The 56,329-nt window shown below is 52.6% G+C and carries 58 protein-coding genes (2 of these 58 cut by a window edge); 32 read left to right on the top strand and 26 right to left on the bottom strand.

Annotated features, from left to right (window positions below; translation table 11 throughout):
- Positions 1 to 1,329, top strand: the 3' portion of a protein-coding gene (locus tag H1D31_RS04095) for a M14 family zinc carboxypeptidase (RefSeq protein WP_261256281.1). It extends 1,218 nt beyond the left edge of the window; only the last 1,329 of its 2,547 coding nucleotides appear in the window; its start codon lies off the left edge, out of view; the stop codon is at positions 1,327 to 1,329.
- Here H1D31_RS04095 and H1D31_RS04090 read toward each other — a convergent pair.
- Positions 1,314 to 2,030, bottom strand: a complete 717-nt coding sequence (locus H1D31_RS04090) for a ComF family protein (RefSeq protein ID WP_261256279.1) — start codon at positions 2,028 to 2,030, stop codon at positions 1,314 to 1,316. The genes H1D31_RS04095 and H1D31_RS04090 overlap by 16 nt on opposite strands.
- A 30-nt stretch (positions 2,031 to 2,060) precedes the next feature.
- Between H1D31_RS04090 and bioH the strand changes: the two genes are divergently transcribed.
- The 3 genes from bioH to H1D31_RS04075 all read left to right on the top strand — a co-directional run bounded on the left by bioH (position 2,061) and on the right by H1D31_RS04075 (position 4,128).
- Positions 2,061 to 2,816, top strand: coding sequence for a pimeloyl-ACP methyl ester esterase BioH (gene bioH, locus H1D31_RS04085; RefSeq protein WP_261256277.1), 756 nt, complete (start codon positions 2,061 to 2,063; stop codon positions 2,814 to 2,816).
- A gap of 113 nt (positions 2,817 to 2,929) precedes the next feature.
- Positions 2,930 to 3,250 (top strand): hypothetical protein, encoded by a 321-nt coding sequence (locus tag H1D31_RS04080; protein WP_261256275.1) that lies wholly within the window; start codon positions 2,930 to 2,932, stop codon positions 3,248 to 3,250.
- A 5-nt stretch (positions 3,251 to 3,255) separates the two neighbouring features.
- On the top strand, positions 3,256 to 4,128 hold the full coding sequence (locus H1D31_RS04075) for a putative metalloprotease CJM1_0395 family protein (RefSeq protein ID WP_008609679.1): 873 nt from the start codon (positions 3,256 to 3,258) through the stop codon (positions 4,126 to 4,128).
- Positions 4,129 to 4,175: 47 nt separating this feature from the next.
- Here the strand turns inward: H1D31_RS04075 and H1D31_RS04070 are convergent, their stop codons facing one another.
- On the bottom strand, positions 4,176 to 6,497 hold the full coding sequence (locus tag H1D31_RS04070; RefSeq protein ID WP_261256272.1) for a Tex family protein: 2,322 nt from the start codon (positions 6,495 to 6,497) through the stop codon (positions 4,176 to 4,178).
- Positions 6,498 to 6,545: 48 nt separating this feature from the next.
- Positions 6,546 to 7,049: a transcription elongation factor GreB gene (gene greB / locus H1D31_RS04065; protein WP_261256270.1), complete on the bottom strand. Its 504-nt coding sequence runs from the start codon at positions 7,047 to 7,049 to the stop codon at positions 6,546 to 6,548.
- A 180-nt stretch (positions 7,050 to 7,229) separates the two neighbouring features.
- Between greB and H1D31_RS04060 the strand changes: the two genes are divergently transcribed.
- The 4 genes from H1D31_RS04060 (at position 7,230) to H1D31_RS04045 (ending at position 13,599) form a co-directional block, all read left to right on the top strand.
- Positions 7,230 to 7,430, top strand: coding sequence for a hypothetical protein (locus tag H1D31_RS04060; RefSeq protein WP_008609676.1), 201 nt, complete (start codon positions 7,230 to 7,232; stop codon positions 7,428 to 7,430).
- Positions 7,431 to 7,546: 116 nt separating this feature from the next.
- Positions 7,547 to 8,272, top strand: a complete 726-nt coding sequence (gene ompR / locus H1D31_RS04055; RefSeq protein WP_008609675.1) for a two-component system response regulator OmpR — start codon at positions 7,547 to 7,549, stop codon at positions 8,270 to 8,272.
- Complete coding sequence (gene envZ / locus H1D31_RS04050; protein ID WP_008609674.1) at positions 8,269 to 9,579, top strand: two-component system sensor histidine kinase EnvZ; 1,311 nt, start codon at positions 8,269 to 8,271, stop codon at positions 9,577 to 9,579. Before ompR ends, envZ begins: the two co-directional genes overlap by 4 nt.
- 285 nt (positions 9,580 to 9,864) lie before the next feature.
- On the top strand, positions 9,865 to 13,599 hold the full coding sequence (locus tag H1D31_RS04045; protein WP_261256438.1) for a S8 family serine peptidase: 3,735 nt from the start codon (positions 9,865 to 9,867) through the stop codon (positions 13,597 to 13,599).
- Positions 13,600 to 13,652: 53 nt separating this feature from the next.
- Here the strand turns inward: H1D31_RS04045 and hslO are convergent, their stop codons facing one another.
- Positions 13,653 to 14,495, bottom strand: coding sequence for an Hsp33 family molecular chaperone HslO (gene hslO, locus H1D31_RS04040; RefSeq protein WP_008609671.1), 843 nt, complete (start codon positions 14,493 to 14,495; stop codon positions 13,653 to 13,655).
- 10 nt (positions 14,496 to 14,505) lie between these two features.
- Complete coding sequence (hslR, locus tag H1D31_RS04035; protein WP_008609670.1) at positions 14,506 to 14,919, bottom strand: ribosome-associated heat shock protein Hsp15; 414 nt, start codon at positions 14,917 to 14,919, stop codon at positions 14,506 to 14,508.
- A gap of 160 nt (positions 14,920 to 15,079) precedes the next feature.
- Between hslR and gspC the strand changes: the two genes are divergently transcribed.
- The 12 genes from gspC to H1D31_RS03975 are packed head-to-tail and all read left to right on the top strand — an operon-like array spanning position 15,080 to position 26,251.
- Positions 15,080 to 16,027: a type II secretion system protein GspC gene (gene gspC, locus H1D31_RS04030; RefSeq protein WP_261256261.1), complete on the top strand. Its 948-nt coding sequence runs from the start codon at positions 15,080 to 15,082 to the stop codon at positions 16,025 to 16,027.
- 28 nt (positions 16,028 to 16,055) lie between these two features.
- Positions 16,056 to 18,149, top strand: a complete 2,094-nt coding sequence (gene gspD, locus H1D31_RS04025; protein ID WP_261256259.1) for a type II secretion system secretin GspD — start codon at positions 16,056 to 16,058, stop codon at positions 18,147 to 18,149.
- Positions 18,146 to 19,651: a type II secretion system ATPase GspE gene (gene gspE / locus H1D31_RS04020; RefSeq protein ID WP_008609665.1), complete on the top strand. Its 1,506-nt coding sequence runs from the start codon at positions 18,146 to 18,148 to the stop codon at positions 19,649 to 19,651. Before gspD ends, gspE begins: the two co-directional genes overlap by 4 nt.
- Positions 19,651 to 20,871 (top strand): type II secretion system inner membrane protein GspF, encoded by a 1,221-nt coding sequence (gene gspF / locus H1D31_RS04015; protein ID WP_008609664.1) that lies wholly within the window; start codon positions 19,651 to 19,653, stop codon positions 20,869 to 20,871. Before gspE ends, gspF begins: the two co-directional genes overlap by 1 nt.
- Before the next feature lies 1 nt (position 20,872).
- Positions 20,873 to 21,316, top strand: coding sequence for a type II secretion system major pseudopilin GspG (gspG, locus tag H1D31_RS04010; RefSeq protein WP_008609663.1), 444 nt, complete (start codon positions 20,873 to 20,875; stop codon positions 21,314 to 21,316).
- On the top strand, positions 21,316 to 21,882 hold the full coding sequence (gene gspH, locus H1D31_RS04005) for a type II secretion system minor pseudopilin GspH (protein ID WP_261256256.1): 567 nt from the start codon (positions 21,316 to 21,318) through the stop codon (positions 21,880 to 21,882). Before gspG ends, gspH begins: the two co-directional genes overlap by 1 nt.
- A complete protein-coding gene (gene gspI / locus H1D31_RS04000) occupies positions 21,882 to 22,259 on the top strand; it encodes a type II secretion system minor pseudopilin GspI (RefSeq protein ID WP_008609661.1) in 378 nt (125 codons plus the stop codon). Before gspH ends, gspI begins: the two co-directional genes overlap by 1 nt.
- Positions 22,246 to 22,860: a type II secretion system minor pseudopilin GspJ gene (gene gspJ, locus H1D31_RS03995; RefSeq protein ID WP_261256252.1), complete on the top strand. Its 615-nt coding sequence runs from the start codon at positions 22,246 to 22,248 to the stop codon at positions 22,858 to 22,860. Before gspI ends, gspJ begins: the two co-directional genes overlap by 14 nt.
- Positions 22,857 to 23,849 carry a type II secretion system minor pseudopilin GspK gene (gene gspK / locus H1D31_RS03990; protein ID WP_261256251.1) on the top strand — a complete coding sequence of 331 codons (993 nt, stop codon included), beginning with the start codon at positions 22,857 to 22,859 and terminating at the stop codon, positions 23,847 to 23,849. Before gspJ ends, gspK begins: the two co-directional genes overlap by 4 nt.
- Positions 23,846 to 25,036, top strand: coding sequence for a type II secretion system protein GspL (gene gspL, locus H1D31_RS03985; RefSeq protein WP_261256250.1), 1,191 nt, complete (start codon positions 23,846 to 23,848; stop codon positions 25,034 to 25,036). The genes gspK and gspL overlap by 4 nt, the downstream gene beginning before the upstream one ends.
- A complete protein-coding gene (locus H1D31_RS03980; RefSeq protein WP_261256249.1) occupies positions 25,033 to 25,500 on the top strand; it encodes a type II secretion system protein M in 468 nt (155 codons plus the stop codon). The genes gspL and H1D31_RS03980 overlap by 4 nt, the downstream gene beginning before the upstream one ends.
- A gap of 1 nt (position 25,501) precedes the next feature.
- On the top strand, positions 25,502 to 26,251 hold the full coding sequence (locus tag H1D31_RS03975) for a type II secretion system protein N (RefSeq protein WP_008609654.1): 750 nt from the start codon (positions 25,502 to 25,504) through the stop codon (positions 26,249 to 26,251).
- Positions 26,252 to 26,264: 13 nt separating this feature from the next.
- On the opposite strand, the gene yrfG is transcribed toward H1D31_RS03975, so the two are convergent.
- Entirely contained in the window at positions 26,265 to 26,957 is a 693-nt protein-coding gene (yrfG, locus tag H1D31_RS03970) for a GMP/IMP nucleotidase (RefSeq protein WP_008609652.1), read from the bottom strand.
- Positions 26,958 to 27,025: 68 nt separating this feature from the next.
- Between yrfG and nudE the strand changes: the two genes are divergently transcribed.
- The 3 genes from nudE to pckA all read left to right on the top strand — a co-directional run bounded on the left by nudE (position 27,026) and on the right by pckA (position 30,224).
- Entirely contained in the window at positions 27,026 to 27,637 is a 612-nt protein-coding gene (gene nudE / locus H1D31_RS03965) for an ADP compounds hydrolase NudE (protein ID WP_008609651.1), read from the top strand.
- Positions 27,591 to 28,415, top strand: coding sequence for a 3'(2'),5'-bisphosphate nucleotidase CysQ (gene cysQ, locus H1D31_RS03960; protein WP_065955852.1), 825 nt, complete (start codon positions 27,591 to 27,593; stop codon positions 28,413 to 28,415). Before nudE ends, cysQ begins: the two co-directional genes overlap by 47 nt.
- 210 nt (positions 28,416 to 28,625) lie before the next feature.
- On the top strand, positions 28,626 to 30,224 hold the full coding sequence (pckA, locus tag H1D31_RS03955) for a phosphoenolpyruvate carboxykinase (ATP) (protein ID WP_008609649.1): 1,599 nt from the start codon (positions 28,626 to 28,628) through the stop codon (positions 30,222 to 30,224).
- A gap of 99 nt (positions 30,225 to 30,323) precedes the next feature.
- On the opposite strand, the gene H1D31_RS03950 is transcribed toward pckA, so the two are convergent.
- From H1D31_RS03950 to H1D31_RS03925, 6 genes are all read right to left on the bottom strand, one after another.
- Entirely contained in the window at positions 30,324 to 32,063 is a 1,740-nt protein-coding gene (locus H1D31_RS03950) for a flotillin family protein (protein WP_261256241.1), read from the bottom strand.
- Between the two features lie 47 nt (positions 32,064 to 32,110).
- On the bottom strand, positions 32,111 to 32,782 hold the full coding sequence (locus H1D31_RS03945) for a YqiJ family protein (RefSeq protein WP_261256239.1): 672 nt from the start codon (positions 32,780 to 32,782) through the stop codon (positions 32,111 to 32,113).
- Complete coding sequence (locus H1D31_RS03940) at positions 32,782 to 33,450, bottom strand: PspA/IM30 family protein (protein WP_008950763.1); 669 nt, start codon at positions 33,448 to 33,450, stop codon at positions 32,782 to 32,784. Before H1D31_RS03940 ends, H1D31_RS03945 begins: the two co-directional genes overlap by 1 nt.
- Positions 33,447 to 33,947 carry a hypothetical protein gene (locus H1D31_RS03935; protein ID WP_261256235.1) on the bottom strand — a complete coding sequence of 167 codons (501 nt, stop codon included), beginning with the start codon at positions 33,945 to 33,947 and terminating at the stop codon, positions 33,447 to 33,449. Before H1D31_RS03935 ends, H1D31_RS03940 begins: the two co-directional genes overlap by 4 nt.
- 240 nt (positions 33,948 to 34,187) lie before the next feature.
- Entirely contained in the window at positions 34,188 to 34,991 is an 804-nt protein-coding gene (locus H1D31_RS03930) for a UDP-2,3-diacylglucosamine diphosphatase (RefSeq protein ID WP_261256233.1), read from the bottom strand.
- Between the two features lie 90 nt (positions 34,992 to 35,081).
- Positions 35,082 to 36,092 carry a hydrolase gene (locus H1D31_RS03925; RefSeq protein WP_261256230.1) on the bottom strand — a complete coding sequence of 337 codons (1,011 nt, stop codon included), beginning with the start codon at positions 36,090 to 36,092 and terminating at the stop codon, positions 35,082 to 35,084.
- Positions 36,093 to 36,146: 54 nt separating this feature from the next.
- Between H1D31_RS03925 and H1D31_RS03920 the strand changes: the two genes are divergently transcribed.
- The 3 genes from H1D31_RS03920 (at position 36,147) to H1D31_RS03910 (ending at position 39,614) form a co-directional block, all read left to right on the top strand.
- Positions 36,147 to 36,638: a hypothetical protein gene (locus H1D31_RS03920; protein WP_065955850.1), complete on the top strand. Its 492-nt coding sequence runs from the start codon at positions 36,147 to 36,149 to the stop codon at positions 36,636 to 36,638.
- Positions 36,638 to 38,206 carry a GMC family oxidoreductase gene (locus H1D31_RS03915; protein WP_261256224.1) on the top strand — a complete coding sequence of 523 codons (1,569 nt, stop codon included), beginning with the start codon at positions 36,638 to 36,640 and terminating at the stop codon, positions 38,204 to 38,206. The genes H1D31_RS03920 and H1D31_RS03915 overlap by 1 nt, the downstream gene beginning before the upstream one ends.
- A 97-nt stretch (positions 38,207 to 38,303) precedes the next feature.
- Positions 38,304 to 39,614: a GGDEF domain-containing protein gene (locus tag H1D31_RS03910; protein WP_255365703.1), complete on the top strand. Its 1,311-nt coding sequence runs from the start codon at positions 38,304 to 38,306 to the stop codon at positions 39,612 to 39,614.
- Here the strand turns inward: H1D31_RS03910 and H1D31_RS03905 are convergent.
- The 4 genes from H1D31_RS03905 to H1D31_RS03890 form a co-directional block, all read right to left on the bottom strand.
- Entirely contained in the window at positions 39,611 to 40,399 is a 789-nt protein-coding gene (locus H1D31_RS03905) for a CLCA_X family protein (protein WP_261256220.1), read from the bottom strand. The genes H1D31_RS03910 and H1D31_RS03905 overlap by 4 nt on opposite strands.
- Positions 40,400 to 40,490: 91 nt before the next feature.
- Positions 40,491 to 41,051: a CBS domain-containing protein gene (locus tag H1D31_RS03900; protein ID WP_008609642.1), complete on the bottom strand. Its 561-nt coding sequence runs from the start codon at positions 41,049 to 41,051 to the stop codon at positions 40,491 to 40,493.
- A 77-nt stretch (positions 41,052 to 41,128) separates the two neighbouring features.
- Positions 41,129 to 41,440: a hypothetical protein gene (locus tag H1D31_RS03895; protein ID WP_261256218.1), complete on the bottom strand. Its 312-nt coding sequence runs from the start codon at positions 41,438 to 41,440 to the stop codon at positions 41,129 to 41,131.
- A 114-nt stretch (positions 41,441 to 41,554) separates the two neighbouring features.
- Positions 41,555 to 43,180, bottom strand: coding sequence for an NAD(P)/FAD-dependent oxidoreductase (locus H1D31_RS03890; protein WP_261256216.1), 1,626 nt, complete (start codon positions 43,178 to 43,180; stop codon positions 41,555 to 41,557).
- 137 nt (positions 43,181 to 43,317) lie between these two features.
- On the opposite strand from H1D31_RS03890, the gene fdxA reads away from it, so the two are divergent.
- Positions 43,318 to 43,641 carry a ferredoxin FdxA gene (fdxA, locus tag H1D31_RS03885; RefSeq protein WP_261256214.1) on the top strand — a complete coding sequence of 108 codons (324 nt, stop codon included), beginning with the start codon at positions 43,318 to 43,320 and terminating at the stop codon, positions 43,639 to 43,641.
- Positions 43,642 to 43,674: 33 nt separating this feature from the next.
- On the opposite strand, the gene H1D31_RS03880 is transcribed toward fdxA, so the two are convergent.
- The 3 genes from H1D31_RS03880 to H1D31_RS03870 form a co-directional block, all read right to left on the bottom strand.
- Positions 43,675 to 43,815 carry a DUF3149 domain-containing protein gene (locus tag H1D31_RS03880; protein ID WP_141686150.1) on the bottom strand — a complete coding sequence of 47 codons (141 nt, stop codon included), beginning with the start codon at positions 43,813 to 43,815 and terminating at the stop codon, positions 43,675 to 43,677.
- 78 nt (positions 43,816 to 43,893) lie between these two features.
- Positions 43,894 to 44,391 (bottom strand): TIGR02444 family protein, encoded by a 498-nt coding sequence (locus tag H1D31_RS03875; protein ID WP_261256211.1) that lies wholly within the window; start codon positions 44,389 to 44,391, stop codon positions 43,894 to 43,896.
- 14 nt (positions 44,392 to 44,405) lie between these two features.
- A complete protein-coding gene (locus H1D31_RS03870) occupies positions 44,406 to 46,316 on the bottom strand; it encodes an ATP-binding cassette domain-containing protein (RefSeq protein WP_261256209.1) in 1,911 nt (636 codons plus the stop codon).
- Positions 46,317 to 46,412: 96 nt separating this feature from the next.
- Here H1D31_RS03870 and H1D31_RS03865 point away from each other — a divergent pair, with 96 nt between their 5' ends.
- Entirely contained in the window at positions 46,413 to 46,619 is a 207-nt protein-coding gene (locus H1D31_RS03865; protein WP_008609634.1) for a YheV family putative zinc ribbon protein, read from the top strand.
- 33 nt (positions 46,620 to 46,652) lie between these two features.
- Here the strand turns inward: H1D31_RS03865 and H1D31_RS03860 are convergent, their stop codons facing one another.
- Both H1D31_RS03860 and H1D31_RS03855 read right to left on the bottom strand, forming a co-directional pair.
- Entirely contained in the window at positions 46,653 to 46,880 is a 228-nt protein-coding gene (locus H1D31_RS03860) for a SlyX family protein (RefSeq protein WP_008950776.1), read from the bottom strand.
- On the bottom strand, positions 46,873 to 47,847 hold the full coding sequence (locus H1D31_RS03855) for a WD40 repeat domain-containing protein (protein ID WP_065955844.1): 975 nt from the start codon (positions 47,845 to 47,847) through the stop codon (positions 46,873 to 46,875). Before H1D31_RS03855 ends, H1D31_RS03860 begins: the two co-directional genes overlap by 8 nt.
- 104 nt (positions 47,848 to 47,951) lie before the next feature.
- On the opposite strand from H1D31_RS03855, the gene fkpA reads away from it, so the two are divergent.
- Entirely contained in the window at positions 47,952 to 48,683 is a 732-nt protein-coding gene (fkpA, locus tag H1D31_RS03850; protein ID WP_065955843.1) for an FKBP-type peptidyl-prolyl cis-trans isomerase, read from the top strand.
- 61 nt (positions 48,684 to 48,744) lie between these two features.
- Here the strand turns inward: fkpA and H1D31_RS03845 are convergent, their stop codons facing one another.
- Complete coding sequence (locus H1D31_RS03845) at positions 48,745 to 49,230, bottom strand: Rsd/AlgQ family anti-sigma factor (protein WP_065955842.1); 486 nt, start codon at positions 49,228 to 49,230, stop codon at positions 48,745 to 48,747.
- Positions 49,231 to 49,385: 155 nt separating this feature from the next.
- On the opposite strand from H1D31_RS03845, the gene nudC reads away from it, so the two are divergent.
- Together nudC and hemE are read left to right on the top strand one after the other, a co-directional pair.
- Entirely contained in the window at positions 49,386 to 50,186 is an 801-nt protein-coding gene (gene nudC, locus H1D31_RS03840) for an NAD(+) diphosphatase (RefSeq protein ID WP_261256197.1), read from the top strand.
- A gap of 266 nt (positions 50,187 to 50,452) precedes the next feature.
- A complete protein-coding gene (gene hemE, locus H1D31_RS03835; protein ID WP_261256195.1) occupies positions 50,453 to 51,532 on the top strand; it encodes a uroporphyrinogen decarboxylase in 1,080 nt (359 codons plus the stop codon).
- 52 nt (positions 51,533 to 51,584) lie between these two features.
- Here the strand turns inward: hemE and sthA are convergent, their stop codons facing one another.
- Complete coding sequence (sthA, locus tag H1D31_RS03830) at positions 51,585 to 53,045, bottom strand: Si-specific NAD(P)(+) transhydrogenase (protein WP_261256193.1); 1,461 nt, start codon at positions 53,043 to 53,045, stop codon at positions 51,585 to 51,587.
- Between the two features lie 60 nt (positions 53,046 to 53,105).
- A complete protein-coding gene (locus H1D31_RS03825; RefSeq protein ID WP_261256192.1) occupies positions 53,106 to 54,224 on the bottom strand; it encodes an acyl-CoA desaturase in 1,119 nt (372 codons plus the stop codon).
- A gap of 99 nt (positions 54,225 to 54,323) precedes the next feature.
- Between H1D31_RS03825 and fabR the strand changes: the two genes are divergently transcribed.
- On the top strand, positions 54,324 to 54,932 hold the full coding sequence (gene fabR / locus H1D31_RS03820) for an HTH-type transcriptional repressor FabR (RefSeq protein WP_008609623.1): 609 nt from the start codon (positions 54,324 to 54,326) through the stop codon (positions 54,930 to 54,932).
- Here the strand turns inward: fabR and trmA are convergent.
- Positions 54,929 to 56,017, bottom strand: a complete 1,089-nt coding sequence (gene trmA, locus H1D31_RS03815) for a tRNA (uridine(54)-C5)-methyltransferase TrmA (RefSeq protein ID WP_065955837.1) — start codon at positions 56,015 to 56,017, stop codon at positions 54,929 to 54,931. The genes fabR and trmA overlap by 4 nt on opposite strands.
- Before the next feature lie 115 nt (positions 56,018 to 56,132).
- Positions 56,133 to 56,329, bottom strand: partial view of an RNA recognition motif domain-containing protein gene (locus H1D31_RS03810; RefSeq protein WP_008950783.1) — the end only. 307 nt of this gene lie beyond the right edge of the window; 197 of the gene's 504 nt are visible here — the last part of the coding sequence; the start codon falls outside the window, past its right edge; it ends in the stop codon at positions 56,133 to 56,135.

The raw sequence follows: 56,329 nt of genomic DNA, 5'->3' as shown, positions 1-56,329 counted from the left end.
GCGGTCTATCCGCTAACGGCCGACTGGCAATACGAACAAAGCACTTTCCGCGCCGGTCAGAGTTACTATGTGCCGCTGCAGCAAACACAATACCGGCTGTTAAAAGCGGCCTTTAGCACGGAAAAAAGCTTTAATGACAACACCTTCTATGATGTTTCGGCCTGGACCTTACCCTATGCCTATAATATCGATTTTGTGGCGGTGAACCGTGAACCCGGTCGCGCGGCAGCAGAGCAGCCGTGGCAGGCACAGCCCAGAGCCCGCAGTCAGACGATGCAGGCCGGTGGTTATGCCTATGTGCTGGGCTGGCAGGATCAATTATCACCGGTGATGCTGCAGGCGATGTTGGAAGAAGGGCTGATTGTCAGAGCGGCGCTGGGTGATTTTACCGGCAGTACACCGCAGGGTTCGCGTAGTTTCCGCGCTGGCGCTATGGTGGTCGCTGCCGGTTTACAGCAACATGCTGACTGGTTCTTCCGTTTGCAGCGACTGCAGGAGCGCTTTAACTTGCCTGTTCATACCCTGACCACCGGTTTAACCAGCCGCGGCAGTGATCTGGGTAGCCATAATTTTACACCGGTGCGTTTGCCTCAGGTATTGGTGCTGGCGGGTCCTGGTGTCAACTCGACTGAAGCCGGCGAACTCTGGTACAACCTGGAGCGGTTAGCCGGCATCTCTCCCAGCATGGCAGAGCCGGAGCGTTTGTCCCGGCTTAACCTGAGCCGCTACACCCATATTTTATTACCAGATGGCGATTACCGCAGCTGGAAAGAGAGTGAAATAACCAAGTTACGGCAGTGGGTACAGCAAGGTGGTGTGTTGTGGGGGCAGAAGCGCGGTGCCGCCTGGTTGGTGGATGCCAAGCTGTTGCAAGCCGGAGTCTGGACAGTACAGGACATGAACCAACTGATCCCACAACATGATTTACGCTACGCCGATCGCGAAAAACTGGGCGGTCAGCAACGGATCGCCGGTGCCATTTTCAGTGCTGAGCTGGATCTGAGCCACCCGCTGACCTTTGGCATACCGCGGCGCGAATTACCGTTGTTTAAAAACAGCACCTTGTTGTTACAGCCCAGCCAGGCGCCCTTTGTCAATGTCGCAACTTATAGTGCCCAGCCGCACCTGGCTGGCTATGCTGCTGCCGAGTTTATTCCCCGTATTGCGCAGGGCGCGGCCTTAGTGGCGCATAATCTCGGGCAGGGCCGGGTGATTGGCATGAGCGATAACCCGGTATTTCGCGGTTACTTTAAAGGCTCTAGCCGTTTGCTGATTAATGCGCTGTATTTAAGCCATGGCTTTAACGCCAGCGTTCAGATCGAAGAGTGAGCAGAGGCTGGCGTTACCGCCAGCGTCCACAGACTAAGTTCTGTCACCCCGGCGGCTCGCAGCAGCTGTGCTAACTGATTGGCGGTGCTGCCGGTGGTGACGACATCATCGATCAGTGCCAGTTTTGGTGGTAGTTGCGTATCAATTAAGCGAAATGCCTGCCGCAGGTTAGCTAAACGTTGCTGGCGGTTCAGGCCCTGCTGCGGCGCCGTGGTGCGACAGCGCTGCAGGCAGTGTAGCAGCGGGATGCCCAGGCTTTTGGCGGCGCTTTCGGCAAGAACTCTGGCCTGGTTAAAGCCTCGTTGCCGCTCGCGAGCTGGCGCCATCGGCACATAAACCAGTGCCTGTGGTAACGGCTGGCTTTGTTGATATCGCTGCAACAACGCGCAAAACTCCTGCTGCAGTAAAGCGCCGGCATACGGATCCTGTTGATACTTCCAACGGCTGATCCAGTGTTGATAGGGCTGTTGATACCAGCCTAAACTGAGCAGGCGGTCAAACTGGCACTGCGGCAGCCCTTGTTGCACAGCAGGTAAGAACAACAGGTTAAAATGACACAGCTGATACGGAAACTGCGGCAGCGCGCTGCGGCAAGCCTGACACAGCATAAAATGATGATGGATTACCGGCAGGCTGCACCATAAACAAGGTGAGGGCAACAGCCGTTGCCAGCCAGCACGCAGCAGGTTGAGCAGATCCATTTTATTACCCTTTATTAACATAAGCAGAGTATGGCAGAACACAGCACAACCGCCAAACCAACACTGGTACTGTTACATGGCTGGGGCTTAAATCAGGGCGTTTGGTCCGAAGTCCAGCAACAACTGGCTGGCGATTTTCAGGTCTTGGCGTTGGATCTGCCCGGTTTTGGCCTGAGCCGACAGTTTCCGCCTGCTTACCGTCTGGATGAGGTGCTGTCCCAGCTTGCTGCGCAGCTGCCAGAGCAAAGTTATCTTTGTGGTTGGTCGCTGGGCGGTTTGCTGGCCATTGCGTTGGCCGCGACCTATCCGGACAAGGTTAAGCAACTGGCGCTGGTGGCTGCGACGCCGAAATTTCTGGCGACAGATGACTGGCCCGGGATGCGCGCCGAAGTGATGCAGCAGTTTGCCAGTGCCCTGAGCCAGAATTTGCCGCAAACGATTCAGCGTTTTCTGGCGATCCAGGCGCTGGGCTCAGAGCATGCCAAGCAGGATATTCTGAAGTTACGCGACAGTATTGCCCACTTTCCGGAGGCACAACCCCAGGCCGTAGTGCAGGCGTTAACCCTGCTGGCAGACACTGACCTGAGACAACAGTTTGCCGCGCTAACTCAACCGGTAGTGGGCTGTTATGGCCGGCTTGATTCGCTGGTACCAGTGGCAGTGCTGCCTTTGTTACAGCAATTGCAGCCTGCGGCAAAACTGACGGTACTGGCCAAAGCCTCGCATGCACCCTTTATTTCTCATCCGGGCGAGTTCTGTCAGTGGCTGCGTAGCGCACTGCAATAAAATACTTAGTGGGCAGAAGCGGTTAGTGCTTATGATAGCCTTTGCTTTCTTTTTTGCCGAAACTGTTCGATAATTAAGCAGTCTAACAGCAAGTGAATAAAGAGGGCTTGGTTATGCAAATTCAGTCTGCCTTTAGTGCCGGCATGCAAGGTTTGCAGCGCGCGTCCAATGTGATTAGCGAAGAAACGCTGAATATCAACCGACAGACAACCCAGAGCCGGCAACAGGACCAGCAGGTAGCGGCTGCTGATGCACAGCAGACGGCTAATCCGACGCCTACTAATGCTGCAGCCGAGCCGAACCGTGCCGCCGGCACCGATACCACTCAATCACTGGTGCGTCTGGAACAACAGGAATTGCTGGCTCAGGCCAATGTCCGGAGTTTGCGCACAGCCGATGAAATGCTCGGTAATATTATTGATATCCGGGTCTGATTGCGATGCAAATCACCTCCTATTACCCCAACGTCAGCATTAACACCGCGAATCCGGCCACGGAGCAGGCGCGGCGTGATATGCAGCGGCGTGAGCCGATTGAGCCGGTAAAGGAGTTGGAAAAAGGTGCCGCTGAGCGGCCGCTGGCGACAGATGATCGGCAACGTGGTGCTGCGAATAGTAGCGCGAATGTTACGCTGTATGATGCCAATGGTAAGGAAACCGAGACGCAGCAAGCGATAACAGGTGAGCAGGGTGAGCGCGGCGAGCAGGAAGAAAAGCAAGAGTCCGGGCAACAGTCGGAACAAGAACAACAACAGCAACAGGCCGAGCAGCGGGAAATTCGCGAACTGCAGGCGCGTGATCAGGAAGTCCGGGCACATGAGCAGGCCCATGCCATTGTCGGTGGCCGTTACGCCAGCGCGCCCAGTTACGACTATCAACAAGGCCCTGACGGTAAACGCTATGCCGTAGGTGGCGAGGTGCAAATTGATCTGGCACCGGTACCGGGTGATCCGGCAGCGACGGTTCAGAAAATGCAGCAGGTCAAGGCGGCGGCATTGGCACCGGCCGAACCCTCAGCAGCTGACCGCAGTATCGCGGCGGAAGCTGGCCAACGCCTGTTGCAAGCTCAGGCCGAGCTTATCGCCGAGAAGGCGCCGCTCGCTAATGCCGCAGCCAGTGATAGCAGCACGACTGAGGAAGGTTCTACAGCAGCTGAGTCACAGCTTACCCAGGCTGATGCAGCCGATATTGTTTTACCACAACGTGAACGACTGGAATGGCAGGCACTTATGGCCAGACGCAGCCAGGTGATTGAAAATTTCTATCAGCTGGCAACTGAACCGGCACAGCGGCCATTACGGCAGCAGGTTTAATCTGCTCGCAGCCGCCGCAATTCCGGTTTTTCCTGCGAATATTTACCCTACTTTTTAAATTTCGCTAAGGCAGCCGCTAACGCATTACCCATTGCTGCGTTGCCTTGTTCCTGTTTTGGCGTCTGGCTGGCTTTATTGCTGCCCGAGCTGCGCTCTGGCCGACCCTTACCAGCAGTCGAAACATTACTGTCGCCGTTGCTGCGGGCCTGTTCATCCATCCGCATGGTCAGGGCGATGCGTTTTCTGGCCTGATCGACTTCCAATACTTTCACTTTAACAATATCGCCGGCTTTGACCACCTGATGCGGATCGCTGACAAACTTATCGGCCAGCGAGGAGATATGGACCAGGCCATCCTGATGCACGCCGATATCAACAAAGGCACCAAAGTTAGTGACGTTAGTAACCACCCCTTCCAGCAACATGCCGGGTTTGAGATCGGCCAGGGTTTCCACCCCGTCTTTAAAGTTGGCCATCTGGAATTCCGGCCGTGGATCGCGACCGGGCTTGTCCAGCTCTTTTAGAATGTCGGCGATAGTCAGTAAGCCAAAATGGTCATCGACAAATTGCCGGGCATCGATTTGTTTCAGGAAGCTGCTGTTGCCAATCAGCTGCTCGACACTTTTCTGATGCGCGGCAACAATTTTCTCGACCAGTGGGTAGGCTTCGGGGTGCACGCCTGAGGCATCCAGTGGGTTAGTGCCGTTATTAATGCGTAAAAAGCCGGCGGCCTGTTCATAGGCTTTCGGCCCCAGACGCGGCACCTTTAACAACTGGCTGCGGCTGGTAAAGCGGCCATGTTGATCGCGATACTGCACAATATTTTGTGCCAGCGTTTTGTTCAGGCCTGCCACCCGGGCCAGTAATGCCGCTGAAGCGGTATTCAAATCGACGCCGACGGCGTTTACGCAGTCTTCTACTACCGCATCCAGCGATTTGGTTAATAGGCTCTGGTTCACATCATGCTGATACTGGCCAACGCCAATGGCTTTAGGTTCAATTTTTACCAGCTCGGCCAATGGATCCTGTAAGCGGCGACCAATCGAGACGGCGCCCCGCAAGGATACATCAAGCTGCGGAAATTCCAGCGCCGCCAACTCCGATGCCGAATATACCGAGGCGCCGGCTTCGGACACCATTACCTTGCTGATCCGCTGACCGGGCAGCGTCTTAATCACCTCAGCAGCCAGTTTATCGGTCTCCCGCGATGCGGTACCATTACCCACGGCAATCAGCTCAATCTGGTAGGCCTTGCACAAGGCCGACAGGACCTGAACGGATTTATCCCATTGATTCTGGGGCGCATGCGGGTAGATGGTGGTGTGATTTAACAGCTTGCCGGTTTCATCAATGGCCGTGACCTTTACACCGGTACGCAGTCCCGGGTCCAGCGCCAGAGTCGGGCGCATGCCGGCTGGCGCCGCCATCAGCAAATCTTTCAGGTTACGGGCGAATACCCTGATCGCCTCGGCCTCTGCCCGTTCCCGCAGTTCGCTCAATAAATCATTTTCCAGATGCAGCTGTAGTTTTACCTTCCAGGTCCACTGTACAACGGTGCGCAGGAAGGCATCAGCCGGCCGGTCCAACTGCCGGATCTGAAATTGCTCAGCGACCATTTGTTCACAGACGGCGTGTGGTTGTTCACTCAGTTCAGGCAGTAACTGCAAGTTAAGTATGCCTTCGTTGCGCCCCCGGAACATGGCCAGCGCCCGGTGCGAAGGCACCTGTTTCAGCGCTTCGCTGTGTTCGAAGTAGTCGCTGAACTTGGCACCTTCCTGCTCCTTGCCGGCAACAACCCGGCTTTGCAGCACGGCATGCTGACTCAGATGGGCGCGCAAACGGGCCAGCAAGTCAGCGTCTTCGGCGAATTGCTCCATCAGAATATATTTGGCGCCTTCTAATACGGCTTTGACATCGGCATAACCGGCCTCAGCGTTAAGATAGGCGAGGGCTTCCTGTTCCGGTTGCCGTGTTGGTTCTGAGAGCAGCAGCAGAGCCAGTGGCTGAATCCCGGCTTCAATCGCCAACTGGCCCTTAGTCCGTCTTTTGGTTTTGTAGGGCAAATACAAATCTTCGAGCCGGGTTTTATTATCTGCGGCGCGAATTTGTTGTTCCAGTTCGGCGGTGAGTTTGCCCTGCTCGGCGATGGTGTTTAAGATCACCTGGCGCCGCTCTTCCAGTTCTCGCAAATAGCTCAGGCGCTGATCCAGGGTACGCAGCTGGGTGTCATCCAGGGCGCCGGTGACCTCTTTCCGGTAACGGGCAATAAAAGGCACTGTTGCGCCTTCATCCAGCAAGGCGATGGCGGCGGCAACCTGCTCCGGGCGGGCGGCGATTTCAGTAGCAATTTGATTAATCAGCATAGACATAACACTAAATTCCTGTAACGGTTTGGCGCAGCGATTGAGCTTAAAGCCTTAACTAGGCTGGGTTGGCTGCGGATAGTCGATAGCCACAATGTACCAGTCTTTCGGACCATTTGGGGTGGAAACCGTGGCCACATCATCGACCTGTTTTTTCAGTAAGGCGCGGGCCATAGGGGCGTCGATCGAGATATAGTCTTTGCGGCCGTAGATTTCATCCGGGCCGACAATGCGAAATTTCAGGCTATTGCCAGCATCATCTTCCAATTCGACCCAGGCGCCAAAGAACACCCGGCCGGCTTGCTGTGGTGAGTAATCGACAATAGTCAGCTCCTCCAGCCGTTTGCGTAAAAAGCGCAGCCGACTGTCAATTTGCCGAAGTAATCTCTTATTGTAGGTGTAGTCGGCATTCTCCGAACGATCGCCAAGGCTGGCAGCCCAGCTGACAATACGGGTGATCTCCGGGCGTTTTTTGAACCAGAGCTCATCATGTTCGGCTTTGAGCTGTTGATAGCCTTCGCGGGTAATTAGCAAGGTTTTACTGCTGGTGCGTTTCACCTGTTATGACATTCCCTTCTTACAGCACTGGCGCTGATTATCAGCCATAGTGCGGCAGAGCGTAAAGCTTTTTAGCCAGTTGCGGCCCTTTGCTGGTTAAATTTCGACCAGCCTGGTTTGGCAATCTCAGCCGTGCTGGCTAGGCTTAAAATGCAATAACCTGTAACAGGAGAGGTGTAAATGAAAGTGCGCCAAAAAATTGCCATCGTCGCGTCCTTGCTGCTGTTAGCTGGCTGCAGCTCGACGCCGGTGCAGACTGCCCGTAGTCAGCTTGATCAGGATTATATTAATCAGGTCGAAGCCGCAGCGAAGAAAAACAGTCTCAGCCCCAGGATTTACTGGGTTAACCCGCCCATGAAAAAGGACGCGGGCCAACAGTAATTTGTCGCCCTGCCGGGCAGACAAACTTTGTAACATAGTTTATGCCGTCTGGCCGATGCAAAGACGGCATTTTCGTTTATAGTGACCTGAAAAGCATCAGAAATAAGGATAGGGTAGTGGTCACTGAAACAACCAAGATTCTGGTAGTCGACGATGATTTGCGACTACGCTCTTTGCTGGAGCGCTACCTGGTGGAACAAGGCTATCAGGTACGTAGCGTGGCGAACTTCGAACAAATGCAACGTTTGATGGAACGCGAACACTTTCATTTGCTGGTGCTGGATTTGATGTTACCCGGTGAAGACGGTTTGTCGATCTGTCGCAAGTTGCGCCAGCAGGAAAACGAAATCCCGATCATTATGTTAACGGCAAAGGGTGACGAGGTAGATCGGATTATCGGCCTGGAAATGGGGGCTGATGATTATTTGCCTAAGCCCTTTAACCCAAGAGAGTTGTTAGCAAGGATCCGCGCGGTATTGCGGCGCAAAACCAAGGAGGTGCCGGGCGCGCCCAGTCAGGCCGAAGGTATTGTTGAATTTGGTCCCTACCGTTTTAACCTGGCGACCCGGGAAATGTTTAAAGGTGAGCAACAACTCCCCCTGACCAGTGGTGAATACGCCGTATTAAAGGTGTTAGTCAGCCACCCCCGCGAACCCTTATCACGCGATAAGCTGATGAATCAGGCCCGCGGCCGCGACTATTCCGCGATGGAGCGCAGCATTGATGTGCAGGTATCGCGTTTACGCCGGATGTTGGAAGACGATGCTGCTAATCCGCGTTACATTCAAACGGTATGGGGTTTGGGCTATGTTTTTGTGCCGGACGGTAGTCTGAACGGATGAGATTTTTCCCGCGCAGCGCTTTCGGGCAAACGGTATTCCTGATTGGCATCATGCTGTTAATTAATCAGGTGGTGTCTTACCTGTCAGTCGCTTTTTATGTGATTAAACCCAGCACCCAGCAAATCAGTCATCTGGTCGCCAAACAGGTCCGGTTGGCATTGCCAGCGACAGCCACCAATCCTGAGTTACAACAGGCTATAGCGGCACATTTTCAGCAAGCGACACAGGTGCGGGTATTTGACGAGCAGCAAGCTTTACGAGAGGGACTGGCCGAGGCCAGTTATTACGGGTACTTCTCACAACAACTGTCGGATGAGCTGCAGCAGCAAGCCGAGGTCCGAATTTCACAAACCGATAGTTTTATCTTCTGGGTCAGACCAGATCTTGAGCAGGACCTGTGGGTCAGGGTGCCGCTGGCCGGGCTGGACGAAGCCAGTTTTCCGTTGCTCACTTTTTATTTGCTGATGATTGGCGCCTTAAGTGTGCTGGGTGGCTGGACGCTGGCCCGACATCTGAACCGGCCGCTACAGAAGTTACAGCAGGCGGCACTGCAGGTTGGGCGCGGTGAATTTCCGCCGCCGTTATCAGAGCAGGAGGGGGCCACTGAGATCCTGGCGGTAACCAAGGCCTTTAACTATATGGCACAGGGGATCCGGCAACTGGAGGAAGACCGGGCCTTACTGATGGCCGGGGTGTCGCATGATTTGCGTACACCGTTAACCCGTATCCGGCTGGCATCGGAGATGATGAGCGAGTCGGATGCCTGGATCCGCGATGGCATCATTAACGATATTGAGGATATGAATGCCATTATCGATCAGTTTATTGATTATCTGCGGCACCATAAGCAGGAAGAGCCACAACTGCTGGATTTAAATGAGCTGGTCCGCGATCTGGTGCAGGCGGAACAGGTGCAGCAGCGTCAGATCCTAACTTACCTTGATCCGGCTTTGCCCTTAGTAGCTTTACGTCGTTTGGCAATGAAACGCATGCTGAATAACTTGCTGGAAAATGCCTTACGCTACAGTGAAGGTGATATCGAAATTAGCACTGGCTATGAGCGGGCAGCGAAATGGCTTTATCTGGAAGTGCGGGATCACGGCCCTGGTATTCCGGAGCATAAGATGCAGGCGATGTTTAGTCCCTTTGTCCAGGGGGATGAAGCCCGGGGTAGTGGCGGTTCTGGTTTGGGGCTGGCCATTATTAAGAAAATCGTTGCCATGCATCATGGCGAAGTACGTCTGCATAATCATGCCAAAGGGGGGTTGGTGGTGACAGTCAGCCTGCCGCTGAAGTCGCCACAATAGCCCGCATAACCTTCATTTGACTATGGAGCTGTAAAATATCAATTACAGTATCTCACGGAAAAGTGTCATTATTTTTTACATTAATCCATTTTTTTAGCATTGCATCCATCCAAAGCTGTGGTAAAAACAGGTAAAGAGAGATGATCTCTTATGGGCGCAGACTCTCACTGTGCCCCTGGTTGCTTTGTCATTTTGGCAAAGTTTTCACCAGCCACCGGGTAACTAAATAAAATATCTCGCCCGGTATAACAATAATAATCTGGAAGGAGTAATACCTTGGGAAAAATGAATAAAACCCTGCTGGCAACAGCTGTCGGCTTGGCTATTTCCGGGTCTGCGGTAGCCGGCATCGAGCAATTCAGAACAGCACATGGCCAAAGTGTGCACGAAATCTTTAATAACCAAACGGCAGTTAGCCTACATGCTGAAACTGAGCAACCGAGTGCCTGGTTAATCCTGCTAAATGCCCCGGCGTCCAGTGACGCCTTGCAAGGCTCGCGCTTTGATCAACAGTTGGCGGCACAGTATCAGCTGACTGCAGAACAAATTCAGCAGGAAGTGACGTTTCAACTGCACAGCGTCGATCCGGATGCTGAAATCTTACTGGCGACCAAACATCTGGCAGCTGGTTTGGTGGTGAACGCCTCTACTGAAGCTCTGGCCGAGATGCGTAAGCACAGCGCAGTACAGAATATTTTGCCTATCTATGATAGTAAGCCGATGGTGGTTGACAGCGCCGAGTACATCCGGGCGCTGCAAACGGTGCAATCTGGCAAAGCGACCGGTGAAGGGATCCGGGTTGCTATTCTGGACTCCGGTGTGGATTATACCCATGCCTTATTGGGTGGTCCTGGCACCACGGCTGCTTACAATGCAGCGTTAAGTGACCAGGTTAATGCACCAGCCTGGCCAGTTGGTCAGATTATCGGTGGCTACGACTTTTTGCGGAATGACCCTAATCCTATCGACGATGTCCGTCTGGCTGGTGCCGGCCATGGTACTTCTGTGGCACATTCGGTATCTGGCATTGCACCAAAAGTAGCTTTTTATGCCTATACCGTTTGTACTAATACCTGTCCGGGTGTCGCTCAGCTAAGAGCATTAGAAGCCTCAATGGACCCGAACGGCGATGGCAATATGGAAGATCGGGTCGATATTATCAATATGTCACTTGGTGGCCAATTTGGCTCAACCCAAGCAGTTAGTGGTACTCAGTTCTTAATTCAGCGTGCCGTAAAACTGGGGACAAATCTGGTTATCTCGGCAGGTAACGACGGTAATGTGCCATTCCGGGTTGGCGGTCCTAGTACCACACCTAACGCACTTTCTGTGGGCGCTATGACACACCCGAAAGCTGCGGTTGGAGTCTTTGAAGCTGCGGTAATAGATGGTGCGACGGCAGTGATGACAGCTTCTGCCTTTAATCGAACTCTGGATTTTGCTTTTAGTTCTGCCAACACACCACTGGTGGTGGTGCCGGGCGAATATACGGCCTGTAATGCGCTGCCTGCCGAGGTTGATTTAACCGGTAAGACAGTGTTGGTATCGCGTGGTGTCTGCGCCTTTGCCGACAAAGTTAAGGTTGCACAAGAGCGTGGCGCTGCCTTTGTGATTATTGCGAATAGTAATCCGGGTGAGGCGCCGATCGTAGCGGGTGGTGATGATCCAGCGGTAACGATTCCGTCAGTAATGATTACCAAAGAAGTGGGCGATGCTATCAAAGCCAAGTTGGAAGCTGGCGAAACAGTTAGCTACGATATTCGTTCCGTTGGCAAATCTGGTGCCGGTGCTATTGCTAACTTTACGTCACGCGGTCCATCGATGGATGGTTTGCTGAAGCCGGAAATTACTGCACCGGGGGTCGCGATCCAGGTTGCCCGCTTAGGTACAGGTACCGGCACTGCTCCGGTTAATGGTACCTCGTTCTCTGGCCCAATTACCGCTGGTGCTGTTGCGCTGCTGCGCGGTGCCTTACCTGAGCGCAATGCGCTGGAAATTAAAGCCACGCTAATGAATACGGCGAATCTGACGGTGCACCGTGAACCGGTGGGTATCAATCCGGATGCTAAATTAGCATCAATCAGCCAGATTGGTGCAGGTTTGGTGGATGTCGAGAAAGCCGTTAACTCGCCGGTCGCAGCCTGGGTGAATGACGCGCGCTTCGATACCGCACAGGCGGCGTTATCTTTTGGTTTACAGTCGCTGGATAAACCAAGCAGCATGACCAAACGGGTCACGTTGAAAAACTTCAGTAACACCAATAAAACCTATAACCTGCGGATCCAGGATCGCTATGCTGATAAATCGGCGACAGGGGCGTTAAGCTGGAGTTTCCCGGCTGCGGTAACGGTTCCAGCCAAACAAACCATAGAATTTGACGTCACACTAACGGTTGATCCGGCCAGGTTACCTGACTTTGTGTTAACCAACGGTGTCTTCTACTCTGCTTTGCAAGCTGCGGCTCAGATGGACAAGGTTGAATTTGATGGTGCCCTGATTTTTAATGACCCCAGCACAGCAACTGATCATGATCTGCATCTGGTGTACCACCTGATCCCGAAAGCCGTTGGCAAACTGGCGCTATCGGGCGAGCTGGTCGATGGCAAGGTTGCCACGAAAATCACCAATACCGGCGTGATCCCGGTTGAGCCTTTTGCCTCCACTCTGGTTGCCACCTCGGCGGCTAACCCGGCCATCAATCCAATACATGATATCCGGGCCATTACTTTTGATGTAGCGCCGGCAAGCGCCTGTAGTTCAGGTTATGCTTTATATCCAACTTTCCATCTGGCAGAAGGGGTAACTCACCTACTGCAGGGTAACTACGCGCTGGATCTGGATATCAACAATGATGGTGTCTTTAACTACACCATGAATACCCTGTTGTTAACCCGTCTTGGTACTACCTATGCACAAAGCCCCGGGGTAATGGTTTCGTTTAATACGCTGTACAACACCACCAACGGATTCCTCGGTGATGTATTGCATTTTGCCGGTAGTAAGCAGATCACGCTGGAAGCCTGTTTTAACCATGTTGGTCTAACGGCGGCAGATCTGGGCCGTACCATTAATGCGCGGTTCCGGACTAATCCAGATTCCTTCTCATTAAGCTACAGTCAGGCTCAAACAGCCGATCAGCTAACGGCTCAGGTGACGTTAACCCCGTCACCTGCTGTGACCTTTAGTTCGTCGCTGGCGCCGGCAGAAGGCCCAGCGGCAGCAACCTCAGTTACCGTTAGTGAGCTGGCACCGGGTGAGTCGGCCTATCTGCAGCGACCTGCCGGCGATAACCGCAGCTTTGTGCTGTTGTCGACTCAGGCCGATGCCGCAGCAGTTGCAAACTATGCGGCGCCTTTAGCGCAGCCCGTGCTGGCTGGTAGCAAAACTTTCAGTGTCAATGAAAATACAGCTACTGGTACCGTCGTTGGTCAGTTACAAGCAGAGAGTGATTTCCGCACTGCGGTGACTGAGTTTGTCGTTCTGGGCAGCTCGTCGGCGGCACTGTCTATCAACAGCGATGGCCGTATTGTGGTCGCTAATCAGACAGCTCTGGATTACGAAGCGGGTCTGACACAGGTGAGCTTTGAAGTGGCAGTATTGGATAGTGCGGGTCAGGTTTCAGCACCGGCAACAGTGACGGTGGAAGTGGTTAATATCCCGGATACGCCACCTGTCATCACCGCTGCTGTGACATTGAGTTCACTGCCATCTGGTACTGCAGCCGGTACTGTGGTCGGTACTGCTACGGTGCAGGTAAGGGAAGCCGGCGCGACACTGACTGGCGTAACATCCAGCAATCCGCTTTTTGCAGTGCAAAATGGTCAGATCGTGCTTACCCGCGCACCAGTGAAAGCAGATGCCGGAACCCAAAGTCTGACCTTGACTGCGCGCGATTCTGCCGGATTACAGTCAACAGCCACAGCTCAGGTGACTATCACCCATAAATCGGGTGGTAGTGCGGGCTGGTTGGGGCTGTTACTGTTGCCGTTACTGTGGTTACGGCGCCGGGTTAAGGTCTGAACGCAAATCTGAAGTTGTTAAACTAACAAGCCACCGCTACAGCGGTGGCTTTTTTACAGCTGGTCATGAATGCTTTGCAGCTCGTCAGCGCTAAAATGATACGACTTATTACAATACTCGCAGGCCATATCCAGCCCACCCAGTGCCAGTTGCTCGGCGATCACCGCCCGTCCCAGGCTGAATAACGCCGATTCACATTTTTGCTTCGAGCAACCACAGACAAAACTAATCTGCTGGGCAGGGAATACTTCAACCACTTCCTGGTGAAACAGGCGGTGTAATACTTCTTCTGGCGGCAAATCCAGTAGTTCACCAGCCGTAAGGGTATCGCTCAGCACCACCAGCTCATTAAAATCCTCGCGGGCTTTGTCCTGCTCAACCGGGAGTACCTGCAACATAAAGCCGGCGGCACGGTTGCGATTACTGATATCGGTATAGATGTAAAGACGGGTTGGTAACTGCTCTGACTGTGCGAAATAGGCTTCCAGTGTTGATGTCAGGCTGTCGCCACTCAGCGGAATAATGCCCTGATAGCGCTCACCCTGCACCGGTGTGATGGTCACGACCAGGTAGCCATTACCGACCAGATCCCGGAAGTTGTCACCACTAAGTTCAGCCTGCATCCGCACCACACCCCGGAAGGCTTGCTGATGATCGCCATTGACTGCCGCGAAACGCACTGGTCCATCACCTTGCAGCTGTACCGCAATTTCACCCTCAAATTTCAGGGTGGCGGTCAGTAAACTGGTCGCAACCACCAGCTCTGCCAGTAATTGCTTGACCGGCAGTGGGTACTGGTGATGCTGTAGCATCTTATCGAGGCTATCCTCAACATAGGCCAACTCACCACGCACATGCTTTTGTTGAAATAAAAAACGGATTAGTGCATCAGTCATGCTTGAATTCTCATTGCTGCGATTTAAGTAACAAGAGCTGCCGGCGCTCCTTTTTGTCCGGTTTTGTTTCCGGGTGTGGCGCAAATAACGCATTGTTTTTTCGCAGTTCGGCGCGTTTTTGCCGCTCTGCCAAACTTTCGGCGGTTTCTTCGTAAAGTTGTTGTGCCAGAGGTGCTGCCAGGCGCTTATCAGACAGCCCGCGGACCAGCACGATTTTTTCGTCTGCCCCTTGTGCCAGTCGCACTGTGGCACCGATATCAACCAACTTACCGGCTTTACAGCGCTGACCATTATAGTGCACCTTGCCGCCCTCAATCATTTCCTTAGCCAGGCCGCGGGTTTTATAAAAGCGGCAGGCCCAAAGCCATTTATCAAGGCGAACAACAAGGTCGGTAGCTGTAGCGTTGGCGGTAGTTTGTGGCATAAGAAACCTGATAGTAATTGGAGTTTTGATTATACACCCAAAAACCGATAAGTTGCAGGTCGTACTTTGGCGTTAGAGGCTTGTAAAAGCTATTAACAAAGCTTGTTGTCGGCGGTCTTACTCAGTAAGATGCAGTGGAACTGATTAAAAGATAAAGGCTATGCACGCGACACTTCACCCGAAACTACAACTTGGCTGGCAATATTTACAGCGGCTGCCGTTACAACCGCTGCGCCTGGTGCTGAATCTGCTGTTGGTGCTGCTACTGGCTTGGTTGCTGGCGCGCTTAAGCTGGCAACTGGTGCCCCAACCGGTTGCCCCTGCGCTTCCAGCTGGTGTTAGTGTGACGCCAGCACAGCAAGCCCCGGTTGCGCTGAATAACCTGTTACGTTACGCCCTGTTTGGTCAGGCCTCGGCTGAGGTGACTACACCTGCCGTAGCGCAGGTAACCGAAGCACCGAAAACCCAATTAAATGTTAAGTTAACCGGCCTGGTCTCAGTGCCAGGCCGACCGGAGGCCGGCAGCGCCATCATTGAACAGCGCGGCAGCGAGACCACCTATGCGGTGGGTGATCAGATCGAAGGTACCCGTGCCCGCTTATCTCAAGTGCTGGAAGATCGGGTGCTACTGGAACAAAATGGCCGCTTTGAAACCCTGATGCTCGACGGTATTGAGTTTACCCGCATTGCTCAGGCTAACGCTGGTCTGGGGCAGAGCGACAATAACGCGGATTATCAGTTACAGGCAGAAGAACCCATAGTGCTGGCCGCGCCTATCGCATCTGGAGTGATTAATCCGGATGTGCAGGTGCAACGCGATGAAATTCTGGCTGAACCGATGAAATTTTTTGACTACGTGCGGGTCTCACCGGTACAGCGTGATGGCCAGCTAGTGGGGTATCGTTTGATGGCCGGCAAAGATGCGGCCTTGTTTGCACAAATGGGCTTACAGCAAAATGATCTGGCGATCGAAATTAACGGTATACCGCTTAATGATATGCAGCAAGCGATGCGGGTAATCAACGATTTGCGCGATGCATCTGAAGCGCGGTTAAAGATTGAACGGGATGGCGAAATCAGAGATATTCTGTTTAGTCTGTCACAGTAAAATAACGATAAGAATTGGTTAATCTCTCATGAAATCAGCTTTTTTCTCCAGGGCAAGACGCCCGTTGGCGACGGCGCTGCTGGCTGCGCTACTTAGCTTCAGCGTCGTGGCGGACAGCGACATTCGCTACTCTCCCAATTTCAAAGGTACCGACATTAATGAGTTTATCAATATCGTCGGTATGAACCTGAAAAAAACCATCATTGTCGATCCGCAGGTCCGTGGCCGGATTAATGTGCGCAGCTACGATATGCTGACGGAAGAACAGTACTACCAATTCTTCTTAAACGTACTTCAAGTCTACGGTTTTGCTGTGGTCGAGATGGAGAGCGGCATCCTGAAGGTGGTACGCGACAAGGATGCGAAAACCTCGAATATCCCGGTGGTTGGGGATGAGGCGCCGGGCTATGGCGATGAGATGGTGACACGGGTGGTTCCGGTGCGCAATGTTTCAGTGCGTGAACTGGCGCCTCTGTTACGGCAGTTTGTTAACCAGGGCGGTGGCGGTCATGTGGTGAACTATGACCCGTCCAACGTGATTATGATGACCGGCCCTGCTGCGCTGGTAAACCGGTTGGTGGATATTATTCAAAGGGTAGATAAAGCGGGTGATCAGGAGCTGGAAATTCTGAAACTGAACTTTGCTTCGGCTGCAGAAATTGTCAGGATCCTGGAGAGCATCTACCGCACCCAGAACCGGGGCGAGCAACCGGATTTTCTGGTGCCACGGATTGTCGCCGATGAACGCACCAACAGCGTGATTGTCAGTGGCGAAGCCCAAGCCCGGCAGCGGGTCATTGAATTAGCCCGCCGTTTGGATGCAGAGTTACAAACCAGCGGTAATACCCGGGTGTTTTATCTGAAGTATGCCAAAGCGGAAGACCTGGTGCCGGTGCTCACCGGGGTAAGTGATTCTATTGCTGCCGAAGCCCAGGGCGCGCAACAGAGCGGACAACCGGCACCCAGACGGGCAGCTGGTGGCCGTTCTATTAGTATTGAAGCGCATGCCGACAGTAATTCGTTGGTGATTACCGCGCAGCCGGATATGATGCGCTCTTTGGAGGATGTGGTACGGCAGCTGGATATCCGGCGTGCTCAGGTCCTGGTCGAAGCCATTATTGTCGAGGTGTTTGACGGTAACGGCACCGATTTCGGCGTACAGTGGCTAAACGCCAATGGCGGTGGCACTAACTTTACCGGCACTAATACTATTCCGATCGTGAATATTGCGGCTGGCGCAGCTCAGGCTTCGCAGATCACCCGCGGTACTACCACGCAATCGCGTGACCCGACTACCGGTGAGTTAATTACCACCACTACGCCAGATACCAATCGTGACTACTCCGGCTTAGCTCAGGCCCTGCAAGGGCTCAATGGCGCCTTGCTGGGGTTCTACAATGGTAACTGGGCGGCGATCTTGCAGGCCGTGCGTACCAGCACCAACTCCAACGTACTGGCGACACCCCATATTACGACCATGGATAATCAGGAAGCGATTTTCCTGGTCGGTCAGGAAGTGCCGATTATCACCGGCTCGTCACTGGGCTCAAACAATACCAACCCGTTCCAGCAAGTACAGCGACAAGAAGTGGGCATTAAGCTGAAGGTAACACCACAAATCAACGAAGGTGATGCCGTGCAGCTGGTGATCGAGCAGGAAGTGTCCAGTATTGGCGGCGCAACAGCGGTCGATATCACTATTAATAAGCGTGAAATCAAAACCACAGTGATGGCGGACGATGGTGCGACTATCGTACTGGGTGGTTTGATTGACGAAGATGTGCAGGAAAGTGAATCCAAGGTACCGCTGCTGGGTGATATCCCGGTACTGGGCCATCTGTTTAAATCAACCAGCGTCAGCAAACGCAAACGCAACCTGATGGTATTTATCCGTGCCAGTATAGTGCGCGACGGTAATGCCATTAATGGCATCAGTAAACAAAAATATAATTTTATTCGCGCCGAGCAAATTAAACGTGACCAGGAAGGGATCCGCTTAATGCCACAAACCCGGCAGGCGATTTTGCCGGAATGGGACGACAGCCTGAAGCTGCCGCCGAGTTTTGAAGAGTTTATGCAACAGCAAGAGCCACAGCCGCCGGCAGGACAGCCTAAGCCATGACAGAGATGGAACAACTTAATCCGGTACTGACGCAGCGGGTGCGATTGCCCTTTAGTTTCGCCAAAAGGTTTGGCGTGCTGCTGCAGCCGCATCACGATGGCTGGTTGCTCTACGTGCAGCCGGCCACGCCGCCACAGGCGTTACTGGAAGTGCGTCGTTTGCTGGCGCAGCCGTTTAAGGTGCAGCAACTGGATGCTCTGGCTTTTGAAGCTCTGCTGGAAGCCGCCTATCAGCGCGATTCCAGTGAAGCGCAGCAGATTATGGAAGATATCGGTAACGAGGTCGATCTGGCGTCACTGGCGGAAGATATCCCGGAAGCCGAAGACCTGCTGGAAAACGAAGACGATGCGCCCATTATCAAACTGATTAACGCCATGCTCGGCGAAGCCATTAAGCTTGGCGCCTCAGATATTCATATTGAAACCTTTGAAAAAGCGCTGATTATCCGCTTCCGGGTCGACGGCTTGCTGCGCGAAGTGCTGCGGCCAAATCGCCGCCTGTCCAGCCTGCTGGTATCACGGATCAAGGTTATGGCGAAGCTGGATATTGCCGAAAAACGCGTACCACAGGATGGCCGTATTAGTCTGCGGATCGCCGGGCGGGCGGTGGATGTGCGGGTTTCGACGATGCCGTCCAGTCATGGCGAACGGGTGGTGCTGCGGTTACTGGATAAAAACAATTCGCACCTGAATTTAGCGGATCTGGGCATGACCCCTGCCGTGCAGCAGCTGTTCTCGCAGCTGATCCTAAAACCGCATGGCATTATCCTGGTGACAGGTCCTACCGGCTCCGGTAAAAGTACCACGTTGTACGCCGGTTTAACCGAAATTAATACTAAAGATCGGAATATCCTGACGGTAGAGGATCCAATCGAATACGAACTGGAAGGTATCGGCCAGACCCAGGTCAATACCAAGGTGAATATGACCTTTGCCCGCGGTCTGAGAGCCATTTTACGGCAAGACCCGGATGTGGTGATGGTAGGGGAGATCCGCGACCTGGAAACGGCACAGATTGCGGTGCAGGCCAGTTTGACCGGTCACCTGGTGCTATCGACCCTGCATACCAATACCGCTGCCGGCGCCATTACCCGGCTGGAGGATATGGGGGTGGAGGCGTTCTTACTGTCGTCTAGCTTACTGGGGGTGCTGGCGCAGCGCTTGGTGCGTACGCTTTGCCCGCATTGCAAAGCTGCACATGAGCCGGATAAAGAAGAACGTCATCTGCTGGGTATTACCAAGAAAGAAGGCGCGCTGATCTATCGCGCTGTCGGTTGCGAGCACTGTAATGATACCGGCTATCGCGGCCGTACCGGTATCCATGAGCTGATTGTGGTGGATGAGCAGATGCGTGAGATGATCCATAATGGTAAGGGCGAGCAGGCGATTGAAAAATACGCCCGGGCACTGAGCCCCAGTATTCGTAGCGATGGTTTCTCTAAGGTGCTTGCCGGCGTAACCACGCTGGAAGAAGTGCTGCGGGTTACCCGTGAGGATCTGTAATGGCGGCCTTTGAGTTTCAGGCATTAGATAGCAGCGGTAAAAAAAATAAAGGGGTGTTGGAGGCTGATAACGCGCGCCACGCCCGGCAAATTTTACGTGAGCGTAAACTGACGCCGCTCAGTGTGGAACTGGCGTCACAGCAGGAAAAAAAACTCGCCAACCGCGGCCCCTGGTTGCAGCGGCGGATATCTGCTGCCGAATTGGCGCTGATCACCCGGCAACTGGCCACCCTGGTTGAGGCCGCGCTGCCGATAGAAAGCGCGTTGTTAGCGGTTGCCGAGCAGTGCGAGAAACCCCGCCTGAAAAATATGCTGATGGCGGTGCGCTCTAAGGTCGTAGAAGGCTACAGTCTGGCAGAGGGGCTGGCGGAGTTTCCGTATGTGTTTGATCATTTATTCCGCTCGATGGTGGCGGCCGGCGAAAAATCCGGCCATCTGGAGCAGGTATTAAACCGGCTGGCGGATTATACCGAGCAGCGCCAGTATATGCGCAGTCAGATCCTGCAGGCGATGCTCTACCCGTTAATTCTGACCGGCTTTGCCATCCTGGTGATCAGCATCCTGCTGGCGGCGGTAGTGCCGAAGATCGTCGTACAGTTTGAGCATATGGGAGAATCGTTACCCGGCTCGACACTATTCTTAATTGCGGCCAGTGACTTTTTACGCCATTACGGTGTCTTAGTGTTACTGGCGATCTTACTGACAGCAGTAGCCTGGCAGCGCGCCTTACAAAAACCCGGCTTGCGCTTGCAGTGGGACCAGCTGGTATTGCGGCTGGGCTTGCTGGGCAAGGTGGCGCGCGGGCTGAATACGGCACGCTTTGCCCGGACGCTCAGTATTTTGAATGCCAGTGCGGTGCCGTTGCTGGAGGCGATGCGGATCAGTGCCGAAGTGCTCAGTAACAGCTATATGCGACTGGCGCTGGCCGATGCCACCGCCAGAGTACGGGAAGGGGCTTCATTAAAAAGTGCGCTGGAACAAAGCCGCTTGTTCCCGCCGATGATGCTGCATATGATAGCCAGCGGTGAAAAAAGCGGGCAGTTAGATGCCATGCTGGCACGTGCCGCCAATGCGCAGGACACCGAATTTGAAACCCTGGTTAAGGTCTCGCTAAAGGTGTTTGAACCCGTGCTGGTGGCCGTGATGGCAGGTATGGTGTTATTTATCGTACTGGCAATACTACAACCCATTTTAGCGTTAAATAATATGGTAGGTGCTTAAGATGTTAAGGCAAAAGCAACAAGGTTTTACTCTGCTGGAAGTGATGGTGGTCATCGTGATCCTCGGCATCATTGCCAGTATGGTGGTGCCTAACCTGATGGGTAATCAGGAACAGGCGGCACGGCAAAAAGTGGTGGTGGATATTCAGCAACTGGAAAGCGCTTTGGATATGTATCGCCTGCGTAATGGTTTCTACCCGACAACAGAGCAGGGCCTCGACGCTCTGGTCACGGCGCCCACCTCGCAGCCGGTACCGCGGGTCTTTCCGGAGGGTGGCTTTATCCGGCGTTTACCAAAGGATCCCTGGGGAGAGGAGTATATTCTGGTCAGTCCCGGACAGTTAGGGCGGATTGATGTCTTTAGTAAGGGCCCGGATCGGGTAGCCGGTACCAATGATGATATCGGCAACTGGAATCTTGACGCGGATGGCGCTGGCGGTAACTGATGCTGCGCCGTGCCGGCTTTACCTTGCTGGAAGTGATGCTGGTGTTGCTGCTGATTGGTATTTTAGCCAGTGCGGTGGTATTTACCTTTAGCGGCGATAGCACCGAGCAGCGGCTGGAAAGAGAGGCAACACGTTTTAGCCAGGTGTTTCAGTTTATTGCCGACACGGCGTTACTGCGACAGCAGGAGTGGGGGCTGGTGGTAAGTCAGCAACAATATGCCTTCGTTTATTATGGGCCGGATGGTTGGCAATGGGCGCCTGAGGTTGCCGCTGCTAAAACCTATCAGTTGCCGGAGCAATTGTCGCTGCTGCTGGAGTTAGAAGGCTTACCTGGTGCTGAGCTGAATTTACTTGGTCAGGTCAGCTGGCAGCAGGAAGCGCAAGCTGAGGCTTCGGATACGCCTGCCGCGGATAAGCCCCCTCTGCCACAGGTATTTATTTTATCCTCCGGTGAAATTACCCCCTTTCGTTTAGTGTTGCAGGCCGCTGAGCAGCGGCCGCCCGTGCAGGTGCGGGTGGGTACCGATTTCAGTGTCCCGCTCAGCCGCTTTAGCGGAGCAGAATAATGCGGCAGTGGCGCGGTTTTACTTTACTGGAAGTGTTGATCGCGTTGGCGATTTTTGCCACCGCCGGTGCGGCCATTTTGCAGGCCAGTGCCAGTCATTTGCGCGCCGTTGCTCAGTTGGAAGAATTAACACTCGCCAGCATGATTGCCAATAATCAACTGCAGCAGGCGCAACTGAATCGCAGCTGGCCACCGCGTGAGCTGGAGCAGGGCGAAGTCAGCCTCGGCAACCGGGATTGGCAATGGCAATTACGAGCCGTTACGGTGCCTGATCAGGATTTGCGTGAGCTGCAGATTAGCGTGCGCCTGGCTGAGCAGCCGGAGCAAGTCGTCTATCAGCTGAAAACCTATATAGGGCGTCCCGATGCGCCGGGTTAAGGGTTTTACCTTTATCGAAATGTTATTGGCGACGGCGATCTTTGCGATGGTGGGATTAGCCTCGGTAGCCATTCTGAGCAATGTCACGCAAAGTGATGAATTATCACGGCAGCACTTAACGCAACTGCGCCAGTTACAACAGGCCATGCTGCTACTGGAGCGTGATTTGCTGCAGATCAGTGCCCGGCAGGTCCGGATCCAGGGAGACCCGCCGAAACAAGAGCGCTTGTGGGGTGAGCCGTTTTTGCTCGGTAGTGAGGATCATGGTATCAGCTTTACCCGCCAGGGCTGGCGTAATCCGGGGATGTTGCTGCCCCGCAGCGAATTGCAGGCGGTGGCCTATCGCTTGCAAGACGGGCAATTACAACGTTTGTTTACCTTATACGTGGACGCGGTCAATGATACTGAGCCGCAACAGCAGATGTTACTGGACGGTGTTGAGGCCTTTGCAATTGAATACTGGTATAACGAACGCTGGGAAGAGCGCTGGCATCATCAGTATTTACCGCAGGCAGTCAAAGTCACACTAAAGCAACAACAGCTGGGTGAAATTGAGCGCTTATACGTATTGCCGGATGGCTTGTGGCGGGGTGCTGAATGAACAGATGCTATCCGCGGTCACAAGGAGGCGCAGCCTTAATCACCGTACTCTTGATCGTGGCGATTGTGGTCGTGCTGGCGGTTGAGATGAGTGGCCGCTTGCAGTTGCAAATACAACGGCAACAGAATTTGCAGCAACAGCAGCAGGCGTTTTGGTACGCAATGGGGGCAGAAGCCTTTACCCGGGTGTTGTTGCGTCGTTCGTTGCAAGGGCAGGATGTGGTGCATCTGGGGCAGGATTGGGCGCAGCAGGGCGCGAGCTTTATGGTGGATGACGGCCAGATCGCCGGAGAAATCCGTGATCTGAACAGTTGCTTTAACCTGAATGCGTTGCAAAAACAACCAGACCGGCAACAAGGTCAGGTGCAGACGCTGGCGCAGCGCACCTTCCTGCGTTTACTGGAGCTGGTGGCAGCCGATCTCAGTATGCCGGCCGAGAATCTGACGGCGCGGCTCAGTGATTGGCTGGACGAGGATGGTATTCTGAATTCTGCCGGGGGCGCGGAACAGGACGATTATGCCGCCTTGTTATTTCCCTATTATACCGCCAACAGCTTGATGGTATCTGAGACTGAACTGCGGTTAATCCTCGATCTGACGCCGGCAGATTATCAATTGCTGCTGCCTTATATTTGCGTACTGCCGGAAAACGATGTATTGCTGCTGAATGTGAATACGTTAACGGAGCAAAGCGCCGTCCTGTTACAGGCGCTGCTACCGGAGATGACCGAAACTCAGGCGCAGGATGCGATATTAAACCGGCCGGAGCAGGGCTACACCGATGTAGAAAGTTTTCTACAAAGCCCGGCGCTGGCCGGGCTGACAGTGCCGGCCGATGTGAAGGCGGCACTGTCCGTCAAATCCGAGTATTTCCGGTTACAGGCAACGACGGCTTATCAGGAAAGTGGTTTTCAGCAAAGTACACTATTTAAACGAGAAGAAAATAATGCCATCAGGGTTTTGGCCCGGCGCTTTGGAGGCCAGGGGTGAATGAACAACTACTAATCCGGCTGGCCAGTCAGCCTGAACAACCAATCAGCTGGCTGGTCTATGCACCGCTCACCGCAGACATCATAGCCAGTGGCGAGGTAGCCGGTGTGGCGGCGCTAGCCGCACTGGCCGAGCGACTGGGGCGGCGCAACGTTATCGCGCTGGTACCGGCCGCAGATGTGGTACTGAAAACGGTGACCTTACCGGCCAAGCCGAACCGTCAGTTACTGCAGGCGCTGCCCTATATGCTGGAAGAAGAGCAGGCTGAAGATATTGATAAGCTTTTTATCGCGCACGGACAGGCTGAACTGCAGCAGGGGCAGTACCGGCAGCAGGTCGCGATTTGCCAGCGCGAACGTTTGCAGCAATGGTTAGATTGGTTGCAGCAGGCAGGCTTTAATGTCAGCCGGATGTTGCCAGATGCGTTGTTACTGCCGGCAGATGCATTACCGGCTTGTATTGAACTGCAACAGCAATGGTTACTGCGACTGGACAGCTGGCAGGCAACAGCGATCGACAGCGCCTGGTGGCAGGACTACCTGGCGCTGGCTGCTCTGCCACAGCTGACAACGTACAGTCCCTGGCCTGAACATATTGTCCAGCCGCATCAGGCTGCCGCTCCGGAGTTACCCCTGGCCTTATTGGCCAGAGGCCTGACTGCGACCAGTTTCAACCTGCTACAAGGCCCCTATACTCCGAAAAAGCCCCAGAACAAAACCTGGCAGCAATGGCGACTCAGTGCTGCCCTGGCTGGCGGCTTGCTGCTGGCCTATCTGTTACAGCTGGGTATCGGTGTCTGGCAGCAGCAACGGCAGCTGACGCAATTAACCGCAGAGCTGCAAACTAACTATCTGCAGCTGTTCCCGGGTGAGCGGATCGTGAATTTAAACCGCCAGTTACAGCAGAAGTTACAGGCTGCCGGCGTCGGACCTAATGAGCAGAATTTCTTTGTGCAATTACAGGCGCTACAACAACGCTTGGAAGGCTTGCCGGATGTAAAGCTTGACTCACTGCGCTATGACGCGGCGCGGCATGAGTTACGCTTTTCGGCCAGTGCTGCAGGTTTTCAGAGTTTTGAACAGTTAAAAACCGTGCTGGAGCAAGCCGGCTATAGCATAGAGCAGGGCGCGCTGAGCAACGATGGCAGCCGGGTACAGGGCACAGTAGTAATGAGGGGTAAGGTATGAAACAACGGGTACTACTCTGGTGGCAAGGTTTAGCGCAACGCGAACAACAACTGCTGCTACTCTGTGTTCCTGTGCTGTTGCTCGGCGCCTTTTACTGGTTGTTGTGGCAACCACTGCACCAGGCTCAGGCGCGCAACGCAGTAGCAATTCAACAGGTACAGCAACAGCTGCAGGCGTTACAACAGGCGGCTCCGTTGTTGCAGGGCGCCGCGGTAACGGCACGCAGCGGTGGCAGCTTGTCGCAAATTATCAGCACCAGTGCCCGAAGCTTTAATATCCGGGTTAGCCGGATGCAGCCGCAGAATGAGCAGTTGCAACTGGTACTGGAAGATGTGGCGTTCGAGCAATTGTTGCCCTGGTTGCACCAGCTGTACTATCAGAACGGGGTGCGGCTGGTGCAGGTAGACGTTGCCGCAACAGATAAGGCCGGTATTGTCAGAGTTCGCAGAATGGTGATTGAGTAGTATGAAACAACATTGGCCTTTGGCCGCACTGGGCTTGGTTGCCTACTTGCTGTTTATGCTGGTATTAACGCCGGCAGCCTGGTGGTTAAAGCTGGTGAGCTTACCGCCACAACTGCAACTGGGTCAGGTTACGGGCACCCTGTGGCAGGGGAAGGTGCAACAGCTGCGCTTCCAGCAACTGCAGTTAAATGAACTGAACTGGCAGCTTAACCCCTGGTCATTACTGCGCTTACGCTTAGATCTGGCACTGCAATCCGGTAGTGTGCAGCAAAATCAGCAACCCTATTTGCAGGCCCGGGTCTGGGCCACGCCGGCGGGTATCAGTGTGCATTCCAGCCTGATTAAACTGCCGGTACCTTTATTGCTGCCATTACTGCAATTGCCGATGCCGGTGCAGGCCGGTGGTGAGTTAGTGCTGGATATCCAGCGTCTGACTTTGCAAAGTGGCCGTTGCCAGACCCTTGCTGGTCAACTCAGTTGGTTTGATGCCAGCCTGCAGCCGCCGACAGGTACCTGGTTGCAACTGCAGCAGTTTAATGCCCGCCTCGAGTGTGACGAGCAACAACCGGTGCTGATTACCGATCCGGCGAATATTCTGGCGTTAGATGTACGGGCAACGGTTAATGCTGCCGGTAAACTGCAGGTTAGCGGTACCCTGAAGCCAGCGGCAGAGCTGCCGGCTGAGGTACATCAGGCGATGCAGTTCGTTGGCGCACCGGACGCTGAGGGCCGTTACCGCTTAAATTTCTGAGCCGTCTCGGGTGTTAGCCGGCTGAGGCCGGCAGAACACCACGGCTCTGGTAGATATCGCCCAGCAGGCTGCGATAGTCGGTGACCATGCTAAAGCCATGATAATGATTGCCTGGTTTTTGGCTGTCCGGGTTAGCTACGCCGAGCAAATGTTTGATGCCAAATTCACGTGCCGCTTCCAGAATAGGCAGGCTGTCATCGACAAAGAGCGTGCGCTCAGGATCAAACCCCAGCCGGTGCTGCAGTTTATGCCACAGTTGCTGACTCTCTTTGGTGACGCCAAATTCATGGGTAGAAATTAACTGCTCAATATATCTGGCCAGATCGGTGCGTTCCAGTTTCAGTGACAAACTGTCAGGATGTGCATTGGTAACCAGGGCAATATGGCGGCCACTGGCTTTTAGCGCGGTTAAAAACTCCGGCACATCATCTCGCATCCGGATCTTATCGATAATCTCCCGTTTAAGCTCGGTGATCGGCAGTTGCAGCCGTTTCCCCCAGTAATCCAGACAGTACCACTCCAGCTTGCCCTGCAGCTTGCTGTATTCGGCCATCAGTTCGGCACTGGCTTCAGCGGGGCTGATCCCGGTAATGGCGGCCCAGCGCTCCGGTAAATGTACCTGCCAGAAATAATTGTCAAAATGCAGATCCAGCAGGGTACCGTCCATATCCAATAGCACGGTATCGATTTCTGACCATTGCAGCATAGGCTTTTCCCGTTAATCGCTTTATAGTAGATAACCAAACAGCTTAGCAGTTTAACAGAGAGCAGCCGATGACGCAGCGCACACCTGACAAACAAAAACCGGAAATTCTGTCGCAGCAAATTGTGGCGCAAAGCCGGCTGTTTAAAGTGGAGCAACTGGAGCTGCGGTTTAGCAATGGCGAACAGCGGGTATATGAACGGATGCGCGGCAGCAACCGCGGTGCCGTGATGATTATCGCCTGTCCGGATCCGGAGCACCTGTACCTGGTGCGCGAATACTGTGCCGGCACCCATGATTATCAGCTGGGGTTTCCCAAGGGCTTAATCGATCCGGGTGAGGATATTCTGACAGCGGCTAACCGCGAGTTAAAAGAAGAAATTGGTTTTGGCGCGCACCGCTTTGTACAGCTGAAGTCACTGGCGTTAGCGCCGGGCTATTTTAATGCTACAATGCACCTAGTGCTGGCCTTTGATCTCTATCCTGAGCAGCAGGCCGGTGACGAACCCGAACCTTTAGAGCTGGTGCGCTGGTTGCGGCAAGACAGTGCGGCCTTATTGCAACAAGCCGATTTTACCGAGGCGCGCAGCGTGGCAGCCCTGTTGCTGGCACAACAATATTTGGAAGCCAACCCGGATGTTTTTAAGCAAACTGCTGGAGCCAGTGAAAGCCACTGCCCGTGAGGCCGGTGCGATTTTATGGGAGCTTTACCAGAGCGGTGAGTTTAGTCAGCAACAAAAGCAGGATACCAGCCCGGTAACCAGTGCCGATCTGGCTGCCAACAAACATATCATTGCCAGGCTCAGTGAACTCACGCCTGATATTCCGATTATCTCTGAAGAAACCCAGATCCTACCGCTGGCACAACGTTCAGATTGGCCGCGCTACTGGTTGATTGATCCGATGGACGGTACCCAGGAGTTTGTTGCCCGCAGCGGTGATTTCGCGGTGAGTATTGCTCTGGTGGAGCATGGTTGGCCGGCGCTGGGCGTGATTTTCTGGCCGAAAGAGCAGTTGTTGTATTACGCCACCCGCGGCAATGGTGCCTTTAAACAACAACATAATCTGATTAACCGGATCCGGGTGCAGCAATATCAGCCTGGCGAGCCGCTGCGCATTGCCGTCAGCCGCCGCCAGCCGCGACAGCTGATCCACGACCTGTTGCAACAACCGGAGCAAGCCGAGTTTATTGCGCTTGGCAGCTGTTCCTTAAAAAGCTGCCTGGTAGCTGAAGGCAAGGCAGATTGTTATCTGCGGTTGGGGCCTACCGGGGAATGGGATACCGGCGCCGTGCAGGTCATCGTCGAAGAGGCCGGCGGCAAAATTCTGGATAGCCAGTTTGCCCCCCTCAGTTATAACCAGCGGGAAACCCTTGGTAATCCCGATTTTATGGTTATCGGCGCTGCCGTACAGCCTTGGTCTGAGCTGATTAAAGCCCGGCAAACCGCGCGTGAGCTGTAATAAAATTACCAACTTTAGTAATTAAGCAACTGGCCAGAAGCCGCGCAAACAGGGGCCTTTAGCCAAATCCTAGTATCTTTTATCGTGAAAAAACGCTATGATGCACGGGTGTTTTTTGAACAGAGAACCGCCCTCTGCTCAAAGAGCAACATGAAAATTAAGTCCGTCAGAGACTGCACCCTTACCTACAGTACCCTTAGGAGTTAACAAATGTCCGATCTGGATTTGGGCCAATACGGCATCACAGATGTCACGGAAATCGTATATAACCCATCTTACGAGCTGCTGTTCGCCGAAGAAACCCGCAGTGATTTGCAAGGTTATGAAAAAGGTAAGCTGACCGAGCTTGGCGCAGTATCAGTCGATACCGGCATCTTTACCGGCCGCTCTCCGAAAGACAAGTATATCGTGCGTGACGACACTACCCGCGATACCGTCTGGTGGTCAGATCAAGGAAAAAACGATAATAAGCCCATCAGTACAGAAGTTTGGGCTGATTTGAAAACACTGGTTACCCGCCAGTTATCCGGCAAAAGACTCTTTGTTGTCGACACCTTTTGTGGTGCGAACGCCGACACCCGCTTAGCGGTACGTTTTATTACTGAAGTGGCCTGGCAGGCGCATTTCGTAAAAAATATGTTTATCCGGCCTACCGATGAAGAGCTGAAAAGCTATAAGCCAGACTTTATCGTGATGAACGGTGCCAAATGCACTAACCCGGATTGGCAGAAACATGGCCTGAATTCAGAAAACTTCGTTGCCTTTAACCTGACCGAGCGCATTCAACTGATTGGCGGTACCTGGTACGGTGGCGAAATGAAGAAGGGTATGTTCTCAATGATGAACTACTTCCTGCCACTGCAAGGCATCGCTTCGATGCATTGTTCTGCTAACGTCGGTAAAGACGGCGACGTGGCGGTATTCTTCGGTCTGTCTGGTACCGGTAAAACTACCCTGTCGACCGATCCAAAGCGGCAGTTAATTGGTGATGACGAGCACGGCTGGGATGATGATGGCGTGTTCAACTTCGAAGGTGGGTGTTACGCCAAGACCATTAACCTGTCGAAAGAAAACGAGCCGGATATTTATAACGCCATCCGTCGTGACGCCCTGCTGGAAAACGTGACCGTGCTGGCAGATGGTAAAATTGATTTTAACGATGGCTCGAAAACGGAAAATACCCGGGTGTCGTACCCGATTTACCATATCGACAATATCGTCACCCCAGTCTCTAAAGCCGGTCATGCCAAGAAAGTGATTTTCCTGACTGCTGATGCCTTTGGGGTATTACCGCCGGTATCGAAGTTAACCAAAGAGCAGGCGAAGTACCACTTCCTGTCTGGCTTTACGGCCAAGCTGGCCGGTACTGAGCGTGGTATTACTGAACCTACGCCAACCTTCTCCAGCTGTTTCGGCGCCGCCTTCTTAAGCCTGCACCCAACCAAGTATGCGGAAGTGTTAGGTAAGCGGATGGAAGCCGCTGGTGCTGAAGCGTATCTGGTCAATACCGGTTGGAATGGCACAGGTAAACGTGTATCCATTAAAGCCACCCGCGCTATTATTGACGCCATCCTGGACGGTAGCATCGAGAATGCCGAGTTTGTGCAACTGCCGTACTTTAACCTGGCGATCCCAACTCATCTGCATGATGTCGATGACGGTATCCTGGATCCGCGTGCAACTTATGCCAACGCAGCAGACTGGGAAGTCAAAGCCAAAGATCTGGCCAAACGTTTTATCGATAACTTTGTTAAGTTTACCGATAATGACGAGGGTAAAGCTCTGGTTGCGGCCGGGCCTCAGCTGTAAGTTAAAGCCGTATGGAAATTACAAAGCCCCGCTCAGCGGGGCTTTGTTTTTCTTGCGCGATAACATACTGCGTGCGCTTATGCCGTTGCTGTTAGCGCGTTACAATGGCTTCTTTACTGCGTCGGCAATGCCATTGATATCTCCGGCTTTTAAGCCAATTTCGGATAACAGCGAATCCAGGATCGGTGCTTGTGCCCGATACCGTAAAGCGCTATTCACTACTTGATCAGCCAGCGAGCCATTACCCTCTGCTACTTCATTGTTGCCTGAGCCACTGCCTGTGCTGTTTCCACCTATGCCGTTAACCTGCAGAATCTTAATATCACTGATTTGCTCCATCGGCTTGACACTTTGCGCAATAATCTCTGGCAGATTCTCAATTAATGCCAGCCGAACCTGCATGGCGATCTGCTCAGCAGAAAGCATATTTGCTGCCGCGTTAATGGCCTTTTTACCTTCGGCCTCTACGGCATAAGAACGCGCCTTGGCGTCAGCCAGCAGCAGTTCGGCATCGGCTTTACCCTTAGCAGAAAGACGTACTTTATCGGCTTCACCCTGAGCGGCAACCCGCATTGCTTCGGCCTGATCTTCGGCGGCCTTTTTCTCCGCTTCTGCCGAGACGACGAGCTGAATTGCTTCCTTTTCCGCCAATTGCCGAGCCATAATCAGTTCAACCTGCTTGGCCCGTTCTGCCTGTTCGGTTTGACGAACAGTCATTACCCCTTCTTCCTGCCGTACGGCCAGTGCCCGGGCTTTGTCGGCTTCAGCTTTGGCTTCAGATTCAGAGCGCGATTTTTCCGCAACAGCAATCGCCTTCTCCTGCGAAGCCAGTTCAATGGCTTTCTGACGCTCAATTTCGGCTTGCTCAACAGCACGTTGCTTAGCAATTTCCATTTCACGTACTGCGCGCTCTTTCTGGATCGTCTCGTTATCGATGTCGCGTTCAGAAATAATACGTTTCAGATCAATCTCGCGCTGCGCCGCAATCTGCGCTTCTTCGGCTTCGCGTTTTTTCTCGGCTTGCTCACGTGCAATTTCCGCCATCTGAGATGCCCGACGAATAGAAACCTCTCTTTCCTGCTCTAAGCGTGCATATTCCTCTTCTCGGGAGATTTGCAGCTTGGCGCGCTCGGCTTCCAGATTCTTGGTTTTAATCGCCAGGTCGGTTTCCTGCTCAATGTCGTTACGGATCTTACGGCGCGATTCAATAGCTTGAGTTAACTTAGTTAAACCTTCGGCATCGAAGGCGTTTTGCGGGTTAAAGTGCTCAAACGCGGTTTGGTCTAAACCCGTGAGTGACACTGATTCGAGTTCCAGACCATTTTTTAACAAGTCTTCAGAAACAACATGTTGCACCTTTTGCACGAAATCGACGCGCTTTTCGTGTAGCTCTTCCATGGCCATTTCCGCGGCAACAGAGCGCAGGGCATCGACGAATTTACCTTCTACCAGTTCTTTCAGTTCCTGAGGGTTCATGGTTTTTAAACCCAGCGTTTGTGCGGCATTGGCGATAGCATCTACGGTTGGCTTGACTCTGACATAGAATTCCGCCGTAACATCGGCGCGCATTCTGTCACGGGTAATTAGTGCTTGCTCCGCTGCACGACGAACTTCCAGTCTTAAGGTGTTCATATTCACCGGAATAATTTCATGCAAAACGGGTAGTACTATTGCACCGCCATTCATGATGACTTTTTCACCACGAAAGCCTGTACGTACAAAGGATATCTCTTTGGTTGCCCGTTTATACAGCCGCGCGAGGATCATGCCCAGGATAATCAAGGCAACGAGTACTGCACCAGCGATAACTAAGATGTGAGAAAAATTTTCCAATAGCATGTTGGCTCCTTGTTGTAATTAACGTTTTCCGTTGTTGAATCTATTTACTATTCCGCTTCACTTAAATGTGGATTGGCATTTTTTATCGCCTTGTAAACCGCGCCTTGTCGGGTCAGCAGCAAGACTTCGGTACCCTGCACAAAGCATTCCTCAGGGTTATCTGGTTCAACCTGAATATAATGTTGATAGCCGTGTTGATCTTTTACCCTCGCTTCTGCGGCATAGCTTTGGCGGGCGGTCCCTAATGTAATAATGGCTATCCGACCCAACAGACTGTCGCTGGTAACGGCAGTCGTCTCATCTCTTGGCATCAAACGGTGCAGTATCCCTCCGCTAAAGCGCACCATAGGTAAGCTCGCGAATAGCACCACAGGGGTTGCTAACCAGGCTGGCGCCATAAACCCAAGCATCGACAGTAAAAAGCTTTGCATGATTAGGCCTAATAGGCCAAAGCTGAGTAGCATAAGGACCAGCAGCATCAACAGTGGCACTTCGCCAATCCTTAGCCAACCGAAAAAGCGACTTAAGGCTGAGTCGGCGTCTAGTTGACCCACCTCAGTATGAGGCGCGATCTCAACCTCCGGCAGTAAGCTCTCAAGGGATGAACTGAAACTCGAACCAAATAGCACTGCGATTAGCTCGAGTAGGCCAATTAATAACATCAGTAATAGCGCGACGCTAAATAGCAGGTTTTCGCTGGCCAGCAGTAGCTGTAACATCAGCTCTTCCCTGCTTTTAATGCCGCCAAGCGTTCTGCAACGCGATTTTTGCGGCTAAGCTCCTCCAACTCAGCTAATTTGCCGGCATTGCCCAGGCTACTATCGCGCGCGGCAATGCCAGAACTACGCTCAAGTACCCGGCTAAACGCATCTGCCGCGCGCTCAGCTTTTTGCTCTGCAGAATGATTGCTTGCTGTCAGCGGGCTGGCAGTGGAGGCCTTAGCTTGCTGAGCCGTAACGAAGGCTTGTAGTTCTGCACGCATTTCACGCTTCTTCGCCTGTAATGCCTGAATAAAACCTTCGAGCTCTTTTTCACGTGCGGCACAATCGGCTATTGATGCTTCCAGCACCGGGATCCGTGCTTCAATATCCATTTGCTCTGCAATGCCGGCTTCGGCAAGATCGTCACGACCGTTGGCAACAGCAACATTGAGTTGCTCGCTTAGCGTTTCGTAACGGCTGTTCTCCTCCATTAATTTTTTACTGGCCAGATGTTTTTGTGCAACTTGCTGTCCCAATTCACTGCGGGTGTCAGCAATAGCGGAGTCCAGCTCACGTATTGTTTGCTCCATTACGGTTTCCGGAGAGCTGCTCTCCATTGCATCCACCAGGGCATTGACACTGCCACTGACTAACCGGGCTACCCGGCGGGTAATACTTTCACTCATTGCTGTGCTCCTTGTGTTGCCGTATGGTGCTGAGTGATTAACTCAGCCAGTTTTATAACGCCTTGTTGTGTAGCTTGCTGAGGCTGAGTCACTGCTAAAGGGAGTAGCAATGACAAAATGTTTAACACTTGTTGCATTGTTTGGCCTTCGGCCTCCTGCAGCTCCCTGATATTCAGCTGCGGGCTTCGTGCCGCCGCAGTTTGCAGTATCGCCAACAGCTCAGGCAGAGCATCGAGTACGCGATTAATACCCTCTGTTCTGAGTTGCAGTTGTTGCTGTCTCACCAACAGTGGTCGGCTTAACTGCTGCAGCCACTCGGTCATTTGTGCCAAATTTGCCGCAAAATTGTCGAAATTGGCGCGTTTATTACGAGTTTCTGCCAGAAGGGCACGTAGTTTATCCGACGGGGTATGTGCACCTTCATAGCTCAGAGTACTGATAAATTCAGCGTCTTCAATGCTTATCCTGGCACTGAATGGAACCGTTTTCGTTGTCATTTGCCTGCCTGGAATATTGAGTAAAGGATACCGATAATTCAGTGTATGCAAATGAATTCAGATGTCAATAAAAAAGCAATTAAATTACTTTTGTTAATGAAAATATGTTTAGGCGTGAAGTCGACAAGGTGTAGCGGTTGAGGTCAGGCGTGTTGGCGGTATTCAGATAGTTGGCAATAACAGAGCCCCCAATTCCTTGGGGGCATGAAATTCGAACGGCTATTGCCTTGGCAGAATGCTTCAGGCGGCCTTACTATCTGATAAAGCCTTGGTTTGGATTGCTTGCAGCGGCAGTGCGGCAAGGCATTCGGCTTGCTCGGCCCAATGATACAGTGCCAGGCTGCCATCGCTGTGCTCCAGCAGGGCAGTGCAGCTATCAATCCAGTCACCGTCATTACAGTAAATAATGCCATCTTCCAGGGTCAGTTCCGGATGATGGATATGACCACAGACCACGCCATCGTAGCCGCCCCGTTTGGCCTTTTTTATTGCAGCCTGGCGGTAACGGCCAATGGCTTTTAAGGCCCCCGGTACCCGACTTTTAATATAGGCAGCCAGACTAAAATAACGACCACCGGTTACGCGGCGTACTCTGTTGTACCAGCGGTTCAGAAACAGCAACAAATCATAGAGGTTATCACCGAGCCAGCTTTGCAGCGGACCAAAGCTGACCTCTTTATCGAATTCGTCACCGTGGAGCAGTAATAATTTTTTACCCAGCGCCGTGGTATGTTCGCCTCTGAGTTGCACTTTAATATTGCCAAACAACTTGCCACGATACAGCCGCATCGCCTCATCATGGTTACCGGGAATATATACGACCTTAGTGCCTTGCTCGGCTTTTTGCAGCAGCAGTTGTACCACCTGATTCTGCGCCTGTGGCCAGTGCACCTGACGCTGCATGGCCCAAAGATCAACAATATCCCCCAGCAGATAAATGGTGTTGGCTTCGGTTTGCTGCAAAAAATGCAGCAGATACTCGGCCTGACAGTCTTTACAGCCCAGATGAATATCAGACAGGAAGATGGTATTGCAATTTAACATTGGCTATCCCCGGTGGCTGAATGCCCTGATAGCATCGGCCGGCCAGATGTCCGGGGTATGACAGTCAGATGAAGCTTATTTGACTAACGGCTACGCCCATTGCTGCAGGTAGTCACAGATCTGCTGGTTCAGCCAAAACTCGGTGCGAAACGGATGCTTGCCGCCGACAAAGCCGACATGGCCACCGTGGCGGCTGAGCCGGTATTCCACCTGTGGGCTCAGTTCAGCCGGGGAGGGGATCACGGCATCGCTTAAAAAGGGATCGTCACTGGCATGAATAATCAGCGTTGGGATGGTGATCGCTTTTAACCAGGCTTTGCCGCTGGCGCGTTGGTAATAGTCAGCGGCATCGCGAAAGCCATGGATCGGCGCAGTATAATGCTGGTCGAATTCGGCAATACTGTTAAATTGCTGCACCTGAGCTGGCGTTAGCGGGAGCGGAAAATCCGGGAACTGCGCCAGCTTGGCCAGGGTTTGCCGTTTTAAGCGCGCCAGCAAGTAACGCTGATAAATTTTACTCAGGCCCTGATTAATGCGTTTGGCGCAGGCCGCCAGATCCAGTGGCGGGCAGATGGCGACGGCAGCGCGTAGCGGATTAGCACTGGCTTGCTCACCACAGTATTTTACCAACACATTACCACCCAGGGAAAAGCCAACAGCGGTTAGTGGCATCGCCGGAAAACGCTGTTGTAGTTGGCTAAGTAAATAGCCAATATCGGCAGTATCGCCGCTGTGATAGGCCCGTGGCAGCTTGTTCGGTTTGCCATGACAACCACGAAAATGCATCACTACCGCTGGCAGTTTGCGGCGTGTTACTTCGGCCAGCAGCCCCTGAATATAGTGGCTGTGCAGATCGCCGGCTAAACCATGCAGGATCACCAGTAGTGGCCTTTGCTCAGTTACTGGCAGTTGTTCGGTCCAGTTGAGCTGCAGTTCATCACCATCGGGTAAGGCTAACATTTCCGGGTAGGTTGGCACCTGCTGCTTTGGGCTTAAATACTTAGCAAAAATAGTTTGCAGATGGGCATTACGTAGCCACCAGGGCGCGCTAAAGCTGGTGGTATGAAGATGATGACTGGCTGGTCCGAGCTGTGCTTGCAAAATAACCGCTCCTGAGAAAGAATGTGGCCTAAGGCTTCCAAAAAAAGAATAACGATGAATCGCCGCCAATTTATCCTGTCAGGCCTGGCGCTTGGCACCACCGCAACGCTGGGAGTTAACGGTTATCAGCTGCTAAACAGTGATGACACGGCTAATTCTGAGCTGGTACTTGCTGCCTTGCTACCGGCCTTATTATACGGTGCTTTACCCACAGCGCCGGCAGAGTCTGACGCCGCCATTAGCCGGACTATCGTAGCGGTGCACGACAGCCTGGCATTTTTGCCGCTACGCCAGCAGCAGGAACTACAACTGCTATTTAATTTACTGGCAAAGCGGCTGGGCCGGCTGGCGCTAAGTGGCCACTGGTTGCCGCTGGCTGAGCTGAGTCTGCCACAACGGCTGACGTTATTTGCCCGCTGGCGTGATAGCTACCTTGGCGTATTGCAGCAAGCTTACCATGGTTTACGCGAATTGTTATTTGCTGCCTACTACAGCCAGCCCGAGCATTGGGCTGCCCTCAATTATACTGCACCGAGGTTCCGTTAATGGCTAAGCAGTCACCGCAACATCTGGACGCCAGTCAATTTACCGCCGATCAGCAATTTAGCGCCGATGTGGTGATCATTGGTAGCGGCGCCGGTGGCGGTATTGCCGCTGAGTTACTGGCTAAGGCCGGTTTGCAGGTATTGTTACTGGAAGAGGGTGCCTACTATGATCGCGATGATTTTGTCATGGAAGAGCGCTGGGCCTATCCGCAGCTGTATCAGGAAGCAGCGGGGCGTAAAACCCGCGATCAGGCGATTGGTATTCTGCAGGGCCGCACTGTAGGTGGCTCAACCACCGTTAACTGGACTACCTCAATCCGCACCCCTCAGCCAACAGTCAGCTACTGGCAAACAGAATTTGGCCTCGACTTTAGCGGTGACAATACGCTAAGTCCTTATTTTGCTTTGGCTGAGCAGCGGTTAAATATCCACCGCTGGCCGGTGCCGCCGAATGCGAATAATGCCAAATTGCAGCAAGGTTGCGAGCGTCTGGGATGGGAATATACGGTGATCGATCGTAATGTCAACGGCTGCGCCAACCTTGGTTATTGTGGCATGGGCTGCCCGATCAATGCCAAGCAATCGATGTTAGTCAGTACCATTCCCAGTGCGTTGGCGCAGGGCGCCCGGCTGATCTCGCGGCTTTCGGTGCGGCAGCTACACTGGCAGGGCAATCAGGTGCAAAGTCTTACTGCGGTGCCGGTCGATCGCTTTTTCCATCCGCGCGCGGAAATACAGGTCCGCATTCGGGCCAAACACTTTATTGTCGCCGCCGGCGCCATCGGCTCGCCGGCGTTACTGTTACGCTCCAAAGTACCGGATCCCTCAGGCCGTCTGGGTAAACATACCTATTTGCACCCGACAGTGATCTCCGGCGCGCTCTTTAATGAGGACATTAACGGCCATGCCGGCGCACCGCAAAGTATTTATTCCGATCAGTTTGTCTGGCCCAGCGATGGGCAGGCCGGTTACAAGCTGGAAGTCCCCCCGCTGCACCCGGTACTGATGGCAACTAAGCTGACCGGCCAGGCTCAGGCTCATGCTGCCTTGATGCAGCAGTTTAATCAGTTACAGGTGACTATCGCTTTATTGCGCGATGGTTTTCATCCGCAAAGCCAGGGCGGCAGTGTTAGCCTGGATGCGCAGCAGCAACCGCTGCTGGATTATCCGATCAGTGACTATTTATGGCAGGGTATGCGTCGTGCGCTGTTATCGATGGCTGAGCTACAGTTTGCTGCCGGTGCCAAAGCGGTATTGCCCATTCATCATCAGGCGCAGCAATACCAAAGCTGGGCCGAGGCAAAAATCGCGATCGCCCAGCTGGCAATGCGTCCGTTATTACAAACGGTGGTGTCGGCTCATGTGATGGGCGGCTGTAATATGGCGGCTAACGAGCGGCTGGGCGTAGTGAATGCCGATGGTCAGCATTATCGACTGCAAAACCTGTCGATTTTTGATGGCTCGGTATTGCCAACCAGCCTGGGGGCTAACCCGCAGCTGACGATCTACGCTTTAGTGTGGCGCAATACTGAACGGCTGATTAGTCGTTTACGACACGGCTCCCGGTAACAATTTTTCTTTGGCTTACGTAGTTAAAGCTGGATTCTACTAGTAAAAATGGACTATTGTTACGACTGAATGCTTCTTATGTTGTGAAGATACGGTCATGCCAGCTTCGTTATACCACGCTTTAGGTGAATATATTGATGTGTTACTGGATGCGGTTTGTGCTGTAGATCGCGATGGTAATTTTCAATTTTTAAGCTCTGGTGCAGAACGTATTTTTGGTTACCCAGCCAGTGAGATGCTTGGCCGGAGTATGCTGGACTTTATCCACCCAGATGACATTCCGAAGACGCTGGCCGCGGCGCAGGCCATCAATACCGGGCAAATCAAGACTGATTTCGAAAACCGCTACCTACGCAAAGATGGCCAGATTGTACATTTGCTTTGGTCAGCACGCTGGTCGGCAGATAAGCAGCAGCGGGTCGCCGTGGCGCGTGATATTACCAGTTTAAAATTGGCGGAAAGCCGCCAACATGCGCTCTATGCTATTTCCGAGGCGGCTTTTGCTGCCGAGAATTTGCAGGATCTATACCGGCAGCTGTTGCAAATTGTACAGCAGTTAATGCCAATCCAGGCCTGTGTCATTGCCCGCCGCACGGTTGCCGACAGTATCAATTTAGCTTATCAGTATCTACCTGACGGGGATACGCAGAGTGCTGCGGAAGCAACCGAGCTTTGTTATAGGCTGTTGCAGGACAGGGGATCAGCCTCATTGCCGCTGATCCGTAAACGTGCAGACCATAATTTATGGTTGGGGGTGCGGCTGATCTCGCACACCAACGTGCTAGGCGCTATGGTGCTCTTAGTTTCATCACAAACTGCCGTATCACATCATGCGGATGCCGATTTACTGGATTTCGTGGCGCAGCATATGGCGGTAGCGATTGAGCGGAAAGAGTTACTGGCGCGGCTGCAACATTCCGCATTGTATGATGAGTTAACCGGCTTACCCAAGCGGGAGCTGTTTTATGACCGTTGCCGGCAGGCCATGGCACAGGCACAACGGCATCAGTGTCAGCTGGCCATTTGTTATCTCGACCTGGACGGTTTTAAACCGGTTAATGATCAGTTTGGTCATAGCGTTGGTGATGATTTATTACAACAGGTTGCGCAACGCTTAATCCAGAATGTGCGTCAGGCCGACACCGTCGCACGCTTTGGTGGCGATGAGTTTGTGATTTTGTTGAGTGAAGTTGACTCGGCAGAGCAGGCCGCGGTAGCGGCGGAAAAGATCCGTCAGAGTTTTAGTATGCCCTTTCAATTACCGTCACTCAGCCTGACGATCACGGCGAGTATTGGTGTGGTATGCGCTGCAGCGGCGACACTAAACACAGAGCCGTTACTTGCTATGGCCGACAAGGCGATGTATCGCGCCAAGCAACTGGGTGGTAACCGTTGTATTCAGGGCTAAACGGTTTGTAGTTGTTGTCCTAATAGACGGAAATAACCCAGCCATAATTGTCCGAGCTCAGCGGTTAATTGCGGTTCAGGGTAAACCCCTGCGCGGGCAGCAGCAGTTTGCCGGGTGCCCGCTACCAGAAAACTATTTTTCAGTGACTGGCTCTGTAATACTTTCTCGAATGCTCTGGCAGTCATTTCTTCCGGCAAGCTTAAATAAAGCCGCGACGCAGCCTGATCCAGGTTTCGGCAATGCTGAAAAAAGTCGCTGACATCACAACCATCATCACTAACAAAGAGTTTTGTAAATGCCTGGTCTAACAAAGCATTGAGGGGATGCGCTTTTACTGGCTGCCGTGTTAACCAGGTGCGGCTGGCAAATTGACCGGCGCTTACCTCACCCTGAAACATTTTCTGCGCAATATAATGATCGAAAGCGTGCATCCACTCGTGTGCCAGGCTGCCGCCGCCAGCATTTTTGGCCAGCGCCAGGATCCGCCCCTGTGGTTGATAGAAAGCGCAAACACCGGGTTGACCGCCGATACCAAAGGTCAGGGCCAGGGTACCGCGCAGTGAAATCACCTCGGCTGGGACTTTCAGCAATTGTTGCAAATCGGCAAAGGCATCAAAGAATAAATTAGCCGCTTGTTGTTGTTCGGCCGCAGTCACCCAGCGACCAATATGGATGCTGTTAAAGCCGAAAATCGTTACCAAATCGGCAAAGTTAACGTCGGCACCACTGCGATGCGGTGGACCATTACGATAGTACTGGCGTGGGGAGCGGGAAGCGTGTTGCATACCGCTATAATAGCGAGAGCCTTCAGCTTAGAGCAACAAAAAAGCGGGCCACCATGCTCGGAGTAACACAGCAGCCCGCAGACCTGAAAGGTTAAGCGGTTAAACTATCGAAGATCCGCAAAAAGGTCGGTTGCTGGCGGATAGCTAACGGCATATGTAAGCGCCGTGCCAGCTCCTGCGCATGGATCACGCCACGGATCTGGTGGTTATCGCGGTCCACCACCAGACAAAAGGCCTCACCATTCGATTGCAGGGTATTGACCACATCGGCAATGGTGCAGTTTTGTAGTTGCTGATAGGCCAGCGCCTTGATGCGCTCACGTGGCCGCATCAGATCCCGTACCTTGATTTCATCGCGGCTATTGCCCAGCATCACCTGGCGTAACAGCGCCTGCTCCGATAACTGTTCGATATGGATTAAACCCAGCATATTCTCATCGGCATCGACGACCAGTTTTAGCTGACTGTGTTCCTGCTGCATCATCAGCAGTGCCTGGCTGGCAGAGGTGTTACCTTCGATCAGGGTTGGCTGGTTATGTTTAAAATCACTCAGCACACTCAGCGCCGGTGAATTTAACGTGGTTTCAGTAAAGTCGGCGGGTTGAATTAATTGATCAACGGCATCTAAATTGAATAAGGATAAAGTTTTCATGATAGCTACTCACACTAATGGGCGCGCAGAGGCCACGCCAGAATTAACAAATAAAAATAAATGGCTGTTAAGTGTGATTAGGCGATGGGTGGTGCGCGGGCACTATCAGGGCTGCTACGGTGTGATAACCAGGGCGTTTGGTAAAAAGTATTAATGGCAGCGGGCAGGCTGTGGCTCAGCACTTTAGCTGAGGCGATCAGGCTGTCCGGTTCATCCGGTTCCTGTTCGTTACTGCCTTTGCTTTGGCCGAGGTTACTGCTTTCAGCATGCAGTGCCTGATAAGGGCTGTCAGCTAAAGGCGATAATCTGCTGTCATGGGTAATACCTGCGTCTGTTGTCACCAACAGGCTCAGATAAAACACCGCGATAAACAGATTAAACCAACGCATAGTCAATACTACGACCTTTTTACTACCACTAAATTGATAATGGCTAGTTTTGCAGCGATTAACAAGAGGGCAAATAAAAAATATTTACTGCCCTAATTCTTACTTGAATTCGAATCAGGCTGATGCGGCGCTTTGCTGCAGTAGATCCAGCGCCAGCGCTTCGGCTACCTTAATACCATCGATACCGGCAGATAAAATACCGCCAGCATAACCGGCGCCCTCACCGGCGGGGTAGAGGCCGCGCACGTTCAGGCTCTGGAAGTCTTTGCCGCGTTTAATACAAATTGGTGATGAGGTGCGGGTTTCAACGCCGGTCAGTAAGCCATCAGCTTTGGCAAAGCCTTTAATCTGCTTATCAAAAGCCGGGATGGCTTCGCGGATGGCGGCGATAGCAAAGTCGGGCAATACCGCAGACAGATCGGTAAGCCGGATCCCCGGTGTGTAAGAGGGTTTGACCTCACCTAACTCGGCAGAGGATTTACCCGCAAGAAAATCGCCAATCAGCTGTGCCGGTGCATGGTAGTCGGCCCCGCCTAACTCAAAGGCAGCACGTTCCAGTTTACGCTGTAAATCGATACCGGCCAGTGGGTGCCCCGGATAGTCACGTTCCGGATCAATGCCCACCACTATTGCGCTATTGGCATTACGTTCGTGACGTGAATACTGACTCATTCCATTGGTCACCACGCCGCCCTCTTCGGACGCGGCAGCAACTACGGTACCGCCCGGGCACATACAGAAGCTGTAGACAGTGCGGCCATTCTGACAATGATGCACCAGCTTATAGTCGGCAGCACCGAGAATAGGGTGGCCGGCATTTGGCCCCCAGCGGCATTCATCAATCAGGGATTGTTCATGCTCAATCCGAAAGCCAACCGAAAAGGGTTTGGCTTCAATATAGACGCCGGCATCGTACAGCATCTGAAAAGTATCGCGGGCACTGTGGCCAACGGCCAGCACCAGATGCCGGCAGGGCAGGTAGTCGCCGTTATGCAGCGTCACACCTTCCAGTTGCTGGTTATTGATATGCAGCTGATCGACCCGGGTACTAAAGCGAATTTCACCACCCAGCTCGGTGATTTTGGCGCGCATCTTTTCAATCATCGATACCAGTTTAAAGGTACCGATATGCGGCTTACTGACATAGAGTATTTCGTCCGGTGCCCCGGCGGCAACGAACTCGGTCAGCACCTTGCGGCCATAGTGTTTCGGATCCTTAACCTGGCTATATAGCTTGCCATCGGAAAAGGTACCGGCGCCGCCTTCGCCGTACTGCACGTTGGATTCGGTGTTCAAAGCCTGGCCACGCCAAAAACCAAAGGTGTCTTTGGTTCTTTCGCGCACGGCTTTACCGCGCTCTAACACTATAGGTTTTAAGCCCATTTCGGCCAGGATCAGGGCGGCAAACAAACCACAGGGACCAAAGCCGACCACGACTGGTCTTTCAGCTGCGGCGGCAGGAATTGGCGCGACATATTTATAACGGGTATCCGGCGCAACCGACACATGCGGATCTTTCTGAAAACGTTTTAGCAGTGCCGCTTCGCCGGCAACGTCCAGATCCAGGGTATAAATCAGTTGAATATCAGATTTTTTACGGGCGTCAATGCCACGTTTAAACACGCTGAAATGGTTTAAATCACTGTCGCTGATGCCCAGTTTGGCCAGAATGGCTGCGCGCAATTCAGCCTGTTCATCCTGATGCTGCAGCGGTAATTTAATTTCGGTTAAACGTAACATAACACTCGAGTCTCAGATTGCGGGCCGGTTTGCCGGTAAAGCCAGTATTTTACGCGATCTGACGCCGGCTGTCCGCTTTCCTGTTGTGTTTCACGTTTGCTTCAGTATGATCGCGCAAAATAGCGGAGGAAGTTGCCATGGCCTTTGTAGTAGGTGAGAACTGTATCAAATGTAAATATACCGATTGTGTGGCGGTATGCCCGGTTGATGCGTTCTTTGAAGGGCCAAATTTTCTGGCTATTGATCCGCTGATTTGTATTGATTGTGGTTTATGCGAGCCGGAATGTCCGGCCACGGCGATTTTTCAGGAAGATAAACTGCCGCCAGGTCAGGAAGGCTTTGTCGCGTTAAATGCCGAGCTGGTTAAGCTGTGGCCGAATATCCGTGAAGTCAAACCGGCACCCGCCGATGCGGATGCCTGGAATGGTGTGGCCGATAAACTCCAGCATCTGGAGTATTAGGGCATCTGCCCGACCTGTTAAACCGTCTGGCTATTACTTGGTTTGCTCCTCAGCATTACCTACTTTGTACATAAAATATACGGCGTAGAAAATGCACAGGCCAATCACAATGGCCAGGCCGGTAAAAGAAATAAAGATCACCGGGTCGTTTAAAAACTCATGCCATAGGTTCATAGGATTTCCCTCCTGAAGTTGCTTGAGGGAAGTGTAGGCAAGGGCAGTAGGCGCTGATATGACCTGGATCAAAGTTACTCAGCTGGCCGCGGCAAAGCGGGCGGCAGCTTGACGCAGATCAAATAATGCCCGTTGCAACGCTTCGTTTGCTGCGGCTAACTGCTGGCAGTATAGACTCAGGTTGTCAGGGTTGCTTGCCGGGGTAAAGCGCAAGTAGTGACACAGCAGTTGCTGCTCCAGCCGTTCTGCCACCAACTCGGTTTGTAAAATTCCCTGTTTTAGTTCCGTTTGCTGGTTACTATCCAGCGGCAGTTTAGGCAGCTCTCGCCGGCACTGGCGTAATACCTGAGTAATATGCTGACTTAACGGTGCTAGTTGCTGTAAGCCCTGCGTCAGACTGGCGGCATCCAGCTGCCAGCCCAGCTGTTCGGTATAGCTGAGTAGCAGCAGCAGATTAACATTGGCCTGCCAATTGTCCTGTAACTGCAGGCAAAGCGGCTGCACCTGTGGGTAAAACGCCAGGCTGACTTGCCAGAAGGTATCGGCATTAAGCTGCTGCACTGTCATTTGCTGCATAGATCGCTTTGTCCCTATTGATTTTGCTGCCAGAAATGTTGGCTTTGTTGTTCCAGCGCCTCTTGCGCCTCAAACCAGCTTTCTTCTACTTGCGCCAGTTCGCTGCTGGCCTGGGTTTGTTCTGTCAGCAGTTTAGTTAGCTGGGCTTTGTTAGCGGCTTCGTAGATGACTGGTTCCGCCAGTTGTTGCTCCAGGCTGGCCAGCTGAGTCTCCAGTTGTTGCTGCCGCAGCTCCAGCTTGTCAATTTTCTGCTTTAGTGGTCGCAGCAGATTGCGCAGCTCCGCCTCCAAGCGTTTTTGATCTTTGCGCACTGCCGCACTATTGCTACTGACGGTTTCCGGAGCCGCACTCTGCTGGCTTTGTCGGGCATCTTGTTGCAGCCACTGGTAATAGTCCTGCAAGTCGCCATCGAAGGGCGCGACTTTGCCATTAGCCACTAAATAAAATTCGTCAGTGGTGCTGGTCAGCAAGTGGCGGTCGTGCGATACCACTACTATGGCACCGGCAAAATCCTGCAGCGCCATTACTATGGCTTCGCGCATTTCCAGATCCAAATGGTTAGTCGGTTCGTCCAGCAACAGCAAGTTCGGGCGCTGATACACCAATAACGCCAGCACCAGGCGAGCCTTTTCGCCGCCGGAGAAAGGCGCACAGGGTTCCAGCGCTTTATCGCCGTGAAAACCAAAACCACCAAGAAAATCACGTAGCTTCTGCTCAGGAACCTGAGGGTCCAGTCGCACCAGATGCTGCAGTGGCGAATCTTGCGGTCTGAGGGTTTCCAGTTGGTGCTGGGCAAAATAACCAAGACTAACGCCACTGGCATACCAGAGTTCACCAGCCAGTGGCGGTAGCTCACCACTGAGTAATTTGATCAGTGTTGATTTACCGGCGCCATTACGCCCGAGTAAGCCGATACGGCTACCTGGCAGCAGCTGAAAGTTAATATTGCTCAGAATAGGCTTGCCGCTATAGCCAGCCTGGACCTGTTCCAGTTTTAACAGTGGGTTGGGTAAGGCCCGTGGCTCGCGGAAACTGAAGTTAAATGGCGAATCAACGTGCGCCGGTGCCAGTATGGTCATGCGCTCCAACGCCTTAATTCGGCTCTGTGCCTGCCGGGCTTTGGTGGCCTGGGCTTTAAAGCGGTCGATAAATTGTTGCAAGTGCGCCACCTGGCGCTGTTGCTTCTCAAAGTTCGCCTGGTGTTGCGCCAGTTGTTCTGCGCGCTGGCGCTCGAACTGGCTGTAATTGCCCTTATACAGCGTCAGACACTGGCGTTCGATATGGACAGTATTGTCGGTCACCGCATCAAGAAAATCCCGGTCATGGCTAATCAGCAGTAAGGTACCCGGATAGTTGCTGAGGTACTTTTCCAGCCAGAGTACCGCATCCAGATCCAGGTGGTTGGTTGGCTCATCGAGCAGTAACAGCTCGGCTTTTTGCATCAGCGCCCGTGCCAGGTTCATCCGCATCCGCCAGCCACCGGAAAATGACTTTACGGTCTGTTGCTGCATCTCGCCACTAAATCCTAAACCCGCCAGCAGGGTGCCGGCCTTGGCCTCGGCACGGTAGCCATCCAGCGCTTCAATTTGCTGATGTACCGCTGCCAGATCGCTGTCGCTGCATTGACTGCGGGCTTTTAGCAGCAATGGATAGAGTTCAGGCTCGCCTTGTAACACATAATCCAGGGCGGAACAGTCCAGGGCCGGCGTTTCCTGAGCCACTGTTGCGATCACCCAGGCAGCAGGAATGCTGACATTACCCGCATCGGCATGTAATTTACCTTGCAGCAGCGCAAATAAGCTGGATTTACCACAACCGTTGGCGCCGACAATTCCCACCTTTTGCCCCGGAAATACGGTAAGATCGGCCCCTGTAAACAGCGCCTGGATACCGCGTCTTAATTCTACCTGCTGAAGCTGGATCATGTTTTACCTTGTACCAGTGAACTAAGTGGGCGATTTTACGCTATATCCGGCTGAAACTAAAATTTCGTCCGGCTTTTTGTGCCCGTTGGAGCCTGTATGACCACCCGTAAGAAAAAGCGTTTTATCGCTGGCGCGACCTGCCCGCAGTGTAAAGCCACCGATACCATGAGTTTGTTTATTGAAAACAATGTTGAAAAGGTGGAATGTGTGGCCTGTGGGCATCAGATGGCGCAGCCAGAGCAGCAAGTGGTGCAATCGACCCGCGAGAATGAATTGGTGATTGGGGTCTTTAAACCAGAATAAGCCAGCATTGTTGCTGGCTTATTCTACTTGGATTTAATAGTGCGGCGGTGGCGGTTCTTCTTCCGGTCGCAAAATACCGCTGTCTTCCGGTAATTGTTGTAACTTTTGCGCCATCAGCAGAATTTGCCGTTGCAGTTGCTCAATCTTGCGTTGATGAGCCAGCAGCTCCTCGTGCAGGCTGTGCATCGTATCTTCCTGAAAAGCAATTTTACTTTCCAGCTCAATCAAATGTAGTTCTATTGCTGAGGGTTGCTCAGTCATAACGGATTTCCCATACTTCGGCCAGGCCACTGGAGCTTTCGCTAATTATACGGTTTTCATCCAGAAAAGCGACGGCATGTACCACAGCACTGGGTGGGCGACTGCCAACTCTGGGGGAAACCCGCCAGCGCTGCAGCTCCCGGCCGCTTTGTACATCCCAAAGTACCAGGTTGCGGGTTGGGGCGCCGGTGAGTAAAAAGCGCCCATCCTGACTAAAACGCACCGCACTAAATACCTGCTGTCTGGCCAGCATTTGCAAGGAGCTTACCCGTTGTCCGCTTTGAATATCCCAGATTTGCGCTAATTGCTGACTATCAGCGGTAAACGCATAACGGCCCTGTGGGTCAAAGGCGACTTTGGTTACCCGGCTTGGATGCGGGAAACTATATAGGATTTGTGCGGTCTGAGTGTCCCAGAGGTAAGCCTGATAATCATTGCCACCGGTCAGGGCATAGCGGCCATTTGGGGATAAGGCGACGCTGTTAATGCGCTCGCTGTGCCCCAGAAAGTCCAGGCGCCGGCCGCTGCTAAGCGTAATATGTTGTACCACGTTATCGCTGCGCCCAACCAGAATATGGGCGCCGTTGTTAGACAGAGCAATATCGCGGATACTGCTGTTATCGGTTTGCCAATAGCCGACGTTCTGGCCATCTGCGGTGCGCCACAGGGCAAAGGTCTGATGATCGGCGCTAAGGACATGGCTGGCGTTATCACTGATCGCCAGGTGAAACACCAGATTGTCGCTACTATCCTGATGGCGCCAGTGATACTTCAGGGCATTTTGTTGCAGATCCCAAAAGGCGATACCGTCCTGGATAGAGGACACTGCAGCAAAGCGGCCATCGGCTGAAAGCGCGGCGGCATAACTGCCCTGAGCCACATGCGGGTACTGCGCCAACGGCTGGGTGTCGACCTTACTACAGCCGGCGAGCAACAGGGTGGCAAGCAAAATTACAGGATATTTCATTGCGGGTGTTAACCTCATCCACACAAAGCGTTAGTATAGCGAAGCGAGCTAACCTTTATTACAACATACTATAGCAGCCGAGAGGTTGCGCTATGGAGAAAAGAATGCGCTTTAAAACCAAATTAACTCTGGTCGCTGTTGCGCTGTTGGCGTTAACGGCTTGTCAGAAAGAACAAAAAGCTGAACCAGCACCAAAAATGGACACTGAACAAGCTAAACAAGCTTATAGCCTTGGCGTTTCAGCTGGCCGTTATCTGCAAAGCACTATCGACGAGTACAGCAAAATCTCTGTTGATCTGAATGCCCAGCTGATTTTAAAGGGTGTACAGGATGGTATGGCCGGTAAGTCTGATGTTACTGAAGAAGAAATTCAGCAGCTGTTAACTGCGCTGGACGAAACCTACCGCAATGAACAAATGAAGCTGGCTGAAGCCGCGGCGGCGTCAGCCAAGGCTGCAGGTCAGGCTTATCTTGACGAAAATGCCAAGAAAGAAGGCGTAACCGTCACGGAATCAGGTCTGCAGTATGAAGTGCTGCAGGCCGCAGAAGGTGCTAAACCTGCTGCTACTGATACCGTTAAAGTGCACTACACCGGCACTTTAACCGATGGCACCAAGTTCGATAGCTCTGTTGATCGGGGCGAGCCTATTGAGTTCCCGTTAAACCGCGTTATTCCTGGTTGGACTGAGGGTGTACAACTGATGAGCGTGGGCTCTAAGTTCCGTTTCACTATTCCGTCTGAACTGGCGTACGGTGAGCGCGATATGGGTACCATTCCACCAAACAGCGTGCTGGTATTTGAAGTTGAGCTGCTGGATATTGTAAAGCCACAATAAGTAGCGGTTTAAATAAAAAAAGCGGCCTGGCCGCTTTTTTTATTGCTACGTTAAAGCAGACCTAAGCCGTCGTGGTCGTAGAGACATGTTTGGCATGCAGGGTCTCGATCAGCTTATCTTCCAGCGCAAAACGTTCTTCCATTGCCTGACCCAAAGCCGACAATTCTAAATCAAAAGAGCCGCTGTTACGGGTACTCAGATGCTCAGCGTATTTATCGTTAAATTCCAGCGCCAGGTCGGTTGAGACCGCAATTTTGGGGTACAAGGAGTCTGCCAGCTTGCGGCTGTTGGTGCCGTTCACCGCGCATTGGGCGACGATTTGTTCATAGACTTCAAAGTGACCGGCAGACAGATAATCCATCAGTAACTGGCAAAATTCTTTAATTTTGTCTTGCGAAGGCATGGTATGACGGTCTTTTTCGAAAGGAGGCAAACCGGCCAGCCGGCAATAACTGACAATCAACTCGCGTCGCTCCTGCAGCCAACTATCAATCGCCTTCAGGCTGCCGCCATATTTTTGTTGCGCTTGCTGTACGCGGGTGTACATTTGCCTCTCCTTAGATGCAGCCTGTGTTGCTGCAATACTGCTAATTAAAAGAATTTCAGCGAAAAGATCAACCGTTTTTTTATTGGTCAGCCCAGCGGCCCGGAGTATGATGCTGCCATTCTTGCTAAAACCTCCGCATTAAAACAGAGGCTGTAATGATTGAACATAGTGTAAAAGTATCATCCGGGCAGTTGGCATACTGGTTTATTGTGAGTCAGGGCCGGTTGTTTCTGACCGCAGATGGCACAGTACCCTTTACTGAACTGGCTGCGCTGCCGCTGCAGCTGGCGGATGCGATGACCTGTAAACTGGGTGAATACCAGCAGCAGCCATGTTATCTGGTGGTGTATGACGATCGGCCGGCGAATGAGGCGGATTGGCATTCCGCCCGTGCTTTATTAGAGCAGGGCGAGGCGCTGTTTCAATTGGCTGCCCGGGCGACCCAGGTTGCGTTATTTCTGCAAACACACCGTTTTTGCGGTCAGTGTGGCAGCGCGATGCGTTTGGTTAACTGGGAGCTTGCGACTCTTTGCCATAAGTGCGGGCATCGCTGTTACCCTCGTATTGCACCCTGTGTTCTGGTCGCGGTAGTAAAAGCAGATAAAATTTTGCTAGCGCGCTCCACCCGGCACAAAGCGGGATTTTTCTCGGTCCTGGCAGGCTTCGTTGAGTCGGCAGAGACTCTGGAGCAGGCGGCGGTGCGCGAAGTAAAAGAGGAAGTGGGGATCGATATTACCAATTTGCGTTATGTTGGCAGTCAGCCCTGGCCTTTTCCACATTCATTGATGACAGGTTTTGTGGCTGACTATGCCGGTGGTGAGATCCAGTGCCAGCCTGAGGAAATTGCCGAAGCTTACTGGTGTCCGCTGCATGACTTGCCAGAGACACCGGGGCTACAGACTTTATCCGGGCAGTTAATTGCGTTGGCGCAGGCAACACAGCAGCAGAAAGCATAAAATAAAAAAGCCACTCAAGGTGGCTTTAAATTGGAGCTTAAGGTCTCGTATACCGAGCTTCTTTGTTGTTAGAACTTCACTAGCGCAGTACTTTTATAACAGAAGCGTTTTGCTGATACAAGCGGCAAACGGAAAAAAATGAACCTAAGCTGAATATTTTTTTCAGTTTACGTAAAGGTAAAGATTGCAGCTTTATAGCGCCAGATCATAGAGCAGACGGGTGCAAGCTGTTAGAATGCGACAAAAGATGTGATGGCGGATGAATTATGCAGCTAAAAAATGATCGTTATTTGCGTGCCTTGCTACGGCAACCGGTAGATCGAACCCCAATTTGGATGATGCGCCAGGCCGGGCGTTATTTACCTGAGTATCGTGCTACCCGTGCGCAAGCCGGTGATTTTATGTCGCTATGCAAAAACCCGGAGCTCGCCTGCGAGGTGACATTACAGCCATTACGCCGCTACCCATTGGATGCCGCTATCCTGTTTAGCGATATTCTGACCATTCCTGATGCGATGGGGTTGGGGCTCAGTTTCGGTGTCGGCGAGGGCCCTCGATTCAGTAAGCCGATCCGCGATTTTCTGGATGTGGTGCATTTACCCATTCCGGATCCGGAGCAGGAGCTGCGTTATGTCATGGACGCGGTACGCACTATTCGCCGTGAGTTGCAGGGTAGCGTGCCGTTGATTGGTTTTTCCGGCAGTCCGTGGACGCTTGCCACTTATATGGTGGAAGGCAGTGGCAGTAAGACCTTTAGCATCATCAAAAAGATGATGTATAGCGAGCCGGAAGTGCTACATATGCTGCTGGATAAGCTGGCGCAAAGCGTGACCCTGTATCTGAATGCCCAAATTGCAGCCGGCGCTCAGGCAGTGATGATCTTCGATACCTGGGGTGGGGTGCTGACGCCACGCGATTATAAAGAATATTCGCTCAGTTATATGCAGCAAATTCTGAACGGCCTGACCCGTGAGGCTGATGGTTGCAAAGTACCGGTAACCTTGTTTACCAAAAATGGCGGTCAGTGGCTGGAAATGATGGCTGCGACTGGCTGTGATGCTTTAGGTTTAGACTGGACGACAGATATCGCCAACGCCCGGGCCCGGGTAGGGCAGCAGGTGGCGTTACAGGGTAATATGGACCCGTCTATTCTGCTGGGCACACCGGAGCGGATCCGTCAGGAAGTACAAACTATCCTTGATGGCTTTGGCCAGGGTTCAGGTCATATCTTTAACTTGGGACATGGTATTACGCCTGATGTCGATCCGGAACATGCCAGGGTCTTTATCGAGGCGGTGCAGGATCTCAGCCCGATGTACCATATGAACGCTGAGATCCCGGAATAAGCGTTAACTGCGGCTGTTGGCGCAGTGGTCTACTGCGCCAGAACCCCAAACATCAGAACAGGCGGTTTAGGCCGTTTAGTGCCGCAACCCGATATGCTTCGGCCATGGTTGGGTAGTTAAAGGTGGTGTGCACAAAGTAGTTCAGATTATTACCACCGTTCTTTTGCATCATAATGGCCTGACCGATGTGAATAATCTCCGCGGCCCGCTCACCAAAGCAATGAATACCCAGAATTTCAAGGGTATCACGGTGAAACAGCACCTTCAGACTCCCGGCACTGGTATTGGCAATTTGCGCTCTGGCTAAATGCTTAAACTGCGCACGGCCGACCTCGTACGGGATTTTGGCAGCGGTGAGTTCCTGCTCGGTTTTGCCGACTGAAGACATCTCGGGAATGGTGTAAATGCCGGTCGGAATATCGGCAATCAAATGCCCGTCCAGATTACCTTTTACGATAGCTTCACCGGCCAGCCGGCCCTGGTCGTAGGCTGCGCTGGCCAAACTTGGATAACCAATCACATCACCGACGGCATAGATATTATCTACAGCCGTCTGATACTCACTATTTACTTTTAACAGGCCGCGACTATCAGCGGCCAGGCCCACCGCCTCCAGATTCAGCATTTCAGTATTGCCGGTACGGCCGTTGGCAAACAGGAAGCAGTCGGCTTTCATCCTTTTACCGGATTGCAGGTGTAAAACTACGCCATCATCCCGGCCTTCCACATGCGACAGTTCTTCACCGTGGCGGATGGTCATACCCGAGTTCCAGAAGTGGTAACTCAGGGCATCAGAGATTTCGGTATCCATAAAAGATAATAACCGGTCGCGGGTGTTGACCAGATCGACCCGCACGCCCAGGCCACGGAAAATCGACGCATATTCACAGCCGATAACCCCGGCACCAAAGATAATAATATGTCGTGGATCATGATCCAGCGACAAAATGGTATCGCTGTCATAGATGCGAGGGTGTTTAAAATCAACATGCGGAGGCCGGTAAGGCCGCGACCCGGTAGCGATGACAATGGTTTCTGCGCTCAGTGTGTAGCAACTGCCGTCGTTATGGGTAATTTCCAGGGTATGGTTATCAATAAAACGGGCTTCACCCTGATAAATCTTTACCAGATTGCGATCATAAAAGCCGCTGCGTAGTCGTACTTGTTTGCGGATCACGCCGGCAGCATGTTTCAGGATCTGTGAAAAGGTCAGACCTTTCATCTGCTCTTCAACCTGAAACAATGGGTTTTCATTAAATTCTATTAAACGGCTGACCGAGTGGCGCAATGCTTTCGACGGAATAGTGCCCCAGTGGGTACAGCCACCGCCAACCGCTTGGTAACGTTCAATGGCCGCAACGCTTTTACCACTTTTCGCCAGATACATAGCCGCACCTTCGCCGCCGGGGCCCGTACCAATAACGATGGCATCATAATCATAACTGGGTTGTTTTTTCGCTGCTTTTGCCGACACGTTTGCCAATCCTGTCAAATTACTAGTAGAAATTAGCATAACAGTTATCAGACACAAAAAAAGAGGCGATCGCCTCTTTTTTCCGGAACAAGCGCTCGCTTAACTAAAAGCGGCGGTCAGGCGCTGCCAATGATTCTGTTGTTGTTGCAGATGTTGCTTTAACTCCTGATAACGCTGCATAAATTCAGACGCATTCACCTGATCGACCAGCGCTGTACGTTTCTGTTGTAACAGCTCTTTCTTCAGCTGGTAATAATCCTGAATTTTTGCCACTAACAGCTGATACTCCTGCTCCAGCAATGCCAGCAATTGTTCTGCATTCGGCAAATGCTGAACTTTATCTTTGGCGCGCTTAAGCTGCATTTTGGCAACAGCCTGCGCAATTCTGTCTTCTGGCACAGTACGTAAATTCCAGGTCAATTTCAGCAAGGAGCAGGATTTAATCAGCCATTTAGTCGGGTCAAACTGCCACCAACGGATCCCGTTGCGGTAATCGTATTCAAAAATATGATGGTAGTTATGATAGCCTTCACCATAGGTCAGAAACGCCAGAAAGCCATTATCCCGGGCGCTATTCTCATCGGTGTAGGTTTGTTTACCCCAGATATGCGCCAAGGAATTAATAAAGAAGGTAAAGTGGTGGCTTAAAACCAGGCGTAGCACACCAACACTTAACAGCATGCCCCAGAAACTGCCAAGCAGTAGCCCCAACAGCAGCGGAATACCAATGTTAGTCAGTAACACCAGTGCCAAATAATGCTTGTGCTGGAAAGCCAGGATAGGGTTCTTTTGCAGATCGCGCACATTGCTGTAGTCGAAGTAGCTATCGCCCTGATAGTCACGCAGCATCCAACCAATATGACTAAACCAGAAACCACGGCCGGCAGAGTAAGGATCTTTGTCGTTGTTATCGACATGGCGGTGATGCACACGGTGATCCGATGACCAATGAATGGCACTATTTTGCAGGGCGAAGGCGCCGCCGATAGCAAAAATCCACTGTAAAACGGGATGGGCATCATAGGTCTTATGAGCCCACAGCCGGTGATAGCCTGCAGTTATCGAAATACCGCAGTAGCCCATGCACAAAATGGTGGCAATAATTTCTGCTGTGGTAAAACCAACTGTCAAGGCATAATAGGGAACCGCAATAGCGGCAACCAAAAAAGTCAGACTGAACAGAATGACGTTAGTCCAGATGATCGGATGTTTTTTCATGAATTCACACTTTGAGCTTACAACTGTACGCCAATTTACCCAGCTGCTGACAGCCGGTCAAGCTAAATCGGCTGAACGGCAGTAAGAAAGGGACGCATCGTGACCAGAGCAGAACAGAAAGAACGTACCCGCCAGGCAATTATTAATGCTGCCTTTTCGCAGCTAAGTGCCGAAAAAGGCTTTGCCAGCTTAAGCTTACGCGAGGTCGCCCGTGAGGCCGGCATTGCACCCACCTCCTTTTACCGCCATTTTGCCGATATGGATGAATTGGGCTTAACGCTGGTGGATGAAGCCGGCTTAATGTTACGGCAGCTGATGCGCCAGGCAAGATTACGGATTGAAAAGCACGGCAGTGTAATCAGTACCTCGGTAGAAACCTTTATGGAGTTTGTCGCCGAAAACAGCAACGTGTTTCGCTTGTTGCTGCGTGAACGCTCTGGTACTTCGGCGGCATTTCGTGCTGCCGTTGCCCGTGAGATCCAACATTTCTGTGCGGAGCTGGCGCATTATCTACGCAAACAAACGCAGTGTCCGCCTGAACTGGCGCAGCTGCAGGCAGAGGCGATGGTTACGCTGGTATTTCATACCGGAGCAGATGCCCTGGATGCACCGCGGGAACACTATCCGCAGCTGACCCGGCGTACCATCATGCAACTGCGCTGGCTGGCACACGGTGCCGCCAGCTATGGCCGTAAGCAGCCCGACTAGCGCTTACGCAGTAGCACACCAGTTTCAATATGGTGGGTGTATGGGAACTGATCAAATAAGGCGAGCCTGCTGATATCGTGGGTCTTGGCAAGTTCAGCCAGATTCGCCGCCAGAGTTTCCGGGTTACAGGAGATATAAAGAATAGACTGAAAGCCGCTAACCAACGATAGCGTAGCTGGGTCCAAGCCGGCCCGCGGCGGATCGACCAACACAGTATTTAACGCTAATTTGGCCAGGTCGAGCTCTTTAAGCATGCGGCCTTGTTGTAGCGCCGCCGCCACATCTTCGGCAGACATCTGCAATACCTGCACATTTCCGATCTGATTTAGGGCGATATTATATTGTGCCGACTTAATTGAACTGCGGGCCAATTCAGTTGCAATGACCTGACCAAACTGGCTGGCCAATGCCAGTGAAAAATTGCCATTACCACAATACAGCTCCAGCAAGTCACCGCCCAGCCCAGCGGCGCAGTCTGACGCCCAGTCCAGCATTTGCTGATTCACGCCGGCATTCGGTTGGGTAAAGCTGCCTTCAAGCTGTTGGTACTGAATGCTCCGATCTGCCGCGTTAAAACGTTCGATTACAAAGTCATCAGAAACTACCAGCTTTTGTTTACGGGCCCGGCCGATAAAGCGCACATTATAGAGTGGCGCCAATTCCTGCTGTAACTGCCTGGCGGCCTCCAGCCATTGCTCATCGAGTTTACGCTTATAGATCAGGCTGACCAGAAGTTCTCCGGTCGTGCTGGCCAGATAGTCGGCCTGATAAAGCCGATAGCGCAATTGATGATTAAATTGAATGGCTTTCAATAACACTGGCATAAAATCCGCGATGGGCTTAGCCGCTATTGGGAACTCGTCAACCCGAACCGGTTGCCGGCTGGCGGGGTCAAACATGCAGTGATAGATGTCATCACCATTATGCCAGATACGGAATTCGGCACGTTGCCGGAAATGGCTTACCGCAGAGCGAAAGATTTCTGTTTCGGGTAAGGCAAACTGCGCGAGTAAATGGCGCAAATGTGCTGCTTTAGCGGCGAGCTGAGTTTCGTACTGTGCGGGAAATACCTGACCTAATGACATCTGACTCTCTGACTACTGGCAAAAGACGCATTTTAAGCGCTTTTTGCCAGTGAGCCAAATTTAAGCGTCAGTAAAAGCAAACTAACAACAGCAGCGACAACTGAGCGCCGCCGGCTTACTCTGCCGCAGAGCCGTCATCATCCTGACGTTCACGGGCTTCGCGTACTTTAAGAGTACGTTCCTGAAACTCAGCATCGTTCAGCTTGCTAATCATCTTATTGGCGTCAGCCGCGGCGACTTCAACAAAACCAAAGCCACGCCGCCGACCGGTCTGGCGATCTTTCATCAGGCGGACATTGGCGACAGTACCGT

It is taken from the genome of Alishewanella sp. BS5-314 (assembly GCF_025377695.1).
Classification (GTDB): domain Bacteria; phylum Pseudomonadota; class Gammaproteobacteria; order Enterobacterales; family Alteromonadaceae; genus Alishewanella; species Alishewanella aestuarii.
This window is presented reverse-complemented; position numbering and strand designations above follow the sequence as displayed.

Bases quoted from the DNA above. Each gene is read 5' to 3' on its own strand.
- H1D31_RS04060 (WP_008609676.1), top strand. From the start codon at position 7,230: ATGAAAGTGCGCCAAAAAATTGCCATCGTCGCGTCCTTGCTGCTGTTA.
- gspI (WP_008609661.1), top strand. From the start codon at position 21,882: ATGCGGCAGTGGCGCGGTTTTACTTTACTGGAAGTGTTGATCGCGTTG.
- H1D31_RS03945 (WP_261256239.1), bottom strand. From the start codon at position 32,782: ATGTTACAGCTACTGCTGGCCAGCGAAAACCTGCTATTTAGCGTCGCG.
- H1D31_RS03920 (WP_065955850.1), top strand. From the start codon at position 36,147: ATGAATCGCCGCCAATTTATCCTGTCAGGCCTGGCGCTTGGCACCACC.
- H1D31_RS03930 (WP_261256233.1), bottom strand. From the start codon at position 34,991: ATGTTAAATTGCAATACCATCTTCCTGTCTGATATTCATCTGGGCTGT.
- gspF (WP_008609664.1), top strand. From the start codon at position 19,651: ATGGCGGCCTTTGAGTTTCAGGCATTAGATAGCAGCGGTAAAAAAAAT.
- hemE (WP_261256195.1), top strand. From the start codon at position 50,453: ATGCAGCTAAAAAATGATCGTTATTTGCGTGCCTTGCTACGGCAACCG.
- H1D31_RS03935 (WP_261256235.1), bottom strand. From the start codon at position 33,947: ATGACAACGAAAACGGTTCCATTCAGTGCCAGGATAAGCATTGAAGAC.
- nudC (WP_261256197.1), top strand. From the start codon at position 49,386: ATGATTGAACATAGTGTAAAAGTATCATCCGGGCAGTTGGCATACTGG.
- H1D31_RS04045 (WP_261256438.1), top strand. From the start codon at position 9,865: ATGAATAAAACCCTGCTGGCAACAGCTGTCGGCTTGGCTATTTCCGGG.
- sthA (WP_261256193.1), bottom strand. From the start codon at position 53,045: ATGCTAATTTCTACTAGTAATTTGACAGGATTGGCAAACGTGTCGGCA.
- H1D31_RS03860 (WP_008950776.1), bottom strand. From the start codon at position 46,880: ATGACTGAGCAACCCTCAGCAATAGAACTACATTTGATTGAGCTGGAA.
- H1D31_RS04080 (WP_261256275.1), top strand. From the start codon at position 2,930: ATGCAAATTCAGTCTGCCTTTAGTGCCGGCATGCAAGGTTTGCAGCGC.
- H1D31_RS03905 (WP_261256220.1), bottom strand. From the start codon at position 40,399: ATGCAACACGCTTCCCGCTCCCCACGCCAGTACTATCGTAATGGTCCA.
- H1D31_RS03870 (WP_261256209.1), bottom strand. From the start codon at position 46,316: ATGATCCAGCTTCAGCAGGTAGAATTAAGACGCGGTATCCAGGCGCTG.
- hslR (WP_008609670.1), bottom strand. From the start codon at position 14,919: ATGCCACAAACTACCGCCAACGCTACAGCTACCGACCTTGTTGTTCGC.
- H1D31_RS03895 (WP_261256218.1), bottom strand. From the start codon at position 41,440: ATGCGTTGGTTTAATCTGTTTATCGCGGTGTTTTATCTGAGCCTGTTG.
- H1D31_RS03980 (WP_261256249.1), top strand. From the start codon at position 25,033: ATGAAACAACGGGTACTACTCTGGTGGCAAGGTTTAGCGCAACGCGAA.
- yrfG (WP_008609652.1), bottom strand. From the start codon at position 26,957: ATGCTGCAATGGTCAGAAATCGATACCGTGCTATTGGATATGGACGGT.
- bioH (WP_261256277.1), top strand. From the start codon at position 2,061: ATGGCAGAACACAGCACAACCGCCAAACCAACACTGGTACTGTTACAT.
- H1D31_RS03890 (WP_261256216.1), bottom strand. From the start codon at position 43,180: ATGTTACGTTTAACCGAAATTAAATTACCGCTGCAGCATCAGGATGAA.
- pckA (WP_008609649.1), top strand. From the start codon at position 28,626: ATGTCCGATCTGGATTTGGGCCAATACGGCATCACAGATGTCACGGAA.
- nudE (WP_008609651.1), top strand. From the start codon at position 27,026: ATGACGCAGCGCACACCTGACAAACAAAAACCGGAAATTCTGTCGCAG.
- H1D31_RS03845 (WP_065955842.1), bottom strand. From the start codon at position 49,230: ATGTACACCCGCGTACAGCAAGCGCAACAAAAATATGGCGGCAGCCTG.
- H1D31_RS03825 (WP_261256192.1), bottom strand. From the start codon at position 54,224: ATGAAAAAACATCCGATCATCTGGACTAACGTCATTCTGTTCAGTCTG.
- H1D31_RS03900 (WP_008609642.1), bottom strand. From the start codon at position 41,051: ATGAAAACTTTATCCTTATTCAATTTAGATGCCGTTGATCAATTAATT.
- H1D31_RS04090 (WP_261256279.1), bottom strand. From the start codon at position 2,030: ATGGATCTGCTCAACCTGCTGCGTGCTGGCTGGCAACGGCTGTTGCCC.
- H1D31_RS03875 (WP_261256211.1), bottom strand. From the start codon at position 44,391: ATGCAGCAAATGACAGTGCAGCAGCTTAATGCCGATACCTTCTGGCAA.
- H1D31_RS04075 (WP_008609679.1), top strand. From the start codon at position 3,256: ATGCAAATCACCTCCTATTACCCCAACGTCAGCATTAACACCGCGAAT.
- gspD (WP_261256259.1), top strand. From the start codon at position 16,056: ATGAAATCAGCTTTTTTCTCCAGGGCAAGACGCCCGTTGGCGACGGCG.
- H1D31_RS03880 (WP_141686150.1), bottom strand. From the start codon at position 43,815: ATGAACCTATGGCATGAGTTTTTAAACGACCCGGTGATCTTTATTTCT.
- H1D31_RS03950 (WP_261256241.1), bottom strand. From the start codon at position 32,063: ATGCTATTGGAAAATTTTTCTCACATCTTAGTTATCGCTGGTGCAGTA.
- H1D31_RS03940 (WP_008950763.1), bottom strand. From the start codon at position 33,450: ATGAGTGAAAGTATTACCCGCCGGGTAGCCCGGTTAGTCAGTGGCAGT.
- H1D31_RS03855 (WP_065955844.1), bottom strand. From the start codon at position 47,847: ATGAAATATCCTGTAATTTTGCTTGCCACCCTGTTGCTCGCCGGCTGT.
- H1D31_RS03915 (WP_261256224.1), top strand. From the start codon at position 36,638: ATGGCTAAGCAGTCACCGCAACATCTGGACGCCAGTCAATTTACCGCC.
- gspC (WP_261256261.1), top strand. From the start codon at position 15,080: ATGCACGCGACACTTCACCCGAAACTACAACTTGGCTGGCAATATTTA.
- H1D31_RS04070 (WP_261256272.1), bottom strand. From the start codon at position 6,497: ATGTCTATGCTGATTAATCAAATTGCTACTGAAATCGCCGCCCGCCCG.
- cysQ (WP_065955852.1), top strand. From the start codon at position 27,591: ATGTTTTTAAGCAAACTGCTGGAGCCAGTGAAAGCCACTGCCCGTGAG.
- envZ (WP_008609674.1), top strand. From the start codon at position 8,269: ATGAGATTTTTCCCGCGCAGCGCTTTCGGGCAAACGGTATTCCTGATT.
- trmA (WP_065955837.1), bottom strand. From the start codon at position 56,017: ATGTCATTAGGTCAGGTATTTCCCGCACAGTACGAAACTCAGCTCGCC.
- fkpA (WP_065955843.1), top strand. From the start codon at position 47,952: ATGCGCTTTAAAACCAAATTAACTCTGGTCGCTGTTGCGCTGTTGGCG.
- H1D31_RS03865 (WP_008609634.1), top strand. From the start codon at position 46,413: ATGACCACCCGTAAGAAAAAGCGTTTTATCGCTGGCGCGACCTGCCCG.
- gspE (WP_008609665.1), top strand. From the start codon at position 18,146: ATGACAGAGATGGAACAACTTAATCCGGTACTGACGCAGCGGGTGCGA.
- gspG (WP_008609663.1), top strand. From the start codon at position 20,873: ATGTTAAGGCAAAAGCAACAAGGTTTTACTCTGCTGGAAGTGATGGTG.
- gspK (WP_261256251.1), top strand. From the start codon at position 22,857: ATGAACAGATGCTATCCGCGGTCACAAGGAGGCGCAGCCTTAATCACC.
- gspH (WP_261256256.1), top strand. From the start codon at position 21,316: ATGCTGCGCCGTGCCGGCTTTACCTTGCTGGAAGTGATGCTGGTGTTG.
- fdxA (WP_261256214.1), top strand. From the start codon at position 43,318: ATGGCCTTTGTAGTAGGTGAGAACTGTATCAAATGTAAATATACCGAT.
- hslO (WP_008609671.1), bottom strand. From the start codon at position 14,495: ATGACTGATGCACTAATCCGTTTTTTATTTCAACAAAAGCATGTGCGT.
- H1D31_RS03910 (WP_255365703.1), top strand. From the start codon at position 38,304: ATGCCAGCTTCGTTATACCACGCTTTAGGTGAATATATTGATGTGTTA.
- gspJ (WP_261256252.1), top strand. From the start codon at position 22,246: ATGCGCCGGGTTAAGGGTTTTACCTTTATCGAAATGTTATTGGCGACG.
- H1D31_RS03975 (WP_008609654.1), top strand. From the start codon at position 25,502: ATGAAACAACATTGGCCTTTGGCCGCACTGGGCTTGGTTGCCTACTTG.